Consider the following 50264-nt stretch of genomic DNA (forward strand, 5'->3'; position numbering starts at 1 on the left):
CGACGCAGCCGACTACTTCGGCGGGTGGTGGTCGTGCGGGTGAGCCGACGACGCAGCCGACTACTTCGGCGGGTGGTGGTCGTGCGGGTGAGCCGACGACGCAGCCGACTACTTCGGCGGGTGGTGGTCGTGCGGGTGAGCCGGCAACTCAGCCGTCGCCCACGACTACCGGCGGTGGCACGCCTCAGGCATCAGCGACCACGACCACGGGCGCCGGTGGTGCTCGGGGTGGTGACGGGATTCCGTCGACGACCGGTGGTCGGCCGGGTGTGTCGGAGACGCCGGGTGCTCCGTCGGGCGTCGCCGGTGGTCGGAGCGGTGAGACCACGCAGCCGTCGACTGGCCACGGCGGTGACTCCACGCGGTCCTCGGGCACGGGCACGGGCACGGGCGGTCGGCCCGGCGAACCAGAGACCCAGAGCCAGCCGTCGGCCGGTACCCGCGGCCAGGAGCAACCAGTCCCCGGAGGTAAGCCGTCCACGGCTCCCGAAAGCGGTTCTCCGTCCGGCGGCGACCGGTCGTTGGCCCCGGGCGCGAAGCCGGGTGAGCCGCAGGTCACCAGCTCTCGTGAGTACACCGGTACCGGCGAACACACGGTTCAGGGTGGTGGAACTCGCCCAGTTCAGGAACCTGGCGGGCAGCAGCCGGGCACCGGACGCAATGCGGGCGACCCGGCGTCTCCGGTGCGGGACACGGACGCGAGGGAGGGCGCTGGAACACGTGTTCCCGACAGCACCGTGAAGACCGGTGGCCCGGTCGAGCCGGGCTCGGGTTCTCGCGGCAACGAGCCGCGCGTGGTCGTGGACGGCGGACGTGGCACGGACGGTGCGAAGACCGGGCAGCCGGTGACAGTCGAATCCGGGCGTGATGGCACGACTCACGTTGGTGCCAAGTCTGCGGATGGCTCGACGCCGGTTGGTGGTGTGAAGTCTGCGGATGGCGTGGTTCCCGTTGTGGGCACCAAGTCTGCTGACGGCTCGACTCCCGTTGTGGGCACCAAGCCCGCTGACGGCTCGACTCCTGTTGGCGGTGTGAAGTCTGCGGATGGCACGACTCCCGTTGCGGGCACCAAGCCTGCTGATGGCTCGACTCCTGTTGCTGGTGCCAAGCCTGCGGATGGCACGACCCCCGTTGATGGCACCGAGCCTGCTGACGGCACGACGCCTGGTGACACGCCGGTGGCAGGTAAGGGCCGTGGCGACGAGGGGACCAGCCACGCCGGCGACGAAACCGTTCCGCCGCAGGGAGCGGCAGGGCACAACCCGGTCGATACCGTTGCAGCGGCCGGTGAGAAGCCCAAGTCCGGGGCTCAGCCGTCGCAGCAGGCTCAGGGTGCCACCGGGAGCAAGGTCGATCAGCCGGTCAGCCGCGGGGAGGCGGGCACGCGCCCGGTCACGACGTCCGGTGGGCATGCGTCGAGGGGCGAGGGGCGGCGGCCTGCCGTCGAGCCCGCGCCGGGCAAGAGCGGCACCGAGCAGGGCACCACTCCCGCGACGCCGTCCAAGGGCAACATCGAGCAGACCGCCCAGTCGAAGCTCGTCGTCGAGTCGCCGTCGGCTGCTTCGGCCAAGCCGGTGCGCCGCAAGGACACGCCGAGCATGTCGGACGCCGAAGTCACCCCGGTGCCGGTTCAGATCGTCGACCGTCCTGCCGACGGCAAACGTCCGGCCGCCGCGCAGGACGTGCGCCGCAAGGGCAAAGAACCGAAAGAACCGGGTGAGGAGCCTGCCGGGACACCGGCGGAGGCCAAGCCTGCCGTCGCGCGCGGTGACGGCGACTCCGAACAGGCACGGGTCAGGGAGACCATCGAGTCGCTTCCGGACACGGACCGCGATGCCCACGGAATTGACTGGTTCGACCGGCCCCCGTCCGACGAACTCGTCCCCGGTCCCGTGGACCGGGTCGAACTGGCCAAGATCGAGCGGCCCGCGGTCGCGGACGACATCGACGGAACCGTTCTGCGGCAAGCCATTCTCGATCTGCTCAAGCTGAAGGATCGGCGCGCGGACCACATCATCCGTGCGATGGTCGAGCAGCAGTTCTCCGACACGAACCTGAAAGGGAAGTTCCACCAGACGCTGGACGGCGGGCTGGTGGTGGACTTGGGCCCCCGCGCCCACAGCGCACCGCAGATCCGGCTCGAGGTGACCGGCCTGAGCACGCCGAAGGTGTCCCGGCGCACGTCCGTCGACTTCTCGGCGGCCCACAGCCGGGAAGTCTCGGACACCAGCCTGGTGAATGCCCGCGCGTTGTTCAGCACCGATCCGCGGTTGGTCCGGGTCCCGACCCATCACGTTTTCCCGCTGCTGAAGCTCGCCGGGCTGATGAACGCGCGCGGGTCGGATATCAAGTCGAAGCTGAGGCACGACGGTTCGACGACGGTGACCCAGCATGTGCCGGCGGAGCGGTCCGAACATGACGTGAGTTACCGGGTGACGGTGCGCAAGCCTCGGACGTGGCCGTGGCGCAAGGGCGCCACCGTGACCGACCACGTGTGGCTGGACGTGGCGCTGAACTGGCCACGGCGTGGCACCGATCTGTCCACAGTGGATCCGGCGGCGCGGCCTGCCTCGCCGCGCGAGATCGTGCACACGGAGCTGACCGGCCTCGGCGATATCTACCACCAGGTGGAATCGGCACTCGGCGGGTTCCCGGTCAGCCATCCCGGTGCGCGGAAGTTCCGCGAGTGGCTGCACACGCTGCCCGCGTCCGCGCCGGACCTGTTCGGCGGCGCACCCGTGCGCAGGTCGTTCAAGTTCCCCGGCATGCCCAGGGTCGAGGTCACGGTGGCGGTGGCGGACACAGTGGTCACCCGGCCGTTGGAGGACGGGGACGGCACGATCGTGCAAACCCGTGAGACGAGCGTCGAGCGCAGTGGCGGGCAGTCGCTCGGCCGTCGCTGGGGGCTCTTCGCGACCGTGATGGCCGGCGACTTGTCCGGAGCCACGGGCTGGGCCGTCGGCCCGACCGTGCTCAACTACGGCAGCACCAAGACCGAGACCTCGACGACCGGCAAGGTCCGGCGCCAGCTTTCGGACAAATACAATGGGCCGGTCGGACAGCAGCATCTGCGGTTCACCTACGTCGTGCAGATCGGTGACAAGCAGAAAGCGGTGCCCGCGCCGGACGGGCCGATCGCCCGCGACCACGATCTCCCACCAGGGGCGAAGCCCGTCGATCCGGAAGCGGTCCGCCAGTACGTGCCCGACCGGCTGGTCAAGGTCGACGGTTCGGCCACGGTGTGGACGAAACCGGAGACGACGCAGGCCACCGCGCTTCCCGCGACCGTGGCCGGACCGGACGTGCCGGGCCGCGCGGACACCGAACTCGCGGCACCGCCCCGGATGGACACGTCCAGGGCGCTCGACCAGCTGGACGCCGACCACCGGCTGACAGAGGAGACGCTCTCCCACCTGATCGGCCCTGTGCTGCACCGGTTGTCGGCCAGCGAAGTGTTGCGTGGCAAGGATCTGCCGGAGATCGAACGCCGATTCCGCCAGTTCCTCCAGGACCACGCCAGGGAACTCGTCCGGGGTGGTGACGGGGTGCGGTTCCCGCTGAGCTCGTGGAAGCACAACGCGCCCGACGTGTTCGTGCGCGGGTCCACCCAGGTGGCCAAGGCCGAGTACCTGGGCACTGTCGAGCGAGAGTCCCGCACCGGGACGACCGCTTCCGGGCACAAGGACGCCATGGAGGTCACGAAGGGCTGGGACACCCAGCTCGGCGTGGCGAGCCTGGCCTATGACGCCATGAAATCCCACAAGGACTATCGCGGCGCCGGTTCCACGGCCGCCTACAAGCGCAACCGTCGCGATATCGAGAACATCGAGCACGAGGTCGGGGTCGAGCGCCCGATGAGCGGCGACCGGCCGCTGCACAAGGTGCGCTACCCGGTCGAGTTCGAGGTGCGCATCGGTGGCCGGTGGGGCGATCCCGCGGAGAAGGTGCGCTGGCGCGGTGAAAACCCGGATGTGTACCAGGGCAAGGTGGACGTCGTCGCGGCCGAGCGGCCGGTCGACGCGGGTGAACCGCCGCGGCAGAGTACCCCTGTGTGGCACGACGGTGAACCGCACTCCGATGGGCGGCGGGCGGCGCACCTGCCCGCGGGTTTCCGGCTTGACGCGCTGAAGCCGGTTCCCGACCTGCTCGGCACGGTCACCAAGATGATCGACACGCCGCCGACGTCGCGGTACGCGGGCTGGCTTCGCCTTCCGCTCATCGGCAAGAGCCCGGCTCGTTTCGACGAGCACAAGCAACTCGGGACCTGGGGTCGTGAGCCGGACAAGGCGGACGAGCGCAACGCCGCGCGCGACGTGCTCGAGCACTTCGCGAGCCTGCCGGACCGGGCCGGTGCCTTCGAACGGGCCGCGCTGCACCAGGACACGGTATGGCTGAAGAGCCACAACCGCTCCGGGCTCGTCGGCAACCGCGAGCGGGTGGCGAGGGTCGATCTGTCCGCGCACCTGGAGAACCCCAGGGTCATCGGCGTCGACCAGGCGCACAAGTTCTCCTTCACCGAGGTGACGGGCGCGCAGTGGAAGTCGGAGGTCGTCAATGGCGCCGGCGTGAAGGTCAAGGCCGACATGTTCGACGTGCTGCCGTTCGGCAAAGTCGTGAGTCCCCTCTTCTCCGCAGCCGGCGCCATCATGCGCTACTGGAAGGACGGCACCTCGAAGACCGAAGGTGTCAAGGAAACCGTGACCAGGTCGCGCACCGAACGCGGCTACCTGGTGAGGTACGACGCCACTTACGGCGTGCGGACCTCGAGCCGGCGCGGCTGGCACGACTTCTTCGGGTTCGGCCATGAGGAAGCGGCCAGGGAGGCCGCGAAGCAGGTGCACGTGCCCGAGGCGGCCACCGTGTGGGTGCCCGCCAGCGAGATCCACCGCATCGGCGAACTGCTCGATGACGACCTCGCCAAGCTGGACGCCACGGACGCGCGGCGCTACCGGCAGGAGCGTGCCACCGAATCTCCCGAAGGATCCGGCCGGACCGGCCGTGCTGAGCTGGTCCGCGAAGATGCGCCGGAGCCTGCCCCGGTGGCCGCGCCCGCCAATGTCGGGCGGGGCAGCGGCCGCGTCGAGCTGCACCGCCTGGAAGCGGGCTCCGAGCTGGTGAGCCAGATCTCGGAGCGGTTGCGGGAATGGACCGCTCAGCACCAGGGGAGCCTGCTGTCGAATCTCGCGGACCTCGCCAAGGGCGTGGTCGGCGTCAGTCAGGAACGGCCGACTCGCCGGATGGTCGAGTTCGGCCCGATCAACGAGCGGCTGGTGCGCGATGTGCTCGGGCCGACGCTGGCCGGTTCGGAGTTCAACCCCACGTTGAAGGAGATGCTCGCCGGTGGGCACCCGGTCTTCCTGGAGGGTGCGACGCCGGTCGGCAAGGTCGAGCAGCTCGTGGTGCTGCGGGCCGAGCTGGGAGACGGCGCGTACCGCCGGACGGTGCCCGGCGAGGAGGTCAGGGGCGAGACCACGACGGCCAGCGCGTCAGGCTCCACTTCCAGCAGTGGTTGGCTTGGTGACTGGGGCGTCGGCATGTACATGTACGCAGGGAAGAAACACCACCCGGCGAACTCACTCGGCTTGTCCTTCAGCGGCGCGCACAGGTACGAGTGGCGCACCGAGCTCGGGCACGAGCGCAGCGAGACGGTCGCCACCGCCCGGACCGCGGACAGTGCCGAGTTCCTCCACGACCTCCGGGTCACGATGGACGTCTACCCCTACGCGCGTGCTGGGCACTACTACAAGTTCCTGCCGGGGACCCGCCGGTTCGAGACTCCTTGGACGAGCGAATTCACCTTGCCGGGAGCGGTGCGGTCCAGCGTTCCACTGGACGAGACGATCCCGATCGGCGGACGCCCGGAGGCGCCGCTGGTCGAGAAGACCGGCTCACTGCACAAGGCACAGCGTGAACTCGGTCTTCCGGAGGGGCTCGCCGGTGACGCCGTGACGCAGGTCCGCCCGTTCGACGCGCCGCGGCTGCACCGGTTGCTGGAGGAGCTGATGCGCGGAGGCGGCGGAAGGCCGCTGTTGCACCCGCGCGCCATCCACGAGATCCAGTCGGCGACCGGGACATTGCCGATGCGCACGCACCTTCGGGATGTGCTCTCGCCCGAAGGCTATGTGGTCAAGGTGGCCGGCGATGCGCTTCGCCATGTCAAGATCACCGCGGACGTGGTGAAGCGGGAACTCGTGCGGGTGTTCGACAAGCCGTTGGAGTCGAGCATCACCGAGAAGGACACGGCCGGTTCCACCGCCGCCCACACCGGGGAGATGGCTCCGGAGACCTTCTCCAACATGTCGGGTCCCCACCTCGACGACTCGACGCAGCGGCCGGCCGCACTGATCGCCGACGGGTATACCCCGTGGCAGGAGTGGGGTCGCTCCACCGCGGCCGGTTCCTCGACGAACAAGAAGATCGAGGCCCCGGACGGATCTGCCAAGCCTGCCGAGGAGAAGCGGTACCTGGTCCGGCTGACCCCGGAATGGGTGCTGGAGCCCGCGTACCGGAGTTCCCGCGCGCCGTCCGCGTGGCGTGAGGCGGTGCGGACCGAGCCGGACAACCCGATCCTGATCGAGACCGACCGTGCCGGGCTGAAGGCGCTGGGCCTGTCCGACCCCAAGGAAGACGCGCTGGCGGCGGCCGGTAACCCCGACCTGGCGAAGCGGCCGGACGTCGAAGGGGCGCCGTCGTGGATCCCCAACGCAGGCGAACCGGTCACGCCGCGGCCGAACGTTTCGATGCACGAGTTCCTGAACCCGCGGACCGAACGGCCCACCCCATCGCCTGAGCCCGAGGTGATCCGGGGCAGCGACGGCGTTCGTCCGGAAGACGTCGTGCCCGAGTCCGAGATCGTCCGGGACGGCGACGAGGTTTCGCACGACGGTGGCGTGAGTGAGCGCGAGTCCGAGATCGTCCGGGACACCGACGAAGCCCGCCACGCCGACGACGACGTGGACAACTGGGATACCGATGATGACGCAGACTTCGCCGCCATGGCCCAAAGGGTCTTCGAGCGGGCGGGCGCGGGCTGGCCTGCGTGGCGGACGCTGGACACCATCGCGGAGGTCGACGAAAGCTCGTTCGTGGATTCCGCGCGCCGTCCGACGCCGCGGGAGCTGATGGATCTTCCCGGCGGCGTCGACGAGAAGACCGGCGCCTTCCGGCGGTTCTCGCCTGGCGAGGTGCGGGTCGCGCCGCTCATGCACGGTTCACGCCAGATCGGCCTGACCTTCCACACCGGCCGGGAGAAAGCCGGCGCGCAGCGGTGGGCCCAGCAGTCGGACACCGGCAAGCGGACCACCTACCTCCACCCCGATGCCGCGGACGGGCCGTCGCCCTTCCCGAGCCGCAAGGGCGCGGAGGCGGTGCGGTCGCCGTGGCACGAGGACTCGGTGTTCATCGCCGCGCGGGGCCGGGCGGACACCTTCGAGATCCGGCTCACCGACGGGGCCAGGGTCCGGGTCGATGGGGCGAACTTCGCGCGGGTGGTCTCCGGGCTGGACGAGTTCAAGCGGGCGGTCGGCGACAACACGCCTGGTTCGCTGGTCCTCATGGCCGGGCGCACGGGCGAGGTGGCGGGCCGCGGCGGCGCCGCGCACGACTTCGGCAGGACGCTGGCCACCGAGTTCGGCCACCGCCGGCCGATCGTGGCGCCGACCTCTGACGTGCACCTGCGGACGCAGCTGGTGGGCCGCGGTGGCCAGACGGTGCTCGACCGTGGTGGACGGTGGCGTGCGCTGCCGGTCGCCGACGTCGTCGACAACGTCCCGCTCCGTGGCATCGACAAGGCGACCGGCCTCGAGGTGGACTTCCATTCCTCACAGGTGTGGGTGCACTCGATGCGGAAGGCGGACGGCACCTCGGCGGGGGTCACCTTCCACACCGGCACGCACCTCGCGGAGGACCTCGAACTGGGCAGGCTGGAGCCGGCAGGTCTCGCCCAGCGGTTCCCCGAGGGCGTCCGTGAGCGGTCCGACGTCGATCGGGCTTTTGCCGAGGGAAACTTCGAAATCGTCAGTTCGCCGTGGCCGAAGAACTCGTACGTCGTCACCGCCCATGGCATGCCAGGCCACTTCAGCCTGCAGACGACCGACGGCCGGGGCCTGCGGGTCAGCGGAGAAACCTTCGGCCGCCTGCTGAACGACCTGCGCCCGTTCCGGAACGCGGTCGACGACACTGAGGCCATCGCGCTGAACGTGTGCTACGTCGCGGCGACGGACGGGCCGGGTGGTCCCGCGCACGACCTCCAGCGGACACTGGTGACCGAGTTCGGCCATCGGCAGCCGGTCGTCGCGGCGACGACCGAGATGGCCACCGTCACGGACCCCGGCCTGCGGCAGTGGGCATCGCGGATCAACGACGGCGGCACCTGGCGGACGTTCTCGTCCGGCCCCGCGCGGCTGCTGGGCGAGGATCTCAACCGGCAGGGGCAGTGGACCTCCTTCTCCCGGCACGAGGTCGTCTCCGCGCCGCTGGTGCGCGACGGACGCATGGTCGGAGTGACCTTCAAGGCCGCGACCAGTCGCGGCGAAGGGCCGGATGCCGCGGGCCGGACCACGGTCGTGGACGCCGATCAGGTCCACGACGGGCGCTACGTCGTGTCCACTCAGGACGGTCGCACGCTGGCGGTGGACGGCGACACGTTCGGCAAGGTGGTCGCGAGTTCCCACGAGTTCTCCGACGCGGTGGCCGGCGCGCCGCCCGCGGCGCTGACCGTGCCGGTGGCGGGGCCGGGCCACCACGCCACCGCATTCATGCGAACGCTGGAGCAGCAGTTCCCGATCCGTCGCGACGAAGGCGGCGAACCCGTCACCCGGCTGTCCGAAGAGGGCACCAGGCTCAGCTTCCCGATCGCGCGGACCGGCACCCCGAGCCTGGGAACGCTGCTGGGCCTGCCCGGCCACGAGTCGCGGGCGTTCGACGACCATCGTGTGCTGGCCGTTCCGGCCGTGGCACCACACCCGCCGACTTTGGGTGAGCTGATGGGCATCCCCGGTTACGAGTCGCGGGCGTTGGACGACCATCGTGCGCCGGCCGTTCCGGGCGAAGCAGACCAGCGGCCGACCTTGGGCGAGCTGATGGGCATCGCCGGTCACGAACGGCAGCCCGGGTGGCAGCACCTGGAGAACGGCATCACCTCGGCGCGGCCGATCCGTGCGGTCAAGAACCTGCTCGGGCTGGGCCGGGCGAAGGTCGTCGAGGGCATCACGGCGACGGGCGTCGACCAGCACACCAGGCAGCCGGTGCTGGAACGCGGGAACACGGGACCGGTGGCGCGCGCCCTGCCGTTCCAGCGGGCGTTGTCGCGGAACAACGCGGACGCGGTGACCCTGCTGGCCTCGTCCGCCGGTGAGCCGAACCGCGGTCCTGCGCCTGCCTTCCAGCGTGCGATGGAGGAGCAGTTCTCTTCCCGGCAGCCGGATCCCGCCCCGGCGGATGTGACCGGCGGCGGCACCTTGCGCACTTTTGAAAACGGGCCATCGAACCACGTCCTGCCGAACGAATCCTTGTCGAGGAATGGTGCGCGTACCGCCCAGCGGTGGCTCACCGGGCTGTTCGAGAACCGCACCAAGGTGATCGCGAACGTTGAACTGCACGGGATGCAGGAGGGAACCCGAAAACGCGTCCGCTTCCGTTCGTCGGACGTGCTGGTCAATCGCCTGAAGCAGGGTAAGGCCACGATCGGGGTGATTTTTCACGCCGGCGCGGACCTGGCGGACCGCAAAGCGAAGTACGTACACCCGGAGGCATGGGCGACCCGGTACTTCGCCCGTGGTGTCGACGATCCGGCAGCCATGACAAGTGCGACGGCCGAGCGCCGGTTCGACGAGGTTCCTAAGCCGTGGCCGGCGAACTCGTACTTCGTCTCGACCCATGGCCTGGAGGGGAAGTTCGCCGTCAACCTTCGCCGTGGCGGGCCGTCCTTGCTGGTCGACGGCCGTACCTTCGCCACCTTGCTGAATGACTTGAAGGTCTTCCACCGCGGGCTGGACCGGGGCGACCCGGACGCGGTGGTGCTGGGTGTGTGCCTGGTGGGCAACCTGGATGTGCCGGGTGGGGCCGCGCGTGACTTCCAGCACGCGTTGGGTGAGTTCGGGGTGCGGCAGCCGGTGGTCGCGGCCTCGGAGTCGGTGAGCCTGTCGGTGACTATTTCGGCCGGGGTACTTCGCAACGAGGCCATGACCAACGTCGCGAACGGTGGCAGGTGGAAGACGTTCATGTCGGGGCCTGCGGGGCTGCTGGGTCTGGACCCCAGTTCCTGGGCGGCGGTTCACCTCCGTCCGGAACAGGTCTGGTCCACGCCTCTGGTGCGTGATGGCGTCCCGGTGGGTATTTCGTTCCGGGACGGCCGCAGGGTCGACGACGTGGCCGACTGGGCCGCGGACGGTGGCCACGTCATCGGCGATGTCCCCTGGTCGTCCGATCGGACGTTCTTCGTGGACGCCGAACCGGTGCTTGGTCGCTGGTTCAGCGTGGAGGACATGGATGGGCGGTGGTTGCTGCTCGACGGGGCAGGGTTGGCGAAGGTGACCGCGGAGTCCCGGGCGTTCCGCGAAGCTTCAGTCGATACGGTCACGTTCCTGGCGTCGGAGTCGGCGTCGAAGCCGGTCGGGGTGTTGTCGACCGGGGAATTCGCGAGTGTGCTGGCGCGGGACTTCGGGTTCGATGGGCAGGTGTTCGCGCCGTCCGGGTGGACGGCGGTGCTGCCCGCGGTGGCCGAGCTGCCCGCGCAGTTGATGACCGCGAAGGACATGCACTGGGAGTCGCATCGGCATGAGTTGTCGTTGCCGGAGGGACCGGAAGGTGTGCCTGAGCGGTTCCTGAGCAGTGACGTGCGTCCGCGCCCGGTGCTGTCGGACGGGCAGTTGGTCGGGATGTCGTTCCGGCAGGAGGGGACGCCGACGATCGACGCGCCGCTGTCGGTGGCCCATGGGCGCGTCTTCCATATCGACGCGAGTGCCACCTCGGAGAAGTTCTGGGTACTGGATCCAGCACACAACACGTCGTGGCCGGTGAGCACGGATCAGTTCGCGCGGATGGTGGCGGAGGCGGAGCCGTTCCGGGAGGTGGTGCGGGATCCGGAGCTCAGGTTCCTTGTGCTGACGGATTCCCGTGCGGGTGATGAAAGCGGCGGTGGCTCCACGGCGCGTGACCTCCAGCGGGCTTTGGCTGATTTGACGGGTCGTTCGGTGCCGGTGGTGACCGGTGATCGTTCAGCACCGTGGCGGGTTTTCGGGGTTGATACTTCGCAGGTCAACCAGGATGGCACGCTGCGAATGGACGACGTCCTCGACATGGGAATCCCGGCGGGGGAGCGCTCCCGGCCGGATGAGGATGCGGAGATCCATCCGGTGGATGCCGACGGTCCGTCGCCGGTCGAGGATCCGGCGGACGCAGGCGGCCCGCCCCAGTCTGAGCCCCGGCCGGAATCGGGTGGTAGCGAAGGCATAGCGCAGGTGCCGTCGACGCTCACCGTCAAGCAGCGGCTCATCGAGTTGGCGCGCTCTCGCACGAAGGTGCTCGAGAACGTCGAACTGCACGGGACGCAACGGGGAACACCCGTCCGCTTCCGTTCGTCGGATGTGCTCGTCACCCGGCTGAAGCGGGGCGGGACGACGATCGGGGTGACCTTCCACCCCGGCTTCCCCACGAGCTTCGACGTGATGAACCGCCAGGACAAGTACAACCGTCCAGAGGACGGGGCGACTCGGGTCTACCAGCCTGTCGGCACGGACGAAAAGACCTTCACCAAAGATTTCGACGCGGCGCGCGCGGCGGGCCGGTTCGAAGAGTCTCGGAAGCCGTGGCCGGACAACTCGTACTTCGTCTCGACCCATGGCCTGGAGGGGAAGTTCGCCGTCAACCTCCGCCGTGGCGGACCGTCTTTGCAGGTCGATGGCCGCACCTTCGCCACGCTGCTGAACGACTTGAAGGTCTTCCACCGCGGGCTGGACCGGGGCGACCCGGCCGCGGTGGTACTGGGTGTGTGCCTGGTGGGCAAGCTGGATGTGCCGGGTGGGGCCGCACGGGACTTCCAGCACGCGCTGGGTGAGTTCGGAGTGCGGCAGCCGGTGGTCGCGGCCTCGGAGTCGGTGATGGTGACCGTAGAAAGCCGCCGCCCCAAGACGGTGCTCACCAAGCTGATCGAGGTGGTGGACGCCGGCAAGTCGCTGATCAACGTGCTGGACGGCGGCCGATGGAAGACGTTCATGTCGGGGCCCGCGGGGCTGCTGGGCGCGGACGCCGCTTCCGGGGTGGCTGTTCACCTCCGCCCGGAGCAGGTCCGGTCCACGCCTCTGGTGCGCGACGGCGTCCCGGTGGGGATCTCGTTCAAGGACAAGCGCGCGGCCGGGGATCTCGCGGACTGGGCCGCGGGCGGCGGGCGCGTGATCGGCGATGTCCCCTTCTCGTCCGATCGGACGTTCTTCGTGGACGCCGAACCGGGACCTGGCGGCCGGTTCTCGGTGCGGGACGCCGATGGGCGGCGGTTGCTGCTCGACGGCGGGGCGCTGGCGAAGGTCGCGGCGGATTCGCAGGCCTTCCGCGCGGCCGTCACCCAGGGTGGACGGCCGGACGCTGTCGCGTTGCTCGCGTCGAAGTCGGCGGCGGGACCGGACGGTCTGCGGGCGACCGGGGACTTCACCCGGGTGTTGATGCGGGACTTCGGGTTCGAGGGGCAGGTGTTCGCGCCGTCCGGGTGGACGACGGTGCTGCCCGCGGTGGCCGAGCTGCCCGCGCAATTGATCACCGCGCAGGGTATGCACTGGGACTCGCACCGGCAGGAGACAGCGCTGCCGGAGGAGCAGGGTGATGCGCCTGCGCGGTTCCTGAGCAGCGATGTGCGTCCGCGTACGGTCATGTCCGGCGGGCAGCTGGTCGGGATGTCGTTCCGGCGGGAGCAGACGCCGATCGCCGTGCCGCTGTCGGCGGCCCATGGGCGCGTCTTCCACATCGATGTGAGCGCCAACTCGACGAAGTTCCGGGTGCGGGACGCCACGCGCGACACGTCGTGGCCGGTGAGCGCGGATCAGTTCGCGCGGATGGTGGCGGAGGCGGAGCCGTTCCGGGAGGTCGTGCGGGATCCGGAGCTCAGGTTCCTTGTGCTGACGGATTCCCGTGTGGGTGACGAGAGCGGCGGTGGTTTCGCGGCCCGCGATTTCCAGCGGGTTTTGGCTGGTTTGACGGGGCGTTCGCTGCCGGTGGTGACCGGTGATCGTTCAGTGCCGTGGCGGATGTTCGGGTTCGACGGGCCGGGGTTGTTCGTCGGCAACTTCGAGCGTGGTGGGGGCCACGTGTTCTCGGCGGACGACGTGCGCGTCAGCCCGGTGCGGGCGGACGGGCGGACGGTGGGCGTGTCCTACCGCGGTGAGTTGCCGGGTGTGTTGCGTGAGCTGCCTGAGGCGGGCGCGTTGCCGGTGGTGGTGACTTCGCGGCAGTGGGCTCTCGAGGTGACGCTGCATGACGGTCGTCAGGTGTCGTTGCGCCCCGACGCGTTCAGCCGGTTGGTGGTCGGTAGTGAGCTGTTCCAGCAGGCGCGGGCGAACCGGCCGGATGTGGTGTCGCTGCTCGTTTCCGAGCCGGATCTTTGGAACAGTTGGGATAACAGTTTCCAGCGTGCGCTCGATGCCCGGTTCGGGGCCGATGCTCCGCGGTTCACCCGGGGTCACGCGCTGCGGCTGGATGACTTCCTCGACAGCGGAACTCCGGCGGTGGAACGTTCTTCCCTGCCGGAGGGGGACACGGAGATCCACCCGGCGGCAGGCCAGTCCACTGTGGAACGGCCGGAAACAGGCGGCCCGCCGCTGGCCGAGCGGGGCCCGCAGGCGCGCACTGGCACCTGGAGGTCGCTGACCCGGCCGGTCGGGCGGCTGTTCAGCGGCTCCGATGGCATGTTCCAGGGTGTCAACGCCACCTCCGGCGCGACACGGCGGTTCCGGGCGGACGAGGTCGAGGTGCGTCCGCTGGTGGCGGACGGCCGTGCCGTGGGGATGTCGTTCCGGTCCGGGCCGGACCCGGTGGAACTGCCGGTCATCGCGAACCACGGGCAGGTGTTCCATGTGGACACCGACGCGACCGCGACGCGGTTCGGCGTCCGGTTGTCCGGCGGTGCACGCCTCGAGCTGGACGGCCAGACGTTCGCGGGCGTAGTGGCGAAGGCACGGCTGTTCCGTGCGGCGGCGGAGCGGTTCGACCTGGTCGGTATCGCGTTGCCGGGTTCGCGAGCCGGTGAACTGGCGGGTTCTGGTGGCTCGGCACATGATTTCCAGCACGCGCTGACCGAGCTGGACCACCGGCAGCCGGTGGTGGCTACCGACGGCGACGGTGGCTGGCGGGCGTTCGGCGGCGAGCCGGGGCTGGTCGTGGCCGCGGGCCAGGACGGCATGCAGCACCTGATCACGCCGTTCGACGTGGCCGTCACCCCGGTGCGCGCGGCGGGCCCCCCGATCGGCATGTCCTTCCACGGCGAACTGCCGGGCACCGTCCGCGGCCTGGCGGACGCGGACTCGCTGCCGCTGGCGGTGACGGTCAAGGACGGCCGGTTCGAAATCGCGTTGCACAACGGCCGCCGGGCGACGGTCGGCAGCGAGGGTTTCGCGGATCTGGTGACAAACGCCGAGCTGTTCGGGCAGGCGCGGTGGCAACGTCCCGGCGGGATCACGCTGCTGGCCGCCTACGCCGGTGAACACACTGGTGGCGCGGCGCATGACTTCCAGCGTGCGCTGGCCGAGCGGCTGGGCACCGAGGTTCCCGTGGTGGCACCCGTCGGCGACCTGGTCACGCGGGCCGACACCGCGGCGTGGCGGACCTTCCCGACCGAAGAGCTCGCGCCGCTCTCCGAGCACGCCGAACCGGACCAGTCCACTGTGGATCGGCCGGACGACGACGAGCCAGGGGCGGCTATCGGGACCGGCGGCGGGGACGGCACTGGCGCGGGCGGCGGGCGCGGTACCGGCGCGGGTTCTCACCTGCCGGTGGCCGAACCCGGCCCGGTGGTGCGCCCCAGCCGATGGTCGTCGGTGGCCAGGCCGGTCGGCCGGTTGTTCGGCCGTCACGAGCAGGTGCTGCAGGGAGTGGACGTCGTTTCGGCGGCGGAGCGGTCGTTCCGCGTCCGTGACGTCGAGATGCGCCAGCTGCGCTCGGACGGCCACCGGGTCGGTATGACGTTCCGGTCCGAAGTGGACAGTGTGGCGCTGCCGGTCACCTCGGAGCGGGGGCGGGTGTTCCACGTCGACGTGGACGCGAGCGCGTCGCGGTTCGGGCTGCGGCTCTCGGACGGCACGCGGGTGTCGGTGGACGGCCGGACGTTCGCCGACGTCGTGGCGAAGGCACGGCCCTTCCGTTCGACGGCGGCGAAGCACAAGCTGGCCGCGATCGCGTTGCCGGGTTCGCGGGCCGGTGACCTGGTGCGGCCACCCGGCGCGGCGCACGACTTCCAGCGCGCGCTGGGCGAGCTCGGCCGCAAGGAGCCGGTGGTCGCGACGGACGGCGCCGGTGTCTGGCGGGTGTTCGGCGGCAAGCCGGGGCTCGTCGTGGGCACCACCGAGGCCGGTGCGCGGCACTTGTTCACCTCGGAGGACGTGCGCGCCGCCCAGGTGCGTGACGGGGAGACCCCGGTCGGGATCTCGTTCCGTGACGACACACCGGACCGGATACTCGGCCTGCCATCCACGAGTTCGCTGCCGGTCGCGGTGACCGCGACACGAGACCGGTTCGAGGTCACCCTGCGCGACGGCCGTCAGGTGTCGGTCACCGGCGACGGCTTCGCGGTCCTGGTCGCGAACGCCGATCTGTTCGAGCAGGCTCGCCAGAACCGCGCGGGCACGATCACGCTGCTGGCTTCCCACGCGGGTGAGCACATCGGAGCCGGTGGCGCCGCACACGATTTCCAGCGTGCGCTCGCCGGGCGGTTCGGGACCGACGTGCCGGTGGCGGCAGTGCCGGACCAGCTGGACCTGCACCATTTTGATTCCGCTGCCGCTGCCGAGCGGGACCAGGGGCTGCTGGAGACCATCGCCGAACAGGACGAGGTCGAAACCAGCGACTTGCCCGCATGGGTAGGCGCACCGGCGTGGCGCACCTTCGGGCCCGAAGAGCTTCGGCCCCTGTTCGGAACCACCCTGCAGAGGGAAACTCGGTCCGTCCGACTCGACGACGTGCTCACCGCGCCGCTGACCAAGGGCGGCCGGACCATCGGCGTCACGTTCAGCGCGGATGCCAACGAACTCGCGGCCGACCTGAGGTGGGCGGAAGGTGACGGTAAGGACAAGACCTATCTGCTGCCGGAGACCTACATCTCCAAGTCCGATGCCGAGGACGAGGGCGTCCTTCCAGCGGCGACCCCGGCTCCCTGGCCGGACAACAGCTTCTTCGTCCTTACCCATGGTGGCGACAGCACGGTTGGAATCACGCTCAAGGACGAAACCCCGATCAGCCTCAGCGGCCCTGTGTTCGCCGACCTGCTGCGGCGGACGGAGGCGTTCCGGAGCCGGTTCGAGGGCGACGACCGGCCGGAGGCGATTTCGCTGCTCGCCTGCTTCACCGCACAGCGAGACGAGCCAGGCGGGTCCGGTTTCGATGTCCAGCGGACACTGGCGAACAGGTACGGATACCGGCAGCCGGTGGTCACCGCCACCGAGATGGTCACGCCGGGGTGGGACTCGGCTGAGCACCCGGCCGGCTCCGAGCCCTACATCGCTGTCATGGACGGCGGGGTCTGGCGCACGTTCGCGAACGGTCCGGCCGACGTGCTCGGCAGGGACGGCGCTGGCCGGGTGCTGTCCTTCCACCCGGCCGACGTGCGGATACGCCCGCTGGCCGACGGCGGGAATCCGGTCGGTGCCTCGTACCGGGCGCTAGGCGGTCCGGAGTGGACTGACGGCACGGGGCCCTCGCTGTGGCCGCACGGCTCGGCAGGCATCGGCGTCGATTCACTGGGTGAGCGGTTCCGTCTGACACTGGCGGACGGACGCGAGGTGTCGGTCGACGGCAGGGCATTCGCCACGGTCGTGGCCGCATCGCCGCTGGTGCGAGCGGGAGACGCCGCCCACCGCCCGTTGATGCTGTTGTCGGACGCGGCGGACGACGGCGCGGTACGGGACTTCCAGGGTGCGCTGGCCACGGCGACCGGCCGGAACGATGTCGTCGTGGTGCCGCGGCAGGGCGACTGGAAGGTGGCCGCGCCGTCACCGGTTCCGTTGCCGGGCTTGGACCTCGGCGAGCAGCGGATGCGCCTGTTCGATGCGGGCGAGGTCGAGCTGGTCACGCACGCCGACGGTGAGCGCACAGTGGCCATGTCGTACCGCGCGGCCGAGGACCCCGCGACGCTGACCCGGCACGCCGACGACGAGCTGTCGATCTCTGTGGACTCCGACTCGGAGCGGTTCCGGCTGAGGCTGGCGGACGGCCGGGCGCTGGAGGTCACCGGGACCGCGTTCGCCGAGGTCGTCGGCCGTTCGCGGCTGCTGGGTTCGCTGGTCCCCGGCGTCGGGCCGTCGAAGTTCACCTTGCTGGGCGGGCCCGCCGGAGAACTCGACGGTCCGGGCGGTGCGGCACACGATTTCCAGCGTGCGCTGCAGGAGCGGTTCGACCAGTGGCAGCCGGTCGCCGCGCCGACCGCCGGCGGACACCCGCGGACGTTCTCCACAGTGCCGTCGCCGCTGGTGGGTACCGACATGGCCGAGGTGCGGCACACGTTCCAGGCCGCGAACACGCGGTTCGGGCCGCTGCGCCGCGGTGACCGGACCGTCGGGGTGACCTTCCGGATGGGGTTCGAGCGCGCGGAGACCGTGGAGTGGGCCGCGGCGACTTCCGGCAGGGACGTCGCATATCTGCTGGGCGAGAACCAGGTCGATCTCGAAACAGCGATCCAGGCGGGCGCCGCGCGCATGGAGCGGGCGCCGTGGCAGGGCGGCCGGACGTTCTTCATCGACGCCGAGGGATCGGGGGGCTCGGCGCGGATCTACGCGTCGGGCGCCGGGGTCCTCACTGTGGACGGTGAAGTGCTCGCCAGGCTGGTGACCGGGCTCGAGCCGTTCCAGCAGGCGCTTCACGAGGGCACGCCGGGGTCGTTCACCCTGCTCGTCCCTGGTACCGGCAGCGCATGGGGAACGGCGCCGGGCTTCCAGCGGACGCTGGCCGAGGAGTTCGGGCACGAGCAGCCGGTGCACGCGCCGACCAACGACCTGCAGCTGGGCGTCTCCGAGCACGGCTCCCGCGCCACCACCGCGGTGCTCGAGGGCGGGCGCTGGCGGCAGTTCCCGGCGGCACCCGGCGATCTCACCAGCGCCGCCGGCGAACTCCGCGACATGTCCGGCCAGGTGCTCGACGACGACGCCCGCTCCGACATGTCCGGAATCTCGTACCGCTCCGGTGAGCGGGACGGGCTGGAGAGCCCACGCTCGTTCGACGGTGACGCGGCAGGCAACGGGCTGTTCGACCAGCTCAGGGACCGGTTGGGCGGCGAAAGCTCGCGTGGTTCGGACTCCGACGGGGACTTCGGCGACGGAAGCGAACGCGACGGGTCGTGGCGTTCGGAGCTGAGTTTCACCGACGCCGACGGAAGCCCTCGTAGTTCGTTCGACGGCTCGGCGCCAACTTCTCCCCGGTCCACGACCTTTGGTGACCTGATCGGCCTGAACGCGGACGGCACCCGCCGGACGCTGGGCGACCTGCTGGGTATGCGGCGAAGTGACGAGGCAGGCGATCGCGCCGAGACCGGGGCAGCCGGCGAGTTGCTCGGCATGCGGTCGTCGCTGCGTGCTCCCACGCGGTGGGTGACCGGCTTGTTCCGGCAAGGCTCCGAGGTGGGCAGGGCCGAAGTGATCCACAACGTCGAACTGCGCGGGCAACAAGCGATAACCCGTGCGCCGGTCGCGTTCCGCTCGTCGGACGTCGTGGTCACCGACCTGAAGCGGGAAGGGATCTCGGTCGGGTCGAGCTTCCTCTCTCCCGAAGACCCGGCGGGACCCGGCAGGTTCGGGTTCGACCAGGCGCACAGCGCGTCGACCCAGCTCTTCCCCCATGGCGTCGACGACATCGACACGCTGCGGACAGCGCGAGCGGAGGGCCGGTACGAGGAGATCCGGAAACCGTGGCCGGAGAACTCGTATTTCGTCTCGACCCACGGGCACGAGAGGGAGTTCGAGCTCACCCTGCGCAATGGTGCGTCCTTGGTGGTCGACGGCCGGAACTTCGCCAACCTGCTGACGGACTTGAAGTCCTTCCATCGCTCGCTGGACCAAGTCCAGCCGGAAGCGCTCACGCTCGCGATCTGCAACGTGGGCAGGCTGGACGGTCCGGGCGGTGCCGCGCACGACCTCCAGCGCGCGCTCGTCGACTTCGGGGTGCGCCGGCCCGTGGTTGCGGCCTCGGAAAAGGTGAACGTCTCGGCCACCGGCGAGGGCGGTTCGTTCGCGCTCGGTGTCCTGAACGGTGGCCGGTGGAAGACGTTCTCAGCGGGGCAGGCAGGGCTGCTGGGGGTGGATGCCGCTGCCGGGGCAGTGGTTCACGTCCGTTCGGAGCAGGTCCGGTCCACGCCGCTGGCGCGTGACGGCGGCCCGGTGGGAATCTCGTTCCGGCATGAACCAGCCACCACGGCGGACTGGGTGCGTGATGGCGGCCGCACCCTCGACGAGGTTCCCTGGCCGGGCCGCACCTTCTTCGTGGACGCGGTGCCGGCGGCCGGCGGCCGGTTCGAGGTGCACACGACGGACGGGCGGCTGTTGCTGCTCGACGGGGCGGCCTTGGCGAAGGTGACGGCGGACTCCCATGCCTTCCGCGACGGGCGGCCGAGCGCGGTCACTCTGCTGTCGTCGGAAGCCGCGGCCGGGCAGACCGGGCTGCGGTCGACCGGGGAGTTCACGCGAGTGCTGGCGCGGGAATTCGGGTTCGAGGGCACGGTGTTCGCGCCGTCCGGGTGGACGGCGGTGCTGCCCGCGGTGGGCGACCGGCCTTCGCAACTGGTGACCGCGCAGGACATGCGCTGGGAAACGCACCGGCCGGAAATCTCGCTGCCCACGCAGCCGGGCGACGTGGCGCACCCATTCCTCTCGAGCGAGGTGCGGCCGCGTCCGCTGGTCGCTGACGGGCACCTGGTCGGGATGTCGTTCCGACCGGAGCAGGAGTCACCCGGCATGCAGGCCGAGGTCTCGACGACCCGCGGGCGCGTTTTCCACGTCGACGCGAGCGCGACCTGGAACCTGTTCCGGGTGTCGGAGGGGCAGCGCGGTTCGACGCTGGCGGTGCGTCCCGAGCAGTTCGCGCGGATGGTCGCGGAGTCGGAGCCGTTCCGGACGGCATCGCGCGATCCGGAGCTCTCGCTCATCGCCTTGACGGACTCACGTGCCGGCGACGAGCACGGTCCGGGCGGCGCGGCGCACGACTTCCAGCGGGCGCTGGCGCACCTGGGCGTTTCGCTGCCGGTGGTGACCGGTGACCGCGCCTCCCACTGGCGGGTCTTCGGCGGGCAGGACGTGTTCGGAGGGAATTTCGACTCGGGCACCGGGCATGTGTTCGCCGCGGACGACGTGCGGATCAGCCCGGTGCGCGTCGGCGACTCGACGGTGGGGGTGTCCTTCCGGGGCGAGCTGCCGGGCGGGCTGCGCGACCCGCACCCGGCCGGTGCGCTGCCCGTCGTGGTGACCTCCCGTGGGCACGAATTCGAGCTGACCCTGCAGGACGGACGCCACGTCGCGATCCGCCCCGAGGAGTTCGGCAGGTTGGTCGGCGGTACGCGGGTGTTCGCCGAGGCGCTGGCGAACCGGTCGGAGGCGGTCACGCTGCTGGTGTCCGGACCCAAGGTCGAACGCGCCGCGGTGCGTTCCTTCGAAGGGGCGCTGGAGGAACGGTTCGGCGAGCAGGCGCCGCGGCTGGCACCGAACAGGGCCGTGCGGCTGCAGGACAGCCTGGAAGACCCGGCTTCGGTCGCCGATGACGGAACCGGGAACCAGAGGCGGGACTCCGGTGAGGGTTGGTCCAGCGACGAGACGAGTGACAGCGGCTCCGATTTTGGGGCATACGACCACGAAACAGCTTCCGACGGCGGTCGTTCACCGCACGAGAACACCGAGATCACCGAGATCACCGAGCTCGCGGACGGCCACGCGGGGGAGAACCGGCCGGAGACGACGATGGCCGAGCGTGGGCCCGTCGTCCGGACAGACCGCTTCTCCGCGATCAAGCACCGGCTGGCCGCGCTCTCCGGTCGTCAGGGGCGCTCGCTCGACGGGCTGGACCTGACCGGCGCGGTGCGGCCGTTCCGGGCGCGTGAGGTCGAGGTGCGTCCGCTGGTGGCCGACGGCCGGCTGGTTGGAATGTCGTTCCGGTCCGGTGTGGACGGTGTGGAGGTCCCGGTCTCGTCGGAGCCAGGGCGGTTGTTCCACCTCGACGTGGAAGCGAACTCGTCGCGCATCGGCGTTCGGCTGAAGGATGGGACCGAGCTGTCGGTCGACGGCCGGACCTTCGCCGAAGTGGTGGCGAAGGCGGGTCTTTTCCGTTCGGTGGCAAGGAAGTTCGATCTGGCAGGGGTGGCGCTGACGCGTCCGGGCGGTGTGGAGCACGATTTTCGGCACGCGGTGACCGAGCGATTCGGGGCCGGTGGGTCACGGGGGGTGCGGTCCGATGAGCATGGCGGCACCTTGTCCTCGATGAAGCCGTTGGGGCCGGTGGTCCGTCAGGTGAAGAGCCTGCTGGGGTTCGGGCGGGCGAGGGTCGTCGAGGGCGTGACGCTGTTCGGTACCGACGTGAACACGCGTGAGCCGGTGACCTTCGATTCGTCGCGGGTGCGGGTGCACCGGCTGTACCACGATGGCAAGTTGGCGGGCATTTCCTTCAGCCGCGGCACGGAACTGCGGCTGGACCGGAAGGTCATGCGCGAGGAGAGGGTGCTGCGTTACACCACCTCGATGCCCGAGGGCTACACGATGGCGAAAGGCGGCTGGAACAAGCAGTTCGAGCCGGGGATGCTCCTGCGGGCGGCCGCGCCCTGGCCGGAGAACAGCTTCTACGTCACCACACATGGCGAGACAGACGGCTTCCTGGTGCGGCTTGCCGACGGCCGGAGCGTAGAGGTTGGCGGTGAGGCGTTCGGTCGCCTGGTGCACGACTTGCGGTCGTTCCGCTCACCGGTGTCCCGTTACGCGCCGGAGGCCATCACGTTGATCGTCTGCAAAGTGGGCCAGATCGACGGGCCGGGCGGAGCCGCCCATGACTTCCAGCGAGTGCTGGGGGAGCTGGGCTATCGGCAGCCGGTGGTCGCGGCGACGAAGTCGATGGCCTTCGAGCTTCCGGCCGGCGGCAGCTGGATCGAGGATGGCGGGACGTGGCGGTCGGTGTCGTCGGGGCCCGCCAGGGTGCTGGGTGAGGTGCTGGGTGGGGGCGGCGTCCGGTCGCGGGACTGGAGCGCGTTCGGCGCGGATGAGGTTCGCGTGGTTCCGCTGGTCCGTGCGGGGAAGACCGTCGGTGTGTCGTTCCGGCAGGAGGCCGGGCTGGAGCGTGGGCTCCGCTGGGTGGCGGCGGGTGCGAAGGTGGCGACCGAAGCGCCGTGGCCGCATCGAGCGTTCTTTGTGGACGCCGCTTCGAATGTGGGCGGCCGGTTCGAGGTGTGGACCTCGGATGGCAGGCGAATGCTGGTCGAGGGGAATGCTTTCGGCCGGGTGGTGGCGAAGACTGAGGCGTTCCGGGACGCTATGGCCGGCGTGGATCGGCCGCAGGCGTTGGTGTTGCTGACTTCGGCGGCGGGTAAGCCGCTGTTCGGTGGCCGGGACGGTGCGCTGGACTTCACGAAGGCGTTGGTGCGCGAGTCCGAAGTCGCGCGTCCGGTGTACGCGCAGACCGGCACGGTCGAGTTGCGCCCGGATGCCAGGGGCGGGCTTGTGCTCCACGCCGAGGACGGTCGCTGGGCGATGCACACGGAGGGGCCGAAACCGCTGACCGCGGTCGACTCCGCCCGTCTGCGGCATTTGTTCCATGCCGAGGATGCGCGGGTCACCCCGCTGTATCACGACGGCAAACCGTTGGGGCTGTCATTCCACGACGATGAGGCGCACGCGGTGGTCCAGGACTGGGCCGACGCGTCGGGCGAGTCGCGGCGCGCGGGTGTCCCGCTGGCCGAGGATGCCTTCTTCATCGCGGCCGCGGGGACACCCGGCTCGTTCGGGGTGCGGCTGGCGGATGGCCAGCAGCTGTGGCTCGACGGTAAGGCCTTCGCGGAGCTGGTGACCGGTCTGCGCCCGTTCGCGGACGCGATGAACCTCGAAACCGGGCGGATGGGGCAGACCTGGTCCGACCGGGTTTCCGGGATCACGCTGCTGGTGTCGGCATCCGGCTCGCTGCTGGGGGCCGGCGGTGCGGCGCACGATTTCCAGAGGTCGATGCGTGATCACTTCGGGTACGGCATGCCGGTGCACGCGCCGTCCACGCCGGTCGGGCTGTCGGTGGCCGCTGACGGGGGTGGCACGGCCGTCAGGCTCACCACGCTGTCCGGTGACGGCGAGTGGCGTTCGTTCCCGGCCGGGCCTGCCCTGATCCCCGGCGAGAGCGCGATGACCGGCAAACGAGTCTGGATTCAGCCGGACCAAGTCTTCGTGATGCCGCTGCTGGACAGCGCCGACCGGATGATCGGCATGACTTTCACGGTCAGCGCCGACGTCACCACGTGGGCGGCCGGCACGGGCCGGGACGTCACCCACTTGCTCGGCGAAGATGAGAATCACCTCGCTGACGCGCGGAAGTCAGGCAGGGTGACGACCGTGCGGGCGCCGTGGCCGCAGCGGTCGTTGTTCGTACACGCGGAGGCCGTGACCGACCGGTTCACGATCATGACCGGTAACGAGCGCTTCCATGTCGACGCCGCCGGCTTCGCCGCCGTCGTGGCGCGTTCCTGGCCGTTCACCGAGGCGCCGAGCTACGGCCGCGGGGACGCGGTGACCATGCTGATCTCCGACTCGGCGGCGGTCGACGGTTCGCCCAGCGTGGCCGAGACCTTCCAGCGGACGCTGGCGGAGCAGTTCTCCTACCGGCGGCCGGTGTACGCGCCGACGAGCAGGCTCGACCTCGACGTCGAGAACGGCGTCTCCACCACGGTGGTGGCCGATGGTGGCGCCTGGCGCACCTTCACGGCCGACGGCGGTCACGGCAACCCCGCTGTCGTCAACGGCGGTACGTGGCGCAAGTCCGGCGAGGCGCCGCCGAGCGATGTCCTCTCGGACGAGGTCGCGTCGCGGGCGAAGTCCGGAGACACACCGGGCCCGGCGAAGTCGCTGCGTTACCAGGTCAGGAGCTTGCTGGGACTCGGGCGTGAGAAGGCGGACGTCTACGAGCGCATCACACTGTCCGGCCTCGAAGCGAAGACCGACCGGCCGATCATCTTCGACTCGTCCCAGGTGCGGGTCCACCGGATGCGCCGGGGCAGCGAGGTCGTCGGGGTTTCCTTCAGCCGCGGCAGGGAACTGTCGGATGACCGCATCTCCGTGAGGCACCGGAACGAGATGCAGAGTGCCACGTTCCTCCCCGAGGGCTATCTGGAAGCCGACATGCCCAAGGCACGTGAGGAAAAGGTGCTGCGGACTGAGGGAGCACCGTGGCCTGAGAACACGTTCTACGTCACCACACATGGCACGCCCGACAGATTCCTGGTGCGGCTCGACAACGGCAAGCAGGTGATGGTCGGAGGCGAGGCTTTCGGCCGCCTCCTGGACAATCTGCGGTACTTCCACGAGCCGGTCACCGCGAACAACGCCCCGGAAGCGCTGGCCTTGATCGTCTGCAGCGTGGGTTCGGTGGACAGGCCGGGCGGCGGTGCCCACGACCTGCAGCGGACACTGGGGCAACTGGGCTACCGGCAGCCGGTTCTCGCGGCGACGAAGCCCATGGGCTTCTTCAAGTTCGGCGGCACCTGGATCGAGAACGGCGGCCTCTGGCGCGCGCTCGCCTCGGGATCCGCCTGGGTGCTCGGTGAGAACAGCCTCCGGCTGGGGAACTGGAGCGCCTTCGGTGTAGACCAGGTTCACGCGGTTCCGCTGGTCCGCGATGGGAAGACGATCGGCCTGTCCTTCCAGGACGGAACCAGCCTGGACCGCAGCCTCGAGTGGGCGACCACGGGTGCCAAGGCGTCCGCGGAAACGCCATGGCCGCACCAGACGTTCTTCGTGGACGCCGATTCCCGGCCGGACGGGCGGGTCGCGGTACGTACCTATGACGGCAGGCGACTGCTCGTCGAACCCGGCGCCTTTGCCCGAGTGGTGGCGAAGTCCCAAGCGTTCCAGGACGCCATGGCACGCTCCGACCGGCCGGAGGCACTGACGCTGCTCGGTTCGGCGGCGGGAAATCCGGTGGAAGGCGGCAGGGACGCCGCACAGGACTTCACCAGGACCCTGGCGAAGGAGTTCGAACCCGGCCGCCCGGTGTATGCGCAGACCGGCGAGGTCGGGCTGCGCCCCGATGCCCGCGGGGAGCTCGTGCTCCACGCCGAAGGCGGACGCTGGGCGCTGCACGCCGAGGGGCCGACACCCTTGCGCGCGGTGGACTCCACCGGTCTGTGGCACCTGTTCCAGCCGGGGGACGTGCGGGTCACGCCCCTGTTCCACAACGACAAGCCTGTGGGGCTCTCGTTCCACGACGCCGAGAAACACTCCGTCATCGAAAGGTGGGTCGAGGGGTCCGGCGCGTCGCGGCAGGAGGGCACTCCCTGGGCGGAAGACGCCTTCTTCATCGCTGCCCCGGCGGCACCCGGTGCGTTCGGGGTGCGACTGGAAGACGGCCACCAGCTGTGGGCGGACGGGGCGACGTTCGCGGCGCTCGTCACCGGCGTGCGGCCCTTCCGGGACGCGATGAACCTCGAGACCGGCCCGCTCGGTCAGACCTGGGCCGACCAGATTTCCGGGATCACCCTGCTGGCGTCGGCGTCGGGCACGCTCGCGGCCGCCGGTGGGGCGGCACACGACTTCCAGAAGTCCATGCGCGATCACTTCGGCTACGGCCAGCCGGTGTACGCGCCTTCCACGCAGGTCGGGTTGTGGACGGCTCCGGATGGCGGCCAGGCCGCCACCAGACTTTCCGAGGGCGGCGAATGGCGTTCGTTCCCGGTCGGCCCGCCGCTGCTCACGGGCCGGAGCATGACCGGAAGACGAGTCTGGATCCCGCAGGACGAGGTCATGGTCACGCCGTTGTCCCACGGCGATCAAGTGATCGGCATGTCCTTCTCGATCGACTCTCACCGAGCGGAGGAATGGACGGCGGGTACGGGCCGGGACGTCACGCATCACCTCGACGCCGATCAGCTCGATCTCACCGAGGCCAGGGCCGCCGGCGCGCTGACGACGCGGCAGGCGCCGTGGTCCGAACGGACGTTCTACGTGGAGGCTCCGGCCGGCTCCGATCGGATCATGATCGTGGCCGGTTCCGAGTACGTCTATGTCGACGCTCCCGCCGTCGCCGCCATCGTGGCGGGCTTCGAGCCATTCGCGCGGGCCGTGGCCGACGGGCACGCGGACTCGGTGACCGTGCTGATCTCCAACGCCGCCGGGGGGTACGGCGAGGTCACCTTCGCCGAGACGTTCCAGCGGACGTTGCAGGAACAGTTCTCCTACAGGCAGCCGGTACACGCGCCGACGACCTGGCTCGAACTTCTGGTCGAGGACGGTACCTCCACCACCGTGCTGGTCGAGGACGGAACCTGGAGCACGTTCCCGGCCGAGACTCCGGCGCCGGCGGAGCGAGTGGACCTCACCGGCGACCGGTCACCGGATACGGGCGAGATCGAGCCGGTCGTGCACCAGGCGGACGACCCGGGACCGGATTCGGTCACCGAGCCGTTGACCGAATCCACCGTGCCGTCGACCGGCCATTCCTCCCGGCTGAGCGGCTCTGAAGCCTCGTCGAAGCCCACACTTCCGGTGGCGGAGCGTGGCCCGGTGGTACGGCCGGGTCTGGGCGCGTCCGCGGTCCGCTCGCTGCGCGGGTTGTTCGGCCGGAACGAGGTGCTGCTGAGCGGGCTGGACGCGTCCGGCGAGGCGCGGTCGTTCCGCGCGCGGGACGTCGAGGTGCGCCATCTCGTCTCCGACGGGCGCCGGGTCGGTGCGTCGTTCCGGAGTGGGGACGGGCCGGTGGAGCTCCCGGTGTCCGGGAAGCGGCCGGTGTTCCACATCGACGTCGACGCGGCGTCGACCCGGTTCGGGCTGCGGTTGTCGGACGGCACGCGGGTTTCGGTGGACGGGCGGACCTTCGCCGAGGTGGTGGCGAAGGCGAAGCCGTTCCGTTCGGCGGTACGCGGTCACGAGCTGGCCGGGGTCGCGCTGCCCGGCACGCGGGCGGGCGCGCTGACCCGGGCGGGCGGAGCGGCCGGAGACTTCCGGCGCGGGCTCGCGGAATTCGGGCACCGCGTTCCCGTCGTGGCCGAGGACGGCGCGGGCCGATGGCGGGTCTTCGGCGAGGAAACCGGCCCGATCGCGGGCGCCGGTGAGGCGGGCAGCGTGCGCCTGTTCGCGCTGGACGAGGTGCGGGCGGCGCCGATCCGAGGCGACGACGGCGCGGTGGTCGGCGTCTCGTTCGAGGGCGAACTGCCCGGCCTGCACGGCCTGCCGGAGGCAGACGGGCTGCCGGTGGCGGTCACCGGGCACGCCGACCGGTTCGAGGTCACGCTGGCCGATGGCGGCAAGGTCGCGCTGTCCGGCGACAAGTTCGCCGAGCTGGTGTCGCGCACGGCGTTGTTCGGCGAGGCTCGGGCGAACCGGCCGGGAGCGGTGACCCTGCTGGCGTCGGAGACCGGCTCGATGCCGCTGGCGGGCGGCGCGGCCTTGGCCGTCGATTTCCAGCGCGCGCTGACCGAGCGCACGGGCACCGAGGTTTCGGTGCTGGCGCCCGATGGCGAGCTCGACATCAGCGGCTTCCTGCCCGGTCAGGGCGGTGACCCGGACCTGTTCTGGCAGACGTTCTCGTCGCGGCCGGTCACCGACACGGTTTCGGTGCTCGACGCCGCGACCTGGAAGGTCATCGGGCTCGACCCCGCCGAACTGCGTGCCGATCCGCTCGTCCAGGACGGCAGGGTCGTCGGCATCAGCTTCAACGTCTCGGATACCGAGAAGGCGGGTGACCTGGAGTGGGGAGCCGCTGGGGGTAAGAACGAGATCTATTCGCTGCCCGCCGACTACAGCAGCCTCGCCGAGGCGAAAAGGGCGGGGCTGGAGCTCGCGCCGTCCCCGTCGCCGTGGCCGGACAACACCTTCCACCTCGTCCTCCACACGTTCCCCACGGCGCACGGCCTCGCCTTCAAGGTGTTGACCAAGGACGGTACGGAGGCCATCGTCGCCGGAACGGCGTTCGCCGATCTGGTGCAGCGGCTCGAACCGTTCCGATCCCGTGCGCTCGGTGACGACGTGCCGGAGGCCATCGCGCTGGTGTCCTGCTTCACGGCGGCCACTGAGGCCTCGGGGCAACTAGGGTTCGACTTCCAGCGTGCGATGGCCTCGACCTTCGGTCACCGGCAGCCGGTGATCGGCGCGACAGAGATGGCCACGCCGGTCACCGAGGACGGCAGGGCGCGCGTCAGCATCAGCAACGCCGGGGTATGGCGGGTGCTGAACAACAAGGGCTCCGACGTGCTGGGCACCGATGCCACCGGCCGCCTGCAGGCCTTCGCTCCGGAAGACGTGCGGTCCACCGCGATCACGGCTGGGGACCAGCCGATCGGGGTGTCCTTCCGTGACACCGGCTGGACCGGGCTGGAGCCTGCGCGGTGGCCAGAGGGCGCGGTCGGGGTGGACGTCCGCGCCGCGGGTGACCGGTTCGAGGTGACGCTGGCCGACGGCAGGGAACTGTCCGTCGATGGCCGGAACTTCGCCGCGGTGGTCATGGCCTCCCCCACTTTCCGTGCACTCGTCCAGGGCAGGCCCACCGCACTGGTGCTGTCCTCGGACACGGCTGCGGCGGCCGGCGATTTCCAGGGTGTGCTCGCGCGGACGTTCCTCCGCGGCGAGCCGGTGGTGATGCCCCAGGGCCGGGAGTGGAAGGTGTTCCCACCCGAACGGGCGCTGCTCACCGGGACCGGCCCGGAGGGCAGGATGCTCCTGTTCGGTGCCGGAGAAGTGACCTTCCACCTTTCCACTGTGGATGGTTCAACGGTCGGTATTTCGTTCACGGAGAACGAAATCGCGCGTGGCACGGCGCAGGAATTCCAGATCGCGGTGTCCGGTGACACGCGTTCGTTCGGGCTGCGACTGACCGATGGAACCGAGATCACCGTGTCCGGCGGTGTGCTGGCCGACGTGCTCCATCAGACGCAGGAGCTGTGGCACGCGAATTCGGCATCGGGGCCGCAGCGGTTCACGCTGCTCGGTTCGGCCGCGGGAGAGCTCGACGGGCAGGGCGGTGCGGCGCACGACTTCCAGCGGGCACTCGCCGACCGGTACGGCCGGTGGCAGCCGACGTCGGCACTGACCGCCGATGGCGGGCAGCGGGTCTTCAGCGCGCTGCCCATGCCGCTGCGGGCCACCGAGTTCACCTTCGGCGCAGACGGGATGCGGGAGACCTTCTTCCTGGCCTCGACCGTGGACATGGCACCCCTGCGCCACGGTGACCGGGTTGTGGGCGTGACCTTCCGTATCGGCGACCACCGGCTGCGCGCGCAGTCCTGGGCCGCGGCGGACGGCGGTTTCGGGACCACCCGCCTGCTGGCACGGGGGGAGCTCGACCTCGAAACGGCGATCGAGGACGGGGCGCTGCGCAGCGAGCCCGCCCCTTGGGGGGACTCGGCGTTCCACGTCGACGCCGAGGAAATGAGCCGCACCGGCATCCGTATCCAGGACCGCGACGGCAGGCGACTGGAGATCGACGGGGAAACGCTCGCCGAGCTGGTCACGAGCACGGAACCGTTCCGGCAGGCGTTCGACGCCGCGACGCCGCGGGCGATCTCGTTGCTGCTGTCGAACTCCGCCTCCTCGGGCGTGGCGGCGTCCTTCCAGCGCGCGCTGGCCGAGCGGTTCGGGCGGACCGAGCCGGTATACGCGCCGACCGAGACCCTCGACCTGGACTTGTCGCCGGACGATGGCGCGTGGTCGACCGTCCTGCTCGACGGTGGCGAATGGCAGCGGTTCGAAGGCTCCGAAGTCGGGCTGCCGCCGGTGGTCCGTGATCTCGAGACGCCGGGCACTCCCGAGCGGGTCGAGCCCGACGCCGGCTGGGAATCGGACGCCGCCCAGGGCTCGCCGGACGGCGACCATGAGGTGGGGCGCAGGCTCGGCGCGTGGCTCGACGAGGCCGAGAACTGGTCGGCGGGCAGGCTGACCGGCCGGACCGCGTCGGGCGAGGTACAGCACTTCACCGCCGGCGACGTGCAGGTGCGCCCGCTGACCAAGGGCGGCCGCACGATCGGGCTCGCTTTCGAGACCGGTTCGAAGTACCAGCACACCCAGCGCTGGGCGGCGGCGCCGCGGGCGAACCAGGCCATCACCTCGATCCGCTCATCCGGGCCAGGCGGCGCACAGCGCGTTCGGTCGCCCTGGACCGAAGACGGGTTCTTCGTCTCGGCACCCGGTTCCGCCGAGCGGTTCGAGGTGCGGCTGACCAACGGCACTCCCGTCACCGTGGACGGCAGGAACTTCGCCAGGCTGGTCGGTTCGCTGGACGGCTTCCGTTCGACGGTCGCGCCGGACGCGCGCACGTCCGTGACGCTGTTGACCACGCGGAGCGGTGCGGAGCGCGGTGCGGCGGCGAGCTTCCAGCAGACGTTGTCCGGTGAGTTCGGCCATCGTCAGCCGGTCGTGGCCGCGACCACCGACGTGCACCTGAAGGCGCCGCTCCTCGGCAGGCGCGGCCGTGTCACGCTGGGCGACGGCGGCGAGTGGCGGGTCTTCTCCTCAGGCGAGGCCAACCTGCTCGGCCAGCACGAGGGCACACCTCGGGTGTTTTCCGCGAACGAGGTCGCCACCGCCCCGGTGACCGCGGACAGCCGCGCGGTCGGCGTGTCGTTCCGGCCAGGGCACACCCCTGAACCGCTGTCGCGCGGACAGGAGGGGATGCCGGCCGGTGCGTTCCAGGTCGATGCCGGGGTGTCGCACGGCCGGTTCGAGGTGACGCTCGCCGACGGTCGCACGGTCACCGTGGACGGGCGGACACTGGCCCGGCTGACCGCGGGGTCGCAGCCGTTCCGCGACGCGGTGTCCGCGCACCACGTGCAGGCGGTCACGCTGCCCACGGGACGTGACGCCGCCGGGTTCCAGCAGTCGCTGACCCAGCTGACCAGGAGTGACCGGCCGGTCGTCACCCCGGACGCGACCGGCGGCTGGCAGCGGACGAGTGGACGCGCGCCGCTGTCCGGCGCGGACGCCGAGGGGCGGGTGCACTGGTTCGCCCCGGCCGATGTGCGGTCACAGCCGCTGATCGCCGATGGGCGCACGGCCGGCGCGACGTTCAGCGACGAGCCCGGTGCTCCGCTCACCATGACGGCGTCGCACGGCACGGTGGCGCACGTCGACGTCGACGGCACCGCCACGCACTTCGCGGTGCGGCTCGCCGACGGCACCGAGGTCACCGTCGACGGCGCCACGTTCGGGCAGGCCGTGGCCGAGTCGCGCTTGCTGGACTCGGCGGACATCGTGGTGCTGCCGGGATCGGCGGGCGTGCTGGACGGTCGCGGCGCGGCACACGACTTCGGGCGTGCGCTGTCCGAGGCGGCCGGCCGAGACGTGCCGGTGGCCGCTCAGGACGCGGCAGGCCGGTGGCGCGTGCTCGGCGACCGGCCGGACGTGGTGATCGGCCACGACGCGCACGCGGGTGTCCCGCACCTGTTCAACGCCGGTGAGGTGCGGGCGAACCCGTTGCTGCTGGGTGACTCGGCGGCCGGAGTGTCGTTCCTCGGGGACGGTGCCCAGCAGGTGCACGGCCTGCCGGACGAAGCCGGTGTCCCGATCGCGGCCAAGGCCGTGCCCGGCTGGTTCGAGGTCGATCTCGCCGACGGCCGCCGGATGGGGCTCCCCGGTGCCGAGTTCGCCAAGGTGGTCGCCGGGTCCGCACTGTTCCGCGACGCGCTCGGCCACCGCGACGGCGCCATCACGCTCCTCGCGTCCGGCACGGGTGATCCCGCCGCGCGCGGCGGCGCGGCGCATGACTTCCAGTCCGCGCTCGCGAACCGCCTCGGCGTCGACCGCCCGGTCACCGCGCCGGCCGGTCCGGTGGACCTGCGGAGCTTCCTGACCGGCGGCAAACCCGCGGAGACCACTTCCGCCGCGACCGGAGCGACCGGCCCGGTCTGGCGGACGTTCCCGCCGGAGCGGGCGGAAATCCAGGCGGCGGACCAGGTCCGGCCCGAAGCCGGGCCCGCGGTTCCGGTCGCGGACCGGGGTCCCGCGGTGGGTCCGGGGCGGGGAGCCTCGTCGTTGCTGCGGCCGCTGCGCCGGTTGTTCGCCCAGCCCGAGATGCGACTGTCCGGGGTGGAGGCCGCCGGTGCGGTGCGGTCGTTCCGGTCGCGCGATGTGGTCATGTGGCCGCTGGTCTCCGGCGGGCGTGGTGTCGGGATGTCGTTCCGGGCGGGCAATGACCCGGTGGAGATCCCGGTGACCGCGGGGCAGCCGGTGTTCCATGTCCATGCGGACGCGAGTGCGACGCATTTCGGGGTCCGGCTGGCGGATGGCACGAATGTCACCGTCGACGGGCGGACGTTCGCGGAGGTGCTCGCCAAGGCGAAGCCGTTCCGGGCCGCGGCGCGGAAATTCGGGCTGGCGGGGGTGGCGCTGCCGGGTTCCCGTGCGGGCGCGCTGTCGCGATCCGGTGGTGCGGCGCATGACTTCCAGCGTGGCTTGGCGGAGCTGGGGCGCGGGGAGCCGGTGATCGCCGTGGCCGGTAGCGGGCAGTGGCGGGTCTTCGGTGATACGGCGCGGCCGGTGGCGGGTACGGTGGATGCGGGCCTGGTGCACCTGTTCGCCCCGGAGGAGGTTCAGCTCGCGCCGATCCGGGATGGCGACGCCGTGGTGGGTATGGCGTTCAACGGCGAGTTACCGGACGGTGTGCGCGGCTTGCCCGAACCGGACACGATGCCGGTGGCGGTGGACTCCCGGCCGGACCGGTTCGACCTCACGCTGCGGGACGGCCGCCGTGTGGCGCTGTCCGGTGACGGCTTCGCGGATCTGGTCTCCCGCACGGCGTTGTTCGAGCAGGCGCGGTCTGCCAGGCCCGCCGGTGTGACGCTGCTGGCCTCACACGCCGGTGAGCTGACGTGGGCAGGCGGCGCGGCGCGCGACTTCCAGGGTGCGCTGACCGAGCGGCTCGGCGTCGAGGTTCCGGTGAAAGCTCCCGGCGGCGACGTCGACCTGGCCGCGCTCGCGTCCGCCGACTGGCGGGCTTTCCCTGCGGTGCCCGCGACCCGGCCGATCCAGGCCTACACCGGGACCGCCTTCATCGACGTCGACCCGGCGACCGTGCACGCGGAACCGCTCATGCGGGAAGGCCAGGTGATCGGACTTGCGTTCAGCTGGGAAGGTGACGGGCTCGAAGCCGCTCGCTGGTGGGGAGCCGGTGACGGCAAGGAACAGAACTACCTGCTACCGCAGGGGTACAAGACACTCAAGGAGGCAAAGGCCGCCGGGCTCGACCCGCAACCCGTGCGGGCGCCGTGGCCGGACAACAGCTTCCACCTGATCTCGCACACCTTCCGCTCGGGCAGAGACCGCAGCGGTTTCCAGGCCCAGCTCAAGGACGGCAGCCTGCTCATGCTCGAGGGCGGGGATTTCGCGCGCCTGGTACATGGCCTACAGCCGTTCCGTGACCGCATGCGCGGCGAGAATCCCCCAGCGGCGATCACGCTGCTTGCCTGCTATGCGGCCGAGCGGAGCAACCCCGGCGGCGGCGCCTTCGAATTCCAGTCGGTGCTGCCTTGGATGTTCGACCTCCATACCCCGGTGATCGGCCCGACCACCAGCGTCGGGGTGGGTGCCGAAGGCGCCGCGGGCGGGCGGGCCCAGACCTCGCTCGCCGACGGCGGGGCCTGGCGCACGTTCACCGCGGGATCGGCGAACGTGCTCGGCACCGACGCCGCGGGGAACGTACGTGCCTTCGCACCGGAAGACGTCCGTTCGCGGGTGCTGTCCGATGGCGGCCGCCCCATCGCGGTGTCCTTCACGGACAGTGCCGAGTGGACTGGCGGGCGACCGTCCGAATGGCCGTCCGGAGCGGTCGGCGTGGAGGTGCGGATCGAGGGTGACCGGTTCAAGCTGACCTTGGCCGACGGCCGGGAGCTGGCCGTCGATTCCCCATCGTTGGCCAAGATCTTCGTGGGTTCGCCGGGGTTCCCCGAAGTGCTCGCCGGGCAGCGGCCCAGCGCCTTCGTGGTGTCCGCGGGCACCGATCGCGCGCTGAGCGGGTTCCGCGCGGCGCTGGCCGAGTCGTTCCACATCCAGGATCCGGTGGTGAGCCACCGCGACCACGCCTGGACGGCGTATGCGGCCGACCCGACGCACCGGGCGGGCATCGGCGGTGACGGCAGGGTGCACCTGTTCGCAGGCGGCGATGTTCAGCTGATCAGGTCCACTGTGGACGGACGGACGGCAGGTGTGTCCTTCACCGGGACCGCCCCGGCACCTGGCGCCCGTGACGAGTTCCGCGTGGCGGCCGACGGCGACGAGCATTCCTTCCGGATCCGCCTCGCCGACGGCACGGAAATGGCCGTGTCCGGTGGCGAACTGGGGAGGTTGGTGGGCCAGTCGGGTGTGCTGGGCTCGCTCGTCCCTGGCACCGGGCCGGAGCGGATCACGCTGCTCGGCTCGAGCCCCAGCGGTGAACCCGACGGCCCCGGTGGCGCGGCGCACGACTTCCAGCGCACGCTGGCCGAGCAGTTCGACCAGTGGCAGCCGGTTTCGGCCACGGCCGCCGACGGCGCGCAGCGGGCGTTCAGCACACTGCGCCGGCCGCTGGCCGGCGTCGAAGAGGGTGGAGCCCGGCCTGTCGCGTTCCACCCGGAGCAGGTGTACGTGGCACCGCTGCGGCACGGCGACCGGGTCGTCGGCATGAGTTTCCGTACCGACGAAGAACTCGAGACGGCCCAGGCATGGGCGGCCGCGAGCGGCGGGTCCGGCCCCAGCTACCGGCTCGATGCCCACCAGATCGACCTGGCGCTGGCGGAGCGCAGGGGACTGGCGCAGCGCAGGGGAAAGGTCAGCGTCGAGGCTTCCCCATGGCCGCTGGACACCTTCCACATCGACGCCGAAGACGGGGAAGGGCCGGTGAATGTCCGGATCGAGACCAGGGACGGCCGGACCATCGACGTCGACCCTGCGACGTTCGCCGGGCTGGTCGCGGACGCCGAGCCGTTCCGCCAAGCCTTCGACGGCGCCGCGCCGCGGGCGCTCACGCTCCTGGTTTCCGGCAGCGGTGTCCCCGGCGGGGCGGCCGAGACCTTCCACCAGGTGCTGGCCGAACGGTTCGGCCGGACCGAGCCGGTGTACGCGCCGACGACCGAGGTCGAGTTGACGATCGGCCGTGAGGGCTCGTCCGCCACCACGGTGGACGGCGGTGGCCGTTGGGCGCGGTTCGAGTTCGAGCGCGAGCCTTCCGACGTGGTGGCGGCAGGTGACTGGTCGCAGCAGTCGGCGGCGGGGCACCTCGCTTCGGATGACCGACGTGCCCGCCCCTCGTCGTTGCTGCGGCCGCTGCGCCGGTTGGTCGGCCAGTCCGAGATGCGCCTGGCCGCGTTGTTCCGGGGGCGCATGGAGGTGACCGAGAACGTCCGATTGCACGGGGTGAAGAAGGACGGCGGGGCCCGTGTCGGGTTCCGTTCGTCGGAGGTTGTGGTCCGCCGCCTGAGGAGGGACGGGGCGGTGATCGGGGCGAACTTCCACTTCGCCGCCGAGCGGGCCGACAGGCAGGGCAAGTTCGCGAATCCCCTCTCGGGTTCGACCAGGCTCTACGGCCCCGGCGCAGTCGATCCCATGTCCTTCCTGACCGAGCACCGGGCCGGCCGGTACGACCAGATCAGGAACCCTTGGCCGGAGAACTCGTACTTCGTCGTGACCCATGGGTTGGACGAGTCCTTCACTGTCGCCTTGCGCGACGGAACGCACTTGAATGTCGACGGCCGTACGTTCGCGCGGTTACTGACGGATCTGAAGATGTTCCATCGTGCGATGGAGAAATCCCGGCCCGAGGCGCTGGCGCTGGCCGTCTGCAATGTGGGGAAGCTGGATGTGCCGGGTGGGGCGGCGCACGACTTCCAGCGCGCGCTCGGTGAGTTCGGGGTACGGCAACCGGTGGTCGCGGCGACGCAGGTGGTGAACCTGGCCGTCGACGGGCGGCCCCTCGCACTCAGTCTCGGTGTCTTGGCCGGTGGCCGGTGGAAGGCGTTCTTGTCGGGGCCGTCGCGAGTGCTCGGCGAAGACTTCGTTTCGGGTGTGCTGGGTTCTCTCGATCCGGAGCAGGTCCGCTCCGCCCCGTTGGTGCGGGATGGGCGGCCGGTGGGGATCTCCTTCCGGGATGGGAGTGCGCTGGAGGGCGCTGCCGAGTGGGTGGCCGCCGGTGCGCGGACGGCAGGTGCCGCGCCGTGGCCGGACGGGGCGTTCCTGGCGGACGCGGCTTCGGTCTGGGGCAGTGGGACCAAGGTGCAGGACCTGGCGGGGCGGCGGTTGCTGCTCGATGGGCAGGCACTGGCGAAGGTGGTCGCGGATTCGAGCGCTTTCCGTGGAGCACGGCCTGACGCGGTGACCTTGCTGGTGTCGGACGCCGGGGACCGGGCGGCGGATTTCGCTCGGGTGCTGGCGCGGGACTTCGGGTTCGACGGCACCGTGTTCGCGCCGTCCGGGCAGGTGGGGGTGTCACCAGGGGTGGCGGGCGGCCCGTCGGTGCTGAGCGCCGCGGAGCGTGTGCACTGGGAGGCGTACAAACCGGCGTTGACCGCGTTGTCGGCGGAAGCGGCGCGCGGCGGGGGGAAAGCGGACCTGCCGGTGACCGGCCGCCACCCGGACACGGCGTTCCAGACCTCGGCGGACGAAGGGATTGTCGTCCCGGCCGAGAAGGTCATCGAGAACCTCACGTTCTCGGGCACTGACCTGAAGACCAAGGCAGAGCGCGAATTCCGCTCGTCCCAGGTGCGGTTCCGCCGGCTGGAGAAGGCGGACGGCACCCAGGTCGGGGTCACCTTCAAGACCGGTCACGAGTTGCAGGTCTCGCTCCAGACGGCCCGGGAGGGGTACGCCAAGTCGACCGTCGTCTACCCGCCCGGTGTCGAAGGCACGGACGGCATGCGACAGGCGTATCTGGACGGAAGGGGCCAGCGTCTCCCCGCGCCGTGGCCAGAGAACACGTTCTACGTTCATCTTCACGGCGAACCCGGGGGCTTCGCTCTGGAGCTCACCGACGGTCGTGCCCTCCTCGTCGGTGGAGAGACACTCGGTCGCCTCCTGAACGATCTGGGGGCTTTCCGGGAATCGATCGCCCGGCACGAGCCAGCGGCCATCACCCTCATGAGCTGCGAGGTGGGTGCGAAGGACGGACCAGGCGGCGGGGCCCACGATTTCCAGCGGGTGCTGGCGGACGGGTTCGGGTACCGGCAGCCGGTCGTCGCGCCGACGGAAGTGGTGTCCTTCCGCCCCGATGACACCGGGCGCTGGGGTACCTCCATCGCCAACGGCGGATCTTGGCGGACGTTCGCGTCCAGGCCGTCCTGGCTGCTGGGCGAAGCCGGCACCTTGAAGTGGGCCGCTGTCGAGCCGGCCGCGGTCCAGGCGACGCCGCTTGTCCACGCCGGGCGCACGATCGGGATGTCCTACCGGGAAGCCGGGCCAAGGCTTGACGCCGCGCGGGCTTGGGCGGCAGCGGGTGCACGGGTGGCGGGCGATGCGCCGTGGCCAGGCCGGGCGTTCTTCGTGGACGCTCAGTCGCCGTCGGCCGGGGCGCTGGTGGTGCACACCCGGGACGGTCACCGGCTCGAGGTGGACGCGCGTGCGTTCGGCCGGGTGGTGGCACATTCGCAGGCGTTCCGTGCCGCCGTGGGCGCCGAGCGGCCTGCCGCGTTGGCGCTACTGGCGTCGGAGGCGGGAGCCGCCAATCGGGCAGGCGAGAGCCATGCACTGGAGTTCACGCGGGCGCTGGAGCGCGAGTTCGCCTTCCCCGGTCCGGTTTTCGCGCCGAGTGGAGAAGTGCGGGTGCGCCCCGGCGGCCAGGGTGGACCGGTCCTGATGGCCGGGGGCCGGTGGGAGACCTTCGGCGAAGCGCCGCAGCCGGACACCACGCCCGACGCCAGGCACTCCAGCGAGCAGGCGCGGCCTGGCGACGCGGTGTCGATGGCGGTGCGCGGGCCGGTCCTGCGGCCGGGACCGGGCTCGGCCGTCGCCCGGACGCTGGGGCGCCTGTTCGGCCGGTCCAGCGTCCGGCTGAGCGGTTGGGACGCGGTCGGTGAGCCGCTGTCGTTCCGTGTCCGGGATGTCGAGACGCGGCCGCTGATCTCCGACGGCAGGCGAGTGGGGGTGTCGTTCCGGCAGGGCGCCGAGCCGGTGCCGATTCCGGTGCCGGGGCGGCAGCCGGTGTTCCACGTCGACGTCGCTGAGACAACGCCGGGCTTCGGTCTGCGGTTGAAGGACGGCACGAGCGTCACCGTGGACGGGCGGACGCTCGCGAAGGTGGTGGCGAAGGCGCAGCCGTTCCGTGCGGCGGCGAAGAAGTCCGATCTGTTCGGGATCGCCCTGCCGGGTTCGCGAGAGCTCGGCACGGCGAACGATTTCCAGCGTGGGCTGGCGGAATTGGGGCGGCGAGAGACGGTTGTCGCCCGGACGGATTCCGGCCGGTGGCAGGCGACCGGACGGTTCGGCGAGGCGTCGGAGTGGATCACGGATGGCGTACGCGGGGTCGCCCCGTCTCGTTCGCTCCGGATGTCCGGCCAGGACAGCACGGCTGAGGCCGGGCGCTCCACCGAGCCTGTTCCGACCGCGACGCGTGGCGGGGTCCTGAAGCCGGGCCTCGGTTCGGCGCTGGGCCGGTTGTTCGGCCGGTCGGGGACGCGGCTGTCCGGTGTGGACGCGGCCGGTGTGGTGCGGTCGTTCCGGTCGCGGGACGTGGTGACGCGGCCGTTGCTGTCCGAGGGGCGCACGGTGGGCGTGTCGTTCCGGGTGGGGGACAAGCCGGTGGAGATCGCGGTGTCCGCGCGGCAGCCGGTCTTCCACGTCGACGCCGCCGCGCGGGGCGCCCACTTCGATCTACGGTTGGCGGACGGCACGAAGGTCACCGTGGACGGGCGGACGTTCGCGGAGGTGGTCACCAAGGCACAGCCGTTCCTTTCGGTGGTCAAGGAGTCCGGTCTCGCCGGGGTCGCGCTGCTGACGACCGCGACCGTCGCGGCGCGTGACTTCCAGCGTGGGCTGGCGGAGTTCGGGCACCGGGAGCCGGTCGTCGCCGAGACGGACGCCGGCAGCTGGCAGGTCTTCGGTGGTGAGCCGCGGCCGACGATCGGCACGCCGGAGCCGGGCCGGGCGTACCTGTTCCCCCCGTATGAGATCCAGGTCAGCAGGCTGCAGCGCGACGGTGAGGTCGTCGGCGTCAGTTTCACCGGGAGGGCCGACGTCGCCGGGGATCTGACCTGGGCACGCGGGGAGCAGGCCGAGACCCACCTGGTCCCGGCCGGTGGCGAGCCGGTGGTGCGGCCGCGGCCGTGGCCGGACAACACGCTGCTGGTCACCGCCGATGGCACACCGGAGGGGGCACGGATCTTCCTGGGTGACGGCCGCGGGGTGGTCATCGGCGGTGCGGATCTGGCGAGGCTGGTGCACGAGTTGCCCTTCTTCCAGACCGCGCTCCGGGTGAACCGGCCGGAGGCACTCGCGCTGGTGGTTTCTCACGCGTCCAGGGTGGAGGGTCCTGGTGGGACGGCGCACGACTTCCAGGCGACTCTCGCCGGCGAGTTCGGGTACCGGCAGCAGGTCTTCGCTCCGTCGGGGGCGGTCGTGAAATCGAGGCTCGACGACAATCGCGCTGTGACCTCGGTCAGCGGAGGCGCATGGCGTTCGTTCGCGTTGCCGACGGTCGAACGCGATCTCGAGCTGACAGGGTGGGACACCGACCTGTCGGCAGATCGCGCGTTCCGGGCCTCCGAGGCGCGGATCGAGCCGCTGACCCGGCTGGGCAGGGTCGTCGGTGCGTCGTTGTTGGTCGATCACGAGCTCTCGGGCGTTATGGGCTGGGTTCACCTGGAAAAGAGCTCGGAGACCTATCTGTTCCCAGGCGCGTTCGACGAAACGAAACTGGGTGAGCCGAGTGCTCGGACGGTGGTGTCGCGGCCGTGGCCGGACGGGGTCTTCTACGTCAACTCGCACGGCGACGACATGGATGTCACCGTGCGCCTCACCTCCGGCGCCAAACTTCTGGTGAGCGGGGAGATGTTCGCCCGGTTGCTGGGCGACGTGCGGTTCTTCCAGGCGGCGATGCGCGAAGAGCCGGACGCGATCGTGATGCTCATCTGTGAGTCGGCATCGGAGGACGGTCCAGGCGGTGCGGCCCATGACTTCCAGCGGACAATGGGTGAGGTTTCGGGCTACCGGCAGCCTGTCTTCGCGCCGTCCGCGACGGTGTGGTCCACCTTCCACAACAGGAAGGCGACGACCGCGATCGAGAACGGTGGTGTGTGGCGGCGCTACCCGGCGCACACCCTGGGTTCACCGTCGGGTGGCCAAGGGGCGCGGTGGGACACCCGGCCGGTCGTGCATTCCCCGGGAGCCGACCCGTGGCACCGGAGCGGCGAGCACGCCGACGACGGTCGCGCCGCGGTCATCGAGGGTGTCGCCTTGTCGGGCACCGACAGGGCGACCCACGACGAGGTCCGGTTCGACTCCTCGCGGGTACAGGCCCACCGGCTGGAGAACCAGGACGGGACCACGGTCGGCGTCACCTTCCACGTCGGCGACGAAATGTCGCAGGATCGCCGCGAGCTCAGGTTCCCGCATGACGCGAACACCAGCTTCTATCCGGAGGGGGTGCGGACGTCCGACGGCATGAATGCCGTGGAAGGAAGCACCGCTCCCGTGCCGTGGCCGTCCAGCACCTTCTACATCACGACGCACGGCGCTCCCGAGAAGGCCGAGCTCATCCTGGACGACGGCCGTAAGGTCTTGGTGGACGGTACGAACCTGGGGCGCATGCTGCACGACCTGCGGCCGTTCCGGGAGACGGCGGCGCAGGCCATCACCCTGATCGCCTGCAAGACGGGCGAAAATGACCGGCCGGGCGGTACGGCCCACGACTTCCAGCGGACGCTGGGACGGCTGGGACACCGGCACCCGGTGTTCGCGCCGACGAAGTACTCGGCCAGTGGCGTGCTGGATTCGCGCTGGATGACCGCGGTCATCGACGGCGGGGAGTGGCGAACGTTCACGGCGGCTCCGGCCAGGCTGCTCGGCCGGGGCGAGGCCAGGAAGTGGCACGCCTTCGATCCGGCGGACGTCCACGCCGTGCCGCTGATGCGTGACGGCCGCGCGGTCGGCGTGTCGTACCGGCCGGACGGTCCAGGGCTCACCCGCGGCCTCGACTGGGCGGCCACGGGTTCCCGCCGGTCGGGCGGGCAGTCGTGGCCGGACGGCGCTTTCTTCGTGGACGCCGAGTCGCGGCAGGGCCGGCAGGCGGTGGTGTACAGCGGGAACGGACTGGCACTGGCGCTCGACGGCCGGACGTTCGGCCAGCTGGTGGCACGGACGCGGGTGTTCCGGACCGCCATGGACAGTGCGAATCCACCTGCCGAGCTGGTGTTGCTGACGTCGCCACAGTCCGACCCACGGGCGCTCGCTCGCCAGACCGCGAGCCTGGGACGGGCGGTGGAACAGGAACTCTCGAGTCCGTTCCCGGTGCTCGTCCCGTCGAAGCCGGTCTGGGTCACGGTGCCGGACGGGATCGCCGAGATCGACGGGGGCTACTGGGAGCGGGTGGGCTCGCCGGCGTCGCCAGAGCGGACGCGTTCCGTCGCTGACAGCCGTACCCACGCCGATGACGAGCGGTCGTCCGCTCCGGCCGGTAGCCGCTTCCGGTCCACTCCGGATACCGGGTCCGGGCGACCGGCCGTGGTCTCCGACGTCGTGCTGCACGGGTTCGACCGGCTGACCGGGGCGCCGGCGACGTTCCGTTCGTCGGAGGTGCGGATCGTGCCGCTGGAACACGACGGCCAGGTGATCGGCGCGACCTTCAAGAACGGGACGGAGCTGGACTTCGACCAGCACTGGGGCGCCGCCGCCAAGGTCGAGCGGACGCATCGCTTCGCCGCCACGTCACAGCAGGCGCAGCGGGCGGACCGGCTGGAGCCGAACCCGTGGCCGGCCAACACCTTCCACGTCGCCGCGCACGGCGACCGGCGCGGCCTGGTCAGCGTCCACCTCACCGACGGCACCCCGATACGTCTCGATGGCGCGAACTTCGCCAGGCTGCTGAACGACTCCCGGATATTCCGGACCGCGCTGGAGCGGACCGAGCCGGAGGCGATCACCCTGCAGGTCTGCTTCGCGGCGGCGAACGCGGGCCCCGGCGGGATCGCCCACGACTTCCAGCGGACGCTTGCCGCGGAATTCGGTCACCGGCAGCCGGTATTCGGCGGTACGACACCGATCGAGACCATCCGGTACGACGACGGAATGGCGGGCACCGGCGTCACCCGCGGCGGTCACTGGCGTCGGTTCCCTGACACGGCAACGGTTTCGACTCCCGGTCCTCGAGGCGAGGCGCCGAGGCTTTCCGAGTCCGCCATGATCGCGAAGGTGTGGTTCGAGGCAGGCCCCGGTGGGCGCACGACCGTGGCGAGCCGCCTCCACGCGGACGAGGACGCGGTCACGGACCTGCTCCATCTCGGCACCCGGCCGGGCAGCGCCGAGCCGAATCCGTTCATGACCTCCGACGTCGTGTTCGCTCCACTGGAGCGGGACGGCCAGGTCGTCGGGATCTCGTTCCGGACCGGTGCCGACGTCGAGCTCGACCTGGACCGCGCGCGCCACGTGCACCCCGATGACACGTTCTTCGTCTCGGCGCCGGGCTCCGGGCACGGGGCGCTCATCCGGCTGACGGACGGCTCCGAAGTCGCCGTCGACGGTGCCGAACTGGCTTCACTGGTGCGCGACCTGCGGGTGTTCCGGTCCGCGGTCGACATCGAGCACCCCGCGATGATCGCGCTGGTGGTCCCCGCCCCGCCCGGAACCGGCACGGGGCTCGCGGAGGTGTTCCAGACCGTACTGTCACGGCAGTTCGGCCACCGCCAGCAGGTCACGGCTCCGTCGACTTCCGCCGGTGAGCCCGTTCCGTTGGACAGGGTGGGATGGCAGATCTCCACCAGGCCGACTGTTCTCGAAGACGTCGCACTCACCGGGGTGAACTGGTCGACCGGCGATCCGCTGGTGATCCGCTCGTCGGCCGTGGTCGCCGGGCCGCTGGAGAAGGGCGAACAGGTCATCGGCGTCACCTTCGCGGGCGGCGCCGCCCGCGCCCGCGATCGGGCGCTGGCCGAGGAGATGTCCGGGCCGTGGCCGGAGCCGGCGTTCGTGGTGTCGGCGGAGCGCGGTGCGGGACTGGTGTTCGTCCGCACGCCCGACGGCGCCGAGATCGGCCCCGACGGCCCGGTGCTGGGCAGGTTGGTGAACGACCTCGTGTTCGTCCGCACGGTCGACGGCGCCGAGGTCGGCCTCGGCGGCGCCGCGGTGGCCAGGTTGGTGCACGACTTGGCCTTCGTGCGGTCCGCGCTGCGGTTCGAGTACCCGGAGGCGTTCGCGCTGCTGGCCTCCCCCGCGTTCGAGCTGGACGGTCCAGGCAGGCCGGCGTGGGACTTCCAGGCCACGCTCGCGCGCGAACTCGGCTATCGGCAGCCGGTGTTCGCAGGCGGTGGCGATCGGTGGCGGAAGTTCGACCTGTCCGCGGTGCACGAAGACACCGAACTCCCCGGCCTGGACCGCACGGGGCGAGTGGTCGGCTTCCGCACGTCCGAGGTGGTGGCCACGACGCTGACGCGCGAGGGCCGTGTCGTCGGCGTCTCCTTCCGGCAGCGGGCATCCGACGAAACGGCGACGCTCCAGGACTCCAGCGATGTGGACATGACGTGGGCGCGCGCCGCGCAGTCCGACGTCACTTTCCGTTACCACGGCGACCCCGTCGATGGCAGCGTCCCGCCGGAGGACCAGCGGGACGCCGGGCCACGGCCGTGGCCCGACGACGCCTTTTTCGTGCTCGCCCACGGGGAGCCTCAGGTGGTCAGCCTGCACCTCGACAACGGAAGCAAGCTACTGGTGACCGGGGAGACACTGGCCAGGGTGCTCGGCGACCTGTGGTCCTTCCGGACCGCGATGGACACCACCCGGTCATCGGCGATCACCATGATGGTCTGTTACGCGGCCGCGATGAACGGTCCCGGCGGTGTCGCGCACGACTTCCAGCGGACGCTCACCGATCTCTTCGGCCACCGGCTGCCGGTGTTCGCGGCGCCGACCCGGGCGCACACTTTGCTCACGTCCGACGAGCGGTCCGGTGGGACCGCGGTGGCCAACGGCAGGTACTGGCGGCGGATCTCCGGCGGAGTCCGGTCGATCACCGGCGCACTGGAGTCGGGTGAACTCGTGCGGTTCGAGCTGTCCGATATCGTGGCCGCGCCGCTGACCGAGCGCGGCAGGGCCATCGGGATCACCTTCAGCGCGTACGCCCCGGAAATCGCCGCCGACCGGATGTGGGCCGACGGATCGGGCAAGGAGACCACCTACCGGATGCCTGGCAGGTTCGACGCCTTCGCGGCGGCGGACGCGGCGGACCTGGCTGTCCGGATCAGGGCACCGTGGACCGAGCGGGCGTTCTACCTCACCACCCACGGGCAGCCGGGCTCGTTCCAGCTCAACCTGAAGGATGGGCGGCAGGTGTTCCTGGACGGCACGGCGTTCGCCAGGACCTTGGCAGGGCTGCCGGTGTTCGCCGACGCGGTCGCCAGGCGCAGTCCGACTTCGTTCGCGCTGCTCGTCTGCAACGCCGGTGCGATCGACGGACCGGGCGGCGCGGCGTTCGACTTCCAGCGGACCATGGCGACCGAATTCGGCCACCGGCAGCCGGTGGCCGCCCCGACGACGCCGATGGAAATGCTCACCGGCACGTCGGAAGGGAGTCAGCTCTCGCGCCGTCCGGCGGGGACGGTGGCCGAGACCGCCGTGGTCTCCGGTGGCGGATGGCGGGTGTTCGCGTCGGGGCCTGGCCCGTTGCTCGGCACGGCGGCGGCAAGGCCGTGGGCCTTCGACCCGGAGCAGGTGCGGCGGCAGCCGATTCTCGACGGTGACCGCGTGGTCGGCATGTCGTTCGGGTACAGGCCGGTCGGCCCGCACGCGGGAGCGGGGGAGAGGACGTTCCAGATCGCCGCGGCGCTGACGTCGCATGGCTTCGATGTCTCGTTGGCCGATGGCGGGAAGCTCTCCGTCGACGGCCGGGCACTCGCCAGGCTGGTGGCCGACTCGCAGCTGTTCCAGGACGCGGCGGCGGCCCGCCCGGCGCCATCGTTCGCGCTGGTGACTTCCGCACGGGCCGACCTTCACGTGAGTGACTTCCAGCGGGTGCTGGCGAACCACTACGGCCACCACGCGTCCGTACTGACGCCGTCGAGCCTGCCCACCCCCGTTCGCCAGGCCGCTGCGGAGCGCGTGCCGGAGGGCGACGCTTTCCCGGCCGCCGGTGACCTGCCGGTGCGGTCGTCGTCGACGCTCCGGCCGATCACCGGTGTGTCGGTCTCGGGCGACCCCGTGCCGTTCGAGCTGTCCGAGGTGGTGGCCGCGCCGCTGACCAAGCGCGGCCGGATCGTCGGGATCACCTTCAACGCCGACGCCGCGGACCTCGCGGCCGACCGGCGGTGGGCGGAGGGCACCGGCAAGCGCCACACCTACCTGCTGCCCGGCGGTGCCCGTTCCGTGGCTGCCGCGCGAGTCGCCGGGCTGCTGACCGGCAGCCGGGCCCCGTGGACCGGGCAGACGCTCTACCTGACCACACATGGGCACCCCGGGCACTTCCAGGTGAACCTCAAGGACGGACGGCAGGTGTTCCTGGATGGTGCGGCGTTCGCCAGTACCGTTGCCAGGCTGCAGGTCTTCTCCGACGCGGTCGCGGCGCGGCGCCCCGACTCACTCGCGCTGATCGTCTGCAATGTGGGCGCGATCGACGGCGCCGGCGGTGCGGCGTTCGACTTCCAGCGGACCTTGGCGGCCGAGTTCGGCTACCGGCAGCCGGTGGTCGCCCCGACCACGCCGGTGGAAATGGTGCTCGGCAAGCGGGACGCGGGTTCGTCGCTCTGGGGCCGCCTGGCAGGCGCGGTGACACCGCGGCCCAGTACGGCGGTCACGGCAGGTGGCCGATGGCGGGCGTTCGGATCCGGCCTGTCGGCGTTGCTCGGCGCCGCCGCGGGCGGGAGGTTCCGTGTGTTCGACCCGGAACACGTGCGGGTGAAACCGATCGTCGACGGTGGCCGCGTCGCCGGGGTGTCGTACCGGACCGGCGAGGTCCGGCCGCCTGAGGGTGCGGGAGATCGGTCCTTCCACGTCGCCGCCAAGGTGACCCGGCGAGGTTACGAGCTCTCGCTGGACGACGGCGCCAAGCTCTCGGTCGACGGCAGGGCGCTGGCGCGGCTGGTGGCAGAGTCGCGGCTGTTCCAGGACGCGACGCGGGGAGGTTCGCCGGAGGCGCTCGTGCTGCTCGCGCCCGGTGCGGGCGCGGCCGAGTTCCAAGGGGCGATGGCGCATCACTTCGGTTACGTTCAGCCCGTGGTGGCGCCAGTGGGCAAGGTGGTGCCCTCGCGGCTCGAACCCGGTTTCGACCTACTCCGCCCCGAGACCGGCTGGCAGGTGTTCGACCCCAGGCCAAGGCCGGTCCGTGAGTGATTTCCCGGAAAGTTCACCGCCCGAGGTGCCGGGAGCACCGTTGGGGCCGCGCACGTTTCTTAATGGAGGAGCACACTGATGTCGGAAACGAAACTGGCCGAGGAGGCTGCGATGGCGGACACCGCCACGACCGAGGAGGAGACCGAGGTCCGGTTCGAGGGTGATCAGTGGGTTTTCCTGATCGACCCGGCTTGGCAGGCAGAGCAGGCTGAAAAGCCCGAGAACTCTGACAACGCCGAGCAGACCGACTCGGAAGAGGCTCCCGAGCGGCCGCCGCTGGAGGCTGTGGTCGGGGGCTGGTTCGTCGAGCAGGATGGCGAGACCAGCAAGTTCCACGCCAATCCGGCCTACGAACCGTCCAAACCGGACTCACCGACCGACCCGGTCGACGCCACGCTCCAGCTCGTCGTGCGCGGCGAAGCCGAACCCGACCAGTTGCTGTCGACCATGGTGGAAGGCACCTTCGGTGTCGCGGTCGACGACGACAACACCCCGGTCGTCGTGCTGTCCCCTGACGAGGTGCCTTCGGTGCTGGTGGCCACGGCCCCGGCGCACAGCCGCCGCATCTCCGAGGTCGAGGCGCTCGAGGGGGTCGCCGCCTGGGCCGAGGTCACCCTCGGCCAGCTGGTCGGCCTGCTCCCCGAAGAGGGCGTCGACGTCCTCCTCAACCCGGGAGCCCCGTCGTCCATGCGCCTGATCGCCGCCGTGCTCAAGGAAGCCGTCGCCGACGCGGAGACCGAGGCAGGCGGGCAGGTCAAGACGGAGACCGAGGTCAACGCCGAGGCCCCGGCCCCGCCGAAGACCGAGGCCCAGCCCGCCACCGAATCCCAGCCCGCCAAGCGCGCGAAGGCCGCGACGAAGACCACCCCGGCCTCGTAGCGACTCCGAACCCGCCCCGGCTTTGACCTGTCGTGACGTGAACGCCCCTTCCACAACGTTGAACGTTGTGAAAGGGGCGTTCACAACGTTCAACGCGGACCAGGTGTGACTGTTGTGGTTCCTGGTGCACGTGGGGTTGCGAATCTCCTGAGGCGAGGTGACAAGGGTGGCTCGTGTCACCTCTAGCGACACAAGGGTGGCCCTTGTGTCGTCACGACCCACCCCAAGACCGGGCCAAGGGACTTGATCCAGGCCCACAGTCCTCAACTACCCGGCATTGGGTTCTAACCGTCGGCAACACTCACGACGCCCGGCGAGACAACGCCACGTTTGGCTTTCCCTTCAGTCGTGGCGTGTCGTGCGGACGCTTCCCGTCCGGTGAAGGTGACCGGGCTCGGCGATTTTCCGCTTGGCGCGGATACAGTGAGCGGTCCGGGGCAAGCTGGTGGCCATGTGTGCCGATCTCATCCGCTGTTTCCCCGATGTCTGAAGTCGGCCATTTCGCGGGGCGGCACGTCTTCGCGGAGCTGTACGGCGTCGACTCCGCTGTCCTCGACGACCCGTCGTTGCTGGGGCAGCTGCTCACCGACGCCGTGACGGGCGCCGGCGCGACCGTCTGTCAGGTCGTGACCGAGCAGTTCGAGCCGCAGGGCGCCACGGTGGTCGCCGTCCTCGCCGAGTCGCACGCCACCGTGCACACCTACCCCGAGATCGGCTCGCTGTTCGTGGACGTGTTCACGTGCGGCGAGAAAGCCGACCCCGAGCACGCTGTCAGGTTGCTCGCCGCCGCCTTGCGTCCCGGATCCATGCGGCTGTCCACCATCCGCCGAGGAGACCGAGCCTGACGTCCACTCCCGAGCGGCCTCAGCCCGAGCCGATCGCTTGAAACTCCTTGTTTCCGTCATGGGGAAGGGATTCCGCAAATTTCGGATGCCTTGTCGTCGGGTGACGACGATACGCTTTTCTCAAGGGGAGACCTCTCCTCGAGGAATCGAGTCCTGAAAGGCAGAGATGAAGAAGCGAGCATCCCTGGGGACAATGAGCAGGGCGGTGGGTCTGGCCCTCGGCGCCGGCATGGCGGCCACGCTGGTCGCGGCGCCGGCTCAGGCAGCCCAGGAGTGGTGGGTCTACGGGCCGGACCGAGTACTTAAAGATTATGGACAAGCGGTCACGCACGCATACAACGCGGCGTGGGATGACCTCCTCAAGATGCTTGCTCGCCCCAAGGAGACGTGCCGCTACTCCGACTCACGTCCCGCGGCCGGAGACGAAAACCGGTTCGTGGCCGGGAGGGGTACGTATCCTGACGACGTTTTGTTCGCTAAATTGAAATGCGTGAAAAATAGGCAAATAGGCTAGTGTCGCGTGATCCTGGTGGCTTTACGTTGATGTCTCGCCATCTGTCGACAGATGGCATAAGACGAGCAGGATCACGCGACACTAGTGACCTCTGAGGTTTCGCGCTTTTCTGGTGACACGGTTGCCTGTCATCGCTGCTTGAAGGACTGCGGGGTGTGGTCACCGTGCCGAGTTCCGCGACGTTTACCTCGCTGATGACCGGCGTGCCGGGTGCGCCCGGCGGTCCCAGGACGCCCGGGCACGCCGGTTCTTCTCATGACTTCCATCGCCGAGCCGGTCGGCACGGGACTGACCCGGCATTGGGAGACCGGCGAGGAGCTTTTCCGCGGCCGCACCCCGTTCCAGGAGGTGCTGACCACCCGGACCGCGCAGGGGGTGTCGCTGTTCTGCGACGGAGAACGGCAGAGCACCGAGTCCAGCCAGCTGGTCTATCACGAGGCACTCATGGTGCCCGCCCTGCTGCTCGCCGACCAGGTGCGCCGCGTGCTCGTGATCGGTTCCAGTGAGGGCGTCGCCTCCCAGCTCGCGATCGGAGCGGGCGCCGAGCGCGTCGACCACGTCGACATCGACGAGCTGGCCGTGACCGCCTGCGCGCGGTACCTGCCCTACGGCTACACGCCGGAGGAGCTTCGCGGTGCGGTCGACGGCGAGGGCGCGGTACGCGTGTTCTATCAGGACGGGTGGGAGTTCCTGGCGCGGGCGAAGGAACGCGGTGACACCTACGACGTCATCGTGATCGACCTGCCCGACGAGAACGACGACCCGGACGGGCAGCACAACCGCCTCTACGGCGAGGACTTCCTGACCCGCTGCGCCGAGCTGCTGGCCGGTGGCGGGGTCGTTACCTGCCAGGCCGGTTGCCCCACTCTTTGGCGCAACGACACGCTGCGGACCGCCTGGCACCGCTTTCAGCAGGCCTTCGGCACGGTCCTGTACTTCGGCTCGGACGAGCACGAATGGGTGTTCCTGAGCGGCCGGGCGGACCGGGTCCCGGACCCGGGCGGCCTCGTCGCGGCCAGGTTCGCCGAACGCGGGTGCCAGGCCGCGACGATGGACGCCGCCACGCTGCGCGGCGGGGGGCAGGGCCCCGGCACACCAGGCCCCAAAGGCCCAGCGCGAGAAGATGCGCGGGAAACCTGGCCGGCCCCGCGGGCACTATATGATAATAAGGGCGCGCTGCCCACCCGGAAAGTGGTGTAT

At 70.6% G+C, this 50264-nt stretch carries 3 protein-coding genes and 1 pseudogene; all 4 read left to right on the forward strand.

The features are described from left to right. Window positions 1-1031 precede the first annotated feature (1031 nt). A complete protein-coding gene (locus tag ACFV15_RS31040; protein ID WP_378354709.1) occupies window positions 1032-46826 on the forward strand; it encodes a hypothetical protein in 45795 nt (15264 codons plus the stop codon). Window positions 46827-46904: 78 nt separating this feature from the next. Then, the gene (locus tag ACFV15_RS31045) at window positions 46905-47705 is read left to right on the forward strand and encodes a type VII secretion system-associated protein (protein WP_378354710.1); all 801 of its coding nucleotides are present in this window, start codon (window positions 46905-46907) and stop codon (window positions 47703-47705) included. A 482-nt stretch (window positions 47706-48187) separates the two neighbouring features. Further along, window positions 48188-48550 (forward strand): adenosylmethionine decarboxylase, encoded by a 363-nt coding sequence (speD, locus tag ACFV15_RS31050; RefSeq protein ID WP_378354711.1) that lies wholly within the window; start codon window positions 48188-48190, stop codon window positions 48548-48550. A gap of 769 nt (window positions 48551-49319) precedes the next feature. Further along, window positions 49320-50153: pseudogene (locus tag ACFV15_RS31055) on the forward strand (spermidine synthase); the annotation flags it as partial. Window positions 50154-50264: the final 111 nt, after the last annotated feature.

It is taken from the genome of Amycolatopsis sp. NPDC059657, assembly GCF_042734395.1.
Classification (GTDB): domain Bacteria; phylum Actinomycetota; class Actinomycetes; order Mycobacteriales; family Pseudonocardiaceae; genus Amycolatopsis.

Bases quoted from the DNA above. Each gene is read 5' to 3' on its own strand.
- ACFV15_RS31045 (WP_378354710.1), top strand. From the start codon at position 46,905: ATGTCGGAAACGAAACTGGCCGAGGAGGCTGCGATGGCGGACACCGCC.
- speD (WP_378354711.1), top strand. From the start codon at position 48,188: ATGTCTGAAGTCGGCCATTTCGCGGGGCGGCACGTCTTCGCGGAGCTG.